Below are 57671 nucleotides of genomic sequence, written 5' to 3'. Positions count from 1 at the left end.
GTGCCGGTTTTATCTAAAATCATGGTGGTAATTTTAGAGGTGGTTTGCAGCGCTTCTCCATTACGAATAAGTATTCCCGATTCAGCGGCTTTACCTATCCCAACCATAATTGACATAGGGGTTGCTAAACCCAGCGCACACGGACAGGCAATGATAAGCACCGTGGTCACAGCCACTACCGCATAAGCAATGCTCGGCTCAGGGCCAAAATTAAGCCATGCAAGGCCCGCGAGCACTGCAATAATCATTACCGTAGGAACAAATACGCCGGATATTACATCGGCTAAACGCCCTATGGAGGGTTTAGAATTTTGTGCTCGTTTAACCATATTAATAATACTGGCAAGTGTGGTTTCACTGCCAATATGGGTGGCTTTAAATAGCAACGTGCCACTTTTATTAATACTGCCTGCAACAACGGTATCGCCCTCACTTTTGTTCACTGGCATAGGCTCACCCGTGAGCATTGACTCATCCACTGAGCTGCCACCTTCAATGACTTCACCATCCACGGGGATTTTTTCACCGGGGCGTACACGCACAGTCTCGTTTTTTAGTACCTTACTAATAGCTATATCTTGCTCTTTGTTATCACGCACTACCCGAGCGGTTTTTGGCTGCAAACCGATTAAGCGTTTTATCGCCTCAGATGTGCGACCGCGGGCTTTTACTTCAAAGGCAAGGCCTAGGCTAATTAAACCGATGATCATCGCTGAGGCTTCAAAATAAACATGCCTGGCCACCTCGGGTAGCACGCCTGGCGCAATGACTACCACCATAGAATACAACCACGCGGTACCTGTGCCCAACGCAATCAGTGTATCCATATTGGCGGTGTGGTTTTTAAATGACTGCCATGCGCCGTTATAAAACTGTTTACCCGCAATGGCCATAACCACTAAAGTGACTATACCAACAATAAACCAGCCAATGCGCTGCGCATTGGTGGTAACACTCATATCAAAAATAAGCCCATACAACATAAGCGGAGCGCCAACGCCTAGCGCCAATACCATATTACGCATTAGCTTTTTATAGTGCGCGTTATCGGCTTTGGCTTTTTCATCTAGCGCGTCTTGCTCCGACTCGCTATTCATTGGCTTAGCCTTGTAACCAATATTTTCGACTGCTTCAATCAGCTCAGCTGATGGCGCATTGCCTTCAACTTGCACACTGCGATCAGCAAAGTTCATTTCAACACGCTGCGCACCTGATACGCTTTTTAACGCTTTTTCTATTTTTGCGACGCAGCTGCCGCAATTGGCACCTTCAATTATAAAATTTTGCACTGTGTCTTTATTGTTGCTCATTTTGCTTCCTCGGAACTCACTTGTTCGTTAAGGGGATCTACAAAGGTCTCAATTAAACTACATATATCGGCACTTACAGCACCATCGCTTGAGTTTTCCCACTGTTTTACCGCTGCTTGCATACGCGTTCTTAGTTTGAATGTTTCTTGAAATAACCGCTCTGTTTCTTCAAGTCGCTTTGCTATTAATTGTCGTGTCAGTGGGCATGGGCAATTCCCTAGCTCCGACTGAGCAACTATTTGCTGAATATCTTTAATAGAAAAACCAAGTTGCCGTGCACTAATAATAAACTTTAAACGCTGTTGATCGGCAGCGGTATACACTTGATAGCCATTGCTTTGGCTACGAATGGGGTTAAGTAGCTTTATACGCGTGTAGTGCCGCACTGTATCTTGGGTCACTTCCATGATTTCAGCTAGCTGTTTAACATACATAACTCACTCCATCGGCTTTTAGTAGTGACATAATAAACCTATGTGCAACACACAGGTCAACCGCTATTTTAAAACTCAGGGAATGCGTTATCGGCACATTAAATAAGTGATTACGCTTGCTTAAAGAAGAGGAAGAATATAGCAGTCACAAAATAGTGACTGCTAGAAAATGTAGACGTTATTTTGCTGCGAGTTAGGTTAACTATAGTTTAATTCGCTTCGCTACGCGATTGTTTAAGTGCTTCACCTAGCTGCCCAGCAATTGCTTGGATCTCAGGCATAGCCTCTTGCACTAAAGATTGTGACATTTGCATAGATGCTTGCATCACCTGTGGCATTTTTTTCAAAATAGCTTGCCCTGACTCTGTTTTATAAAAATCGAGCATATCGCTAATCTCTTGCTCACTAAATTGCTTATCATAAAGGTTAACCATCATAGGCTGCATTTTTTGCCAGCTCATTTTAGTTTTTAGCACCTCAGTCATATCGGCATAATATTTATCAAATATTGGCTTTTCATCTGGCTTTACACCCATTTGCACCGACATATTTTGCATCATGCCCTCAACTTGAGAATACATAGAGTCAACCATAGCGTCCATATTCATCACCTCTACCAGCTCATCAATTTTTTGTTGCTTAGTAGTTTGCGCTGCATATAAGTTAGTTGAAAAAATAAGTAGTGATAAAAGTAATACCTTACCCATATTAATATCCTTTTTGTATTAGAATTTACGCCATACTCACATGTTCAATAAGTGTTGTAAATGGGAACAACCAAAAAAACAAAAAGCCGAATAACTACCATTATTCGGCTTTTTGTCGTTTTTTAGGGTTAATCTTTTTCGATATTATCGAGTCCTTTCGTTCCATCTTTGGCTTTTAACTTATGATGAATAGCGGTTTTAATTAGCATATAACCACTAATGGGCGCCGTGATTAATAAAAATATAGTGATTAATATTTCTTTTAAGCTTAAGCCACTAGCTGAATTGGCAAAAAATACCATCGCAGCCGTGAGTATACTTGCCATCCCTAAAGTGGTTGCTTTAGTTGGCCCATGTAAACGCATAAAAAAGTCCGGCAGTTTAATTAAGCCAATAGAGCCAATTAAAATAAAGAGCCCACCAAACAACAGCAATATTGATACGATCCATTCACTTATCATTTTAATACCTTACTCAATTATATCGCCACGAAGTAAATACTTACATACTGCCACAGTACTTATAAAACCTAACATTGCAATAAGCAAAGCGGCTTCAAAATATAAACCTGTTCCCATACTGATGCTATATAAAATAATCAATGCAATAACGTTAATGTACATTGTATCGAGCGCCAAAATACGATCTGGTACTGATGGACCAATAATAAGTCGCCATAGATTTAGTAGTAATGACAATCCAACCATTGAAAAAACAATCAGTAATACTGTATCTAACATTGAAATATCTCCTTTAGGGGAGCTTCGTAGCGTGCTTTAATTTGTTTGATAAGTGCTTGCTCATCATCTAAATCCAACACGTGAATTAATAAATATCGCTGCGCAGGTTCATCGTCTTCATTAAGTGACTTAATGAGAGGATAAACCTCAGCACTTACTGTACCCGGCGTTAAAGACACACAACTAGCTAAAATAGTAATTGGCATTTCATGCATTAAATCGATAGGCACTTTAACAAAACCTGGACGTAAATTTTTTGAAGGGCCCATTATTAATAAGGCCACTTGTAAATTAGCCACAATAATATCGTAAAGCACAATAAGTAACTGCTTAAACGCCAAGCCAGGCTTTAATATGAGTGGTTGTGGATCTCTAAATGACATACTAAATAAAGGAATAAGCAGTGCTAACAATGCACCCAATATAATATGCCCTACAGACACACTGTTATTTAATAATAGCCATACTATAAATAAAAATAGACTACGAAACGGTGTGGGTAACCAACGAAAACGAGCTTCTAAGCGCATTACAGACCTCCCTTGAGTACCGCATTAATACCACCACTAATATCGTGAAGTTGTGTTGCTGTTTCAAGTGCATATTGCGTTGCAAAATCACCAAAAACAACCAACAGTATTGAGCTTGTGAGCAGGCCAACAAGTACGATAACTTGCAACGGATGTGCATTAGCAACATCACCAGCCTCACCGCCTTTGTCTTTATGCTCCCAAAACAAACTCGTGCCTGCACGTGATATAGCAACAATTAACGCTAAGCTCATAATTAAGTAAACAGGCCAAAATACCAGTGCTTGCTCACTGTTTAAGGTGGTTTTTAAAATCCAAATTTTACCTACAAAACCTGAAAGTGGCGGCATACCTATGACGGTTAGTCCAGCGATAATAAAACACGCTCCCAACAAGAATGGTTGCTTAACTGCGCGTCCGCCAACTAATCTGTCGCCGACCTTACCTCGCTGAGTTGCAATTAAATCAGCGAGTAAAAATAGTGCTGCAGTCACTAACGTTGAGTGTACTAAATAATACAATAGTGCAGCTGTGGCGTTTATATTTTGAAGTGCAACCAGTGCCACTAAAGTACCCACAGAAACCAGTACTAAGTTTGCGGTAAGCTTACGTAAATCTTGTGCTGCCAACACCCCAATTGCCCCAATCACTATGGTAGCAATGGCCAACGCCCATAACCAAGACTGCGCCATATGCTCAAGTTCACCGGCTTGCTCACCAAATACCACTGTATATACGCGTAAAGTGGCGTAAACACCTACTTTGGTCATAATCGCGAATAATGCAGCAACTACAGGTGTCGCACTTGAATAGGCATTTGGGAGCCATAAATGCAGTGGTAATAGTGCACTTTTAAGGGCAAATACCACAAGCAATAGTAACCCGCCCGCTTTAGCTAAATAAACATCATCACCGATTAACTGCGGTACTTTATTAGCCATATCAGCAATGTTTAGGGTACCCAATACCCCATATAAAATACCTAAGCCGATTAAAAATACACTTGAGCCAACTAAGTTTAAAATAACGTAATGCAGTGCTGCACGTGTTTTTGGTTTACCGCCGCCGTGCATTAATAGCGCATAAGAAGCAATTAGTAACACTTCAAAAAAGACAAAGACGTTAAATAAATCGCCCGTTAAAAACGCACCATTTACCCCTAATATTAAAAAATGAACCAAGGGATGGAAAAAGCTGCCTTGCTCGTCATCGCCGGCACACCCATATAAAACCACACCAAGACCTAAAAAGGCGGTTAAAGTAACCAGTAAAGTTGAGAGCATATCTGCTACCAGTACAATACCAAACGGCGCTGACCAGTTACCGATTGCATAAACAATAACCCCGTTATCTTTAACCTGAACCAGCAGTAATACTGTAATTACAAAGGTTAAAATAGCCATTAGGCTTGAAGTTAATCGCCGTGCAAATAAACTTTTGCCACACGGTGGCAGTAGCAGAATGATTGCCGCTAGCATAGGCATTAAAACAGGCAAAGATGCTAAATGCTGAATCATTTTCTCTCCTTGCGTTTACTTCTGGTTAGGGTGCCATCAACATGATCATTCCCTAAATCTGCTCGCCCTCGTATCGATAAAATAACCACAAACGCAGTCATGGCAAATCCTATTACAATAGCTGTTAATACTAAGGCTTGTGGCAGCGGATCGGCGTAATCAGCGCCAGTTCCAAGTACCACCGCTTTATTGATAGTTAAGCGCCCTGATGAGAATAAAAACAAATTAACCGCGTAAGAAATCATTGTCAGCCCCAGTACCACTGGGAATGTTCGCGCTCTTAATAATAAGAACACACCACAGGTGACTAGCACGCCAACGCAAGATGCGTATAACAGTTCCATTAAATATTTACCTCTTCTTTCTCTGCGTTCGCGGTCATATTACCTAAGCTCGCAAGGATCATTAGCGTCGCGCCAACAACGGTTAAGTACACGCCCAAGTCAAATACAATGGCGCTGGCAAGCTCTGTTTTACCAACAAACGGAATATCAAAGTAATCAAACCAGGTAGTTAAGAATGGTTTATCGAAGAACCAACTTCCTACACCCGTAAACATGGCAATAGCGATACCTGATGCAATAATTTTTCGATAGTTAACATCAAAACGTTCATTAATCCACGCAGTACCATGGGCCATATATTGTAAAATAAAGGCAATAGAGGTCACGAGGCCGGCAATAAATCCACCGCCCGGTAAGTTATGACCACGTAAGAAAATATAAGCAGATACTAATAGCGCCAATGGTAATAAGCTTTGTGAAATACAAGCCAATAAAATAGGATGACGGTCTTTAGACCATGGGCGCCCTTCACTGTCGCTTGCTGGCATATAAAGCGGAATTCTTGATAACAGTTTAAATATACCCAGTGCTGCAATCCCTAACACGGTGATTTCACCTAAGGTATCAAAGCCCCTAAAATCAACTAAAATAACGTTAACAACGTTAGTACCCCCACCGCCTGTTTTAGCATTAGCGACAAAGAATTCAGAAATTGAATTAAGAGGACGGGTCAGTAATGCATAACAAATACTAGCAATAATTACCCCCACCGTAGAGGAAATAACCACATCACGTAAAATACGCAACGAGCTTGACTCTCTTGGTGTACTTTGCGGTAAGAAAAACAGTGCCAACATTAATAATATGATAGTTGCAACTTCTACTGTAAGTTGCGTTAAGGCCAAGTCAGGCGCTGAAAAACGTGTAAACGCCACCGACACCATTAATCCCACAATCGACAGCATTAATAACGACACCATCCGAATTCGATGCCAAATAACGGTAGCAATAGCACCAATAATCAGTAGCCCTGTACCTATAGCATTTTGAATATCAATTGGGGTATTAGGCACACTGCCAGCTAGCTGTTTCATTTCAAATAATGGCCAACCTGAGGCAAGTAATACAACGCCTAACATAATAAATACATAGCGTTGTAATGAGCCATTTTCTGTTGATTGGATTTTGTTTTGACACCAATTAACCACAACCGCTAAAAAACGCTCGAAGATTTTTTTAGCGTTAAAAGGAGGTAACGACGCTTGGAACTGAAATAAGTACTTACGATTGACGTAAATAAATAAACCACCAATGACCGCCATACCACTCATAAGTAGAGGTAAATTGAAACCGTGCCAAATAGTTAGCTTGTACTCAGGCATAGCTTGACCAAGTACGGCCAATGAGGCAGCCGATAAAATACCATCTACTGCAAAGTGCGGAAAAATACCCACTAAAATACATAGCACCACTAAAATTTCGATAGGCACACGCATATAACGTGGCGCCTCATGAGGGGTGCGTGGTAAGTCTATCGGTTCACCATTAAAGAACACGTCATGAATAAAGCGAGATGAGTACGCTACCGACAGCGCACCTGCAACGGTTGCCAGCACCGGGATTAGCCACGACATAGAGCCAAGTACTTGCTGATGCAGTGTTTCAGCAAAAAACATTTCTTTTGATAAGAAACCATTTAATAGCGGTACACCGGCCATTGCAGCTGCGGCCACCATCGCCAATGTAGCTGTATAAGGTAAGTAGCGCCACATGCCATTGAGTTTGCGCATATCACGCGTGCCGGTTTCATGGTCAATAATACCCGCGGCCATAAATAACGACGCTTTAAACGTAGCATGGTTAATAATATGAAAAATAGCGGCTACAGTTGCAAGTTGTGTGTCTAGGCCGAGTAATAGAGTAATTAGGCCTAAATGACTAATTGTTGAATAGGCTAATAAGCCTTTTAAATCATGTTTGAATAGCGCGATGTAAGCGCCAAATAAAAGTGTAGTTAAACCCGTCAAACCGACTAATAAAAACCAAGTGTCGGTTCCCGCCAGTGCTGGATAAAAACGTGCAAGTAAAAAGATACCCGCTTTTACCATAGTGGCAGAGTGTAAATAGGCACTAACCGGTGTAGGTGCTGCCATGGCATGGGGTAACCAAAAATGAAACGGAAATTGTGCAGACTTGGTAAAGGCGCCTAGTAATACTAGCACCAGCGCTAATTTGTATAAATCATGTGATTGAATAATCGCTTTGCTAGCTAAAATAGTGTCTAGGTCGTAGCTTCCAACAATATCACCTAGCAGCATTAAGCCGCCCAGTAATGCTAACCCACCCGCACCGGTTACCGCCAGTGCCATACGCGCCCCCTTGCGCGCCTCTGATTTATGCCACCAGTAACTAATCAACAAGAACGAGCTAATACTGGTTAGCTCCCAAAACACCCATAACTGAATCACATTGTTTGACATAACAATGCCCAGCATGGCGGTCATAAATAACATTAAGTAACTAAATAGCTTTGGCAGTGAATCGTTTTGACTTAGGTAATAACGGGCATACAAAATAACCAGCAGCCCTATTCCTAAAATCATAAATAAAAACAGTAAACTCAAGCCATCTAAGCGTAAGGAAATATCCAGCCCTAAAGCAGGTATCCACTGCGCGCTAAAACGAATGGTTTCTCCCGCGAGAACAGCAGGCGCATGATAAAGTGTAATTGCAAGCGCGGCTAAAGGCGCAATAGCCGTTAGGCTCGTTGCCTGATTTCGAGAAAGTTTGCCGGTGCATGCAGAAATAACACTGCCTAATAAGGATAACAGGGGTATCCAGAGCAAAGTCATAATGAAGGGCCTTTTTGAATCATAAAGTTTATCAATTCGCTACTTGTTATTATTAAATACCAAAGTGACTTGGGTATACGTTTTATATCTGTTTTTTAACAACATTAATACGTACAGTTATACTGATAAACATGGTTTTTGTCTATAGAAAGCGCTTCTAGCGGGGCAACAATCAAACAAAAAAGTCTATAAATTAATGAACTGAGATAAAACCGGCTCAGCTTTTAAGCCGTTTTAATAGGATCGTATAATCATTGGTTAAACAACCTAAAAGCACTCTATTTAATGATTAAAAGCGCGGGAATAAATCTGCATGTTGCTCTATATGAGTTTGCCACAAAACCCGATATTGATCTGAAAGTCCAACCTGTTGATATTGCATAATAGACCACTGTGCGCTTGGCTTATAAGCAACACCTCTTTGCTGACAGCTTTTGCTTTTGTGCCATCCTTTTGGCGCATCAGTGTTATGAGCAATAAACAAGTTAGGGGCAACTAACCCCTCAAGCTGACAAAGCCAAGCTTGTTTTTTTGCTGGTAAAGCGTATTCATCTTCAAAACCATTAAAGTGCATTAATTCATGTAAAAAGACCGCATAATTGGCCTGCGAGTTAATATGCATTAAGCCCTGATGTACATTGGCAGTACCTTGCTTTGGCATCATAATCGCAAAATCGAATCCTTTAGGAAGCCGCTGCTTAAGTGATGACTGTTGCCAATCGCACTGCGCAAACGTTGCTTTAGTGCTGTTACAAGCAATTGCATTGCCAACATATATAGGCTTTGAAAAACAAAATGCATTACTACTAGGCTCTGGGTGTTGTGCGTATTTTTTCACAAAGTGGTTGAGCCTATATAAACCATCACGGTGATCGCTCAGCATTAGCACATTAAATGTGCATTGCTTTTGTATCTCAATTTGCTCGCTCGCTACCAAAAACCCTAATTTATGCATAAAGGAGTGGTTTAATGCATCGAAAGGAGCACGCTGTTGTAACTGTAAATGATAAAAGGCATCCCCTTTAGGTAACTTATTGTGAGCTTTTAATAACGCTAAATCTTGCCAACGCTGTTGAGCAAGCAATGAAGCTGCGAGATGTTTTTGTTGTTTAGTTGTTATCTCATCGAGGCTTGCTTGCCAAAAGAGCTTGGCGGTTTCAGTTTGATTATTGGCTATTAATGATAACCCATAGCCGTATTGTGCATGGGCTATTTTATTGCGTGCTAAGGTAGCTAATGAGGTCGGGGGGAGTTGTAAAATATGCGATGAAAAGTAACCAGGGAATTGCCAATAACTATCAATCACATTGGCTTTGGCGTGCAATACTTGCCAAAAGCCAATACTATTTTGTTTATTACTGGAGCCACTAATTAAGCTAGCGCACAGTAATAAAATACTTAATTTAAAAAAGTTAGCCCGCGCTTTCACTAGCCATCAACTCAAGCTCTAAACGTGCATATTTATATTCTATAAATTCATGAACGTTCGTTGCCAGCGCCAACTTAAAGTAATCTGTTGCAATTGAAAGCTCACCTGCGGCTTGGTGCTGTTTAGCTAAGTAAAAATAAGCTTCACATAAACGTTGAGCATATTCTTGTTGTGAACTCACCCCATCGGCTATCCCTGAAAAAAATGCTTTTTCACTCATATCACCTACATACAAAGCAATAAGCTGATATGCCCATTCGTTTTCATCAAGGGCCGCCGCATTAGCTTTTAACGAAGTGAGTGCCTGAGTTTTATCTTGTGCGGCCTGCGCTAAATAAAGCCACAGTACACGATAAGGGTCGTTAGGAGAGCGCTCCAAAAACGTTTTAAAGTCATCCTTTGCAAGCGTGGCTCTATCACCATAGTACAAAGCAATACCACGATTTAAATACGCATATTCATGTTCTTGGTCTAACTCTATGGCTGAATCAAAGTACTCGTATGCTTTTTCGTATTGTTGCATCAAGGTATGTTGAATCCCCAAAAAGTTATACACTTCAGCCAAATCAGGTTTCAGTTTAACAGCTCGGTTAAAATCAATTCGCGATAAAGTGGTCATGCCTAAGCTATCAAACAGCACACCACGGTCATAATAGAGCTTTGCTTGTTGCTCTGTACTTAAGTCTGCTCTATTTAATAGCTCTGAAAAACGAGCAATGGCAATTTCATTTCTAAAGTCTGATGCAAGTGGCGCAGTAAATGGCACATTAATAATAGCAGCGGGTTTAGTAGTAGCCTGACAAGCGCTTAAAGACAAAATAGCAAAAGATGCCAAGGCTAAATGTTTAAGTCTCATTAAAATCCTTAATACCGAGGTAAGTAGCAAATAGATAAGACATAAGCTGTCTTGTAAGGTTCATTCTTGTTATATGTTACTTAACGTCTTGAACATAATAGGTTGCTAACATTAAAGCATAAAAAAAGGGGCTAAACAGCCCCTTTTTATACTATCCAGTAATTATCTGGATGAAAGATTAGCAATTACGCGTCTTTAGACTCGTCAGCTGCAGGTGCTGCTGATTCCATTGCTTCTTTAATACTTAGACGTACACGGCCTTGGCGGTCTACTTCTAGTACTTTAACCTTAACTTCTTGACCTTCACTAAGGTGATCAGCAACGTTGTTAACACGCTCTGTGCTGATTTGTGAGATATGCACTAGGCCATCTTTACCAGGAAGAATGTTTACAAACGCACCAAAATCAACGATACGTACAACTTTACCTTCGTAGATAGTCCCAACTTCAAGCTCAGCAGTTAATTGCTCAATACGGCTAATTGCATTTGCAGCACTTTCACCATCTGTAGCAGCAATCTTAATTGTGCCATCATCACCGATTTCAATCGTAGTACCTGTTTCTTCAGTAAGTTGACGGATAGTTGCGCCACCTTTACCGATTACATCAGCAATTTTCTTCTGTGGAATTTGCATCGTGTAAATACGCGGTGCAAACATAGATAACTCTTCAGAAGGTGCAGAAATCGCTTCGTCCATCACACCTAGAATGTGTAAACGAGCTGCTTTAGCTTGCTTAAGCGCGATTTGCATGATTTCTTGCGTGATACCTTCGATCTTTATATCCATTTGTAGTGCAGTGATACCGCTAGTTGTACCCGCTACTTTAAAGTCCATGTCACCTAAGTGATCTTCATCACCTAAGATATCTGAAAGTACTACAAAGTTTTCTTCTTCTTTAACTAGGCCCATCGCGATACCGGCAACAGAAGCTTTAATTGGTACACCCGCGTTCATAAGCGCTAGAGACGTACCACAAACCGATGCCATTGAAGATGAACCATTTGATTCAGTGATCTCAGATACAACACGAATTGAGTAAGGGAACTCAGTCAATGTTGGCATTACAGCTTGGATACCACGTTTAGCTAGGTTACCGTGGCCGATTTCACGACGCTTAGGAGAACCTACAAAACCCGTTTCACCTACACAGAATGGAGGGAAGTTGTAGTTAAGCATAAAGTGATTTTTATGCGTGCCAGTTAAATCGTCGATTAACTGTGAATCACGTTCTGTACCAAGTGTTGCTGTTACTAATGCTTGTGTTTCACCACGTGTGAAGATTGCAGAGCCGTGAGTACGTGGAAGTACGCCCGTCATTACATCTAGTGCACGGATCATATCTGGTTCACGACCATCGATACGTTTTTCGCCAGCAGCGATACGGCCACGAACGATTTTCTTCTCAAGTGAACCGAATACTTTACCTACTTCTTGCTTATCAAGCGTTTCGCCTTCAGCAAGCTCGCTTGTTAGTGCTTCAACAACCGCATCTTTTGCAGCAGTTAATGCTTCTTTACGCGCTACTTTATCAGTAATACGGTAAGCTTCGCCTACTTTATCAGCAGCAAGTGTTGCTACTTTCTCTTCTAATGCAACGTTTTTCTCAGGTGCAGTCCAATCCCAAGTAGGTTTGCCTGCTTCTGCTTTAAATTCGTTAATTGCATTGATGATAGACTGTGATTGCTCATGGCCGTATACAACCGCACCTAGCATTACGTCTTCAGCAAGAACGTCTGCTTCTGATTCAACCATAAGTACAGCGTTATCAGTACCCGCAACAACTAAATCAAGTTGGCTTTCTTCAAGCTCTTTTAGTGTCGGGTTAAGTACGTATTCACCGTTGATGTAACCAACACGTGATGCACCAATTGGACCGCTGAACGGGATACCAGAGATAGCAAGTGCTGCTGATGTACCAATCATCGCAACCATATCAGGTTGGATTTCAGGGTTTACAGAAACAACTGTCGCGATAACTTGTACTTCGTTTACAAAACCATTAGGGAAAAGTGGACGAATTGGACGGTCAATAAGACGTGCAATTAGCGTTTCGCCATCGTTAGGACGACCTTCACGCTTAAGGAAGCCACCTGGGATACGACCAGCAGCGTACATACGCTCTTGGTAGTTAACTGTTAGTGGGAAGAAATCTTGACCTGGTTGAGCTTCACGCTTACCAACAACCGTTACTAGTACTGACGTGTCGCCAATGCTTGCTAGTACTGCGCCATCTGCTTGACGAGCGATAGCACCTGTTTCTAGCGTCACTGTGTGTTGACCTAGTTGAAATTCTTTTATAATTGCTTGCACTTAAAATATTCCTTAAATGTATTTTTAGTATTAATTAAGTTTTCATCAAAGTACCAATTACAGTACATAATTGTATTCAGTTGGAAATCAATTAAGTACTACAATTGGCAATGATGTAAATAACCGTAAATAAACCTTTTTATCTACGCGCCATAGTATATAACAAAGTCAGGTGAAATTGCGAGCTTAGCACCGAGATAAAATAGTGCTTACAGCAATGCCAAAAACACAGCAATGCCAAAAACATTCGCTTTGTGAATGATAATAGTATGGCTTTTATTCGATATTTCAAGGAGTTTACTGAGAAGTACTGGTGAAGACGAGAAAATGTGAGCACAAAAAAAGGAGCTAAAAAGCTCCCTTTTTGATAATCAAGTTCTTAGCGACGTAGGCCAAGCTCTTTGATTAACGCAGTGTAACGCGAGATATCTTTACCTTTAAGGTAATCAAGCAGTTTACGGCGAGTGCTTACTTTTCGAAGCAGACCACGACGTGAGTGGAAGTCATGCTTGTGATCAGCAAAGTGACCTTGAAGCTTGTTGATATCAAAAGTAAGTAATGCTACTTGTACTTCAGGTGAACCAGTGTCGCCTTCAGCGCGTGCGAATTTAGCAATGATATCGATTTTTTCTTGATTGCTTAGTGACATAATAACTCCAAAAGTTAAATTTAACAGGTGCTTTAGCCGATCACTAATTCAGCCAAAACGATTAAGCGGGCGTATTCTACCAATTATCAGCATAACTACAAGTTAAACTTTTACTCTGGTTGCTGATTAGACAAGCCACGTTTTGATTTTAGATGGCCATCAGGATTACGTTCACCAGTACCAATAAAAATTCCGTCAGCCAGAACTTTTATTGCACCTTCAGGTAATTCTTTACCTAGCACCACAGCTTGACCATGGCTAAATGCTATTCCCTGCTCTTTAGTAATTTCCACAACAGGTAAATCAACTAACGCGGTATCCATTGGCAATAATAGTTCGTCAAGGTAAGTAGAAGGCGCAACGTCTTGTTCTTTCGCTTGATTTAATAACGTTTCTAACTGCTCAAGTGTGACCATTTTATCTGCTGGGTAATGCCCTACAGCACTACGATGCAGCATAATCACATGCGCGCCGCAGCCCAAGTTTTCACCTAAGTCATCAACAATAGTACGAATATACGTGCCTTTAGATACATGGGCAGTCATTTGTATTTCGTTAGCTTGCTCATCAAACTCATCAAGCGTTAAGCTAAATACGTTAATTTTTCGACATTTGCGAGGAACTTCTATGCCTTCACGCGCATATTTATATAAAGGCTTACCTTCATATTTAAGCGCTGAATACATTGATGGATATTGGTCTGACTCACCTAAAAATTTAGCAATTTCCTGTGTAAGCAGTTCAGCAGTAACATTAACATCACGCGTTTCGACCACTTCGCCATCAGAGTCTGACGTGGTCGTACGTTCACCCAGTTTTGCTCGCACAACATAGGTTTTATCTGTATCGAGTAAAAACTGGGTAAACTTAGTGGCTTCACCAAAACAAATAGGCAGCATACCGGTCGCAAGCGGATCAAGCGCACCTGTGTGCCCCGCTTTTTGCGCAAAATAAATACCTTTCGCTTGCTGCAGTGCTTTGTTTGATGAAATACCTTCTGGTTTGTTTAACAACAAAATACCATCAACTGGACGGCCTTTACTGCGTCTTGCCATTAGTCTTTAGTGCCTTCTTCGCTATCTGTTTCATCATCAACATGCTTAGCGTTATCTTCACGAATGATAGAGTCCACTAAGTTAGAGATGCGCATCCCTTCCATTAATGAATTATCAACCACAAATTTAAGCTCAGGCATGATTCGCGCACGAATACGTTTACCTAGCAACGAACGGATATAACCGGTTGCTTCGTTAAGTACTTTGGCACTTTGCTTGGCTGCATTTTCATCTTCGGTGTTAAACACGGTAATGAAAACTTTGGCATAAGATAAATCGCGCGATACTTCTACCGCAGACACTGTCACCATGCCCAAGCGTGGATCTTTAATTTCGCGTTGTAAAATCACCGCAATTTCTTTTTGAATTTGCTGAGCAACACGATCAGTGCGAGAAAATTCTCTCATTTCACTTTCCTAAAATTATAACTTATTGAAAAATAATAATAAGCTAACTAAATAATGGATACACAAATGGGGGCTAAGCCCCCATTTAAAATCTTAGCATAGGTTATGTTGGGCTATCGAGGTACAACCTTGAATGTCCAACACCACCTAATAACAATTAAAGACTACGTTGTACTTCAACTGTTTCAAATACTTCGATTTGGTCACCAACGCGAACGTCATTGTAGTTCTTAACGCCGATACCACATTCCATGCCGTTACGAACATCAGCAACGTCATCTTTAAAGCGACGTAATGACTCAAGCTCGCCTTCGTAAATAACCACGTTATCACGAAGTACACGAATTGGTGCGCTACGCTTGATAGTACCTTCAGTAACCATACAACCAGCAATTGCGCCAATTTTTGGAGATTTAAATACATCACGTACTTCAGCAAGACCAATGATCTCTTGTTTAAACTCAGGAGCAAGCATACCTGACATAGCTTGCTTAACTTCCTCGATTAAGCTGTAGATTACGCTGTAGTAACGAAGGTCTAAGTTTTCAGCATCAATTACTTTACGCGCAGATGCATCAGCACGAACGTTGAAGCCAACCACAATCGCGTTAGACGCTGCCGCAAGAGTTGCATCAGTTTCAGTGATACCACCTACACCTGAACCAACAATCTTCACTTTTACTTCATCAGTAGAAAGTTTAGTTAGTGAGTCTGAAATAGCTTCAATTGAACCTTGAACATCGGCTTTAAGTACGATGTTAACTTCAGACACATCACCTTCAGCCATGTTAGAGAACATGTTTTCAAGTTTCGCTTTTTGCTGACGAGCAAGTTTAACATCGCGGAACTTACCTTGACGGTAAAGTGCAACTTCACGTGCTTTACGCTCATCTTTAACTACTGTGGCTTCATCACCTGCAGCTGGAATACCAGAAAGACCTAAAATCTCAACTGGAATAGAAGGACCGGCAGACTTAATGTCTTTACCGTTTTCATCGCGCATTGCACGAACACGGCCATATTCAAGACCACATAATACAATGTCACCTTGATTAAGCGTACCTGACTGAACAAGAATAGACGCAACAGGACCACGGCCTTTATCAAGACGTGATTCAATAACAACACCTGCTGCCATACCTTCGGTCGGCGCACTTAGTTCTAATAGCTCTGATTGCATTAGTACAGCTTCTAGCAGGTCATCAATACCTAAACCAGTTTTAGCCGAGATATGAACATACTGTGTATCGCCGCCCCACTCTTCTGGGATAACGTCTAGCTGAGCTAGTTCGTTTTTAACGCGATCTGGATCTGCGCCTTCTTTATCCATTTTGTTTACAGCAATAATTAAAGGAACGCCAGCTGCGCGAGCATGCTGTACCGCTTCTTTAGTTTGTGGCATTACGCCATCATCAGCTGCAACCACTAGGATTACGATATCAGTCGCTTTTGCACCACGAGCACGCATTGATGTAAATGCGGCGTGACCCGGAGTATCTAAGAAAGTGATCATATTGCCGTTAGTTTCAACGTGGTATGCACCAATGTGCTGTGTAATACCACCGGCTTCGCCTGATGCAACTTTAGCTGAACGAATGTAATCAAGCGTCGATGTTTTACCGTGGTCAACGTGACCCATAACAGTTACTACTGGCGCACGTGGCTCTGACTTACCATCTTCATGGCGGTCATTAAGTACTGTTTGCTCTAATTCGTTTTCTTTTACGATGATAACTTTATGGCCCATTTCTTCTGCTACAAGTTGCGCAGTTTCTTGGTCAATAACTTGGTTAATAGTAACCATGTCACCCATTTTCATCATAGTTTTTACAACTTCAGCGCCTTTAACCGCCATGCGTGATGCAAGCTCAGCAACTGTAATTGTTTCACTAATACGCACTTCATTTTTAACATCAGCCGTTGGTTTTTGGAAACCGTGCTGTAATGACGCTGGCGCTTTTAGCTTACCTTTTTTACCTTTAGACGCTGCAAATTTATCCTTTGCTGGCGCTTTTTTCTTTTTCTTCGCACGGCGAGAGCCTTGCTCTTCGCGAGCATCAGCTACATCTTCTGCTTCACGTGCGTACGTTGAAGTCGTAAGGTGGTGATCCGCGGTTTCTTCGCGTTTCTTACGTTCTTCTTCTTCTTTCTTCCAGCGTGCTGAGTTCTCTTCAGCTAGCTTTCTTGCCTCTTCTGCTTGACGTTTCGCTTCTTCTTCAGCTTTCTTCAATGCGGCCTCTTCTGCTTCTTTTTGCAGACGCTCAGCTTCGATGCGATCTTTCTCAGACTTAGCACTTTGCTCAGGGGTCATCTGCTGTTGTTTCGCTTTACGCTCAGCATCTGCTTTGCGTTTAGCTTCTTCTTTGGCTTTACGATCAGCGTCTTCTTTTGCTTTACGTTCTGCCTCTTGTTTTGCCTTTAATTCAGCAGCGGCTTGTTCAGCTTTTTGCTGCTCTTCAAGACGTGCTTTTTCTTCAGCGGCTAGACGTTGCTGTTCTTGTTCTTGCTCAACAGCACTTTTTTTCACATAAGTGCGTGTTTTACGAACTTCAACTTGCACAGCTTTTGCTTTACCCGTAGAGCCCGTCACACTTAATGTGCTTTTGCTCTTACGTTGCAATGTCATGCGAGCAGGGCCTTCAGAGCCCGTGCCACCATGTTGCTTGCTTAGGTGATCAAGTAACGTCGCTTTTTCAGCTTCAGTTACATTGTCGCCTGCTTGTTTAGTAATACCGGCTTGTGAAAACTGCTGTAGTAATTTATCAACAGTTGTACCTATATCACCGGCTAGTTTTTCAACATTTACTTCTGCCATAGTCTCTAATACCTCCGTTAATAAATTACTCGTCTGCAAACCAACAAATATTACGTGCAGCCATAATTAGCTCGCCCGCTTTCTCTGAAGATAGCTCTGTAATATCTACAAGCTCATCAATGCCTTGCTCAGCTAAGTCTTCAAGTGTTACTACACCCTTACTTGCCATAACAAATGCTAAATGACGCTCTAAGCCTTCAAGCGCAAGTAAGTCTTCAGCAGGCTCAGCGCCTTCTAAGCTTTCTTCCGTTTTAAGCGCTTTCGTTGTTAATGCATCTTTTGCACGTGAACGTAATACGTCCACTGTTTCTTCATCTAAGCCGTCGATTTCTAAAAACTCTGAAGCCGGAACATAAGCAACTTCTTCAAGTGTTGAGAAACCTTCGTTGATAAGTAATGATGCAAATTCGTCATCAATATCTAAGTTTTCAGTAAATAAGTTAATTAACTTATCTGACTCAGCTTCGTTCTTAGCGCGCATTTCATCAACGGTCATTACGTTTAATTCCCAGCCAGTTAATTGGCTTGCTAAACGTACGTTTTGACCATTACGACCAATAGCTTGTGCTAAGTTATCAGCTTCAACAGCAATATCCATTGAGTGTGTATCTTCATCCATTACGATTGAAGCCACTTCTGCTGGTGCCATTGCGTTAATAACAAACTGTGCAGGGTTGTCATCGTAAAGCACGATATCAACACGCTCACCGCCAAGTTCTGACGATACCGCTTGAACACGTGCGCCACGCATACCAACACACGCACCAACAGGGTCAATACGCTTGTCGTTAGATTTAACCGCGATTTTAGCGCGTGAACCTGGATCACGTGCTGCAGCGCGTAATTCAATCATTTCTTCGCCAATTTCTGGCACCTCAATGCGGAATAATTCCATCAGCATTTCTGGTTTAGAACGGGTTACAAATAATTGTGCACCGCGTGCTTCAGGCTTCACTTCATATAAAAGACCGCGGATACGATCACCCGGGCGGAAGTTTTCACGTGGCAGCATGTCGTCACGATAAATAACCGCTTCTGCGTTGTTACCTAAATCAAGTACGATTGCATCACGGGTTGCTTTTTTAACAACACCCGTTACCAGCTCGCCTTCTTGATCTTTATATGCTTCAACGACTAAGGCGCGCTCTGCTTCACGTACTTTTTGTACGATCACTTGCTTAGCCATCTGTGTTGTTATGCGGTCAAATTTAATTGATTCAATCTGCTCTTCTACGTAGTCGCCCATTTTCAAGTCAGGCTCTTCAACTTGAGCAGCTTCTAACGTGATTTCGCTGTATGGATTCTCTAAAGAACCATCTTCTAAAACTTCAGCTATTTGCCAGCGACGGAATGTATCGTAATCGCCGGTTTTACGGTCAATTGCAACACGTACATCAATTTCACCATCATGCTTTTTCTTTGTCGCTGTCGCTAATGCGAACTCTAGAGCTTCAAAAATCTTTTCTTTTGGAACCGCTTTCTCATTGGAAACGGCTTCAGCAACCAATAATATCTCTTTTGCCATGGGTAATGCCTCGCTTGCCCTATTCCTTCGCACTCGAATTAAAACTTTGCGATTATGTTCGCACGTTCAATGTTACTAAGCATGATTAAATGCTCTGCACCATCGCTAGATAGTGTGATCATATCGCTGCTAACTGCTATTAAATCGCCTTTAAAATTACGGCGACCGTCTTGTGGAAGCTTAGTACGCACGCGTACTTCCTCTCCTTGCGCCTGCTCGTAGTGATCTTGTTTGAATAATGGACGATCAACACCAGGAGACGACACTTCCAAATCATATTCGTTTGTAATCGGGTCTTCGACGTCTAAAATCGCACTAATTTGACGACTTGCATCTGCGCAGTTGTCAACTGAAATTCCATCCTCATGAGCAATGTATACTCTTAAGGTAGAATGGCGACCCGCTTGTACAAACTCAAGACCATGTAATTCAAAGCCTAGCATTTCTACTGCAGGCGTTAACATGGTTACTAAATCTTGTTCAAGTTTTGTCACGAAAATCCTCCATACAAACAAAAAAAGGGCTTATAGCCCTAAAATACTGAGTTTAAATTTTGATTTAATCGATAAACATTAAATCAAACGGTGCAGATACAACAACGCCCCGAACCAAGCGGGGCGTCACACCAAAAAACGCAAAACTGTGTGGCCTAGGGCCAAGCTTGGTTGCGAGTCAGTACCCTGACCAAATTAAACTTCATTAGCTTAAACGCAAAACGCGCATTACTTAGAATGCGCGATATAAAGTAGTAAGTTTAAACCTACTATTAAGATTGGTTGCGGGAGCCGGATTTGAACCAACGACCTTCGGGTTATGAGCCCGACGAGCTACCAGACTGCTCCATCCCGCGCCAATAGATAAAAAGTTAATAACTTAATATCGCTGTTAGTAAATTTTATAATCTACTAAACAATGGCCACTATTATAAGGATGTGCCACTAAATTAGCAACCATAATAAGTAATAAGTTGATAAAAAAAGCAATGCTGTTTATTGCTTTGCTCTATGATTAAAACGACATGTAGAAATCGATCGCTTTTTAAAATACTGCGTATAAAAATAATTTTGGCTCATTATGAAAAAATTCAAAACCTTAAAACTAATTTTAGGTGACCAGCTAAACCCCGCTCATTCTTGGTTTAAAGATAAATCCGATGACACCGTGTTTGTTATTGCCGAGCTCATGCAAGAAGCGCAGTACGTAAAGCATCACGTACAAAAAATATCAGCCTTTTTTAAAGCCATGGAAAACTTCGCTAACGCCTTAAAAGATGCTGGCTTTAACGTTTTGCATTTAACGTTAGATGACACCAAAGACGATGATAACTTACCCGCTCTTTTAACTCGATTAGCTAAGCAGCATGAATGCACCTCAATTGAATATCAATACCCAGATGAGTACCGTTTAAAAACACAACTGCACAACTTTGCCACTAACAGCGAATTAGCTGTGACTGCCTGTGACAGCGAGCATTTTTTATTAGCATTTAACGATATAGACAAACGCTTTAAAAAAGATAAACACGTCACTATGGAGCATTTTTATCGGGCAATGCGTAAGCAGTTTGATATTTTAATGGATGATGACAAACCTCATGGCGGTCAATGGAATTTTGATGCGAATAACCGTAATAAGTTTTCAAAAAGCGATTTAGCCGATATCCCCAAACCCAAATTATTTAAAAATGATGTTAGCACCATCATTGAGCGTTTAGATAAACATAAAATAAAATACTTTGGGCAAATAGAAACCCAATTAAGCTGGCCAACAACCCGTAAACAAGCAATAAGCGCACTTGATCACTTTTGTGCACATTTACTTCCCCGTTTTGGTCAATTTCAAGATGCGATGACAGATCAATGCCCTGATAAAGATACCTTTTATCACAGCCGGTTATCATTTGCGTTAAATGCCAAAATTTTACATCCTCGCTATGTTATCGACCGTGTGGTCAAAGAATACCAACAACGCCAAGATGAAATATCTATTTCTCAGGTTGAAGGCTTTATTCGTCAAGTACTGGGTTGGCGAGAATATGTGCGTGGCGTGTATTGGAAAAACATGCCCGATTACGCTAACAAAAACCAGCTTAATGCAACCCGTGCACTGCCACGTTATTTTTGGAATGGTAAAACAAAAATGAACTGCTTAAGCCACTCATTAACACAAAGCTTAGACAGCGCGTATGCCCATCATATTCAACGTTTAATGGTAATAGGTAATTTTTGTTTACTAACCGCTATTAACCCTGATGAAGTGGATGAATGGTATTTGGGTGTTTATATCGATGCTATTGAATGGGTAGAAATGCCTAACGCACGAGGGATGAGCCAATTTGCTGACGATGGCATCATTGCTACCAAGCCTTATGCGGCTAGCGGCAACTATATAAATAAAATGAGCGACTACTGTAAAAGCTGCCAATATAAGGTGAAAGAAAAAGTAGGAAAAGACGCTTGCCCGCTAAATAGCCTCTATTGGCAATTTATGCAAACACACCGAGAGCGGCTTGAAAAAAATCCACGAATAGGCATGATTTATCGCAATTGGGATAAACAAGATGAATCATTACGCCAAGAAACTTTAGATCAAGCTAGCCACTATTTAAATAGTATTGAAGAGCTATAAATACAAATGCCGTCAATTGGCGGCAACACCCTTGATAGTTAATATTAAAGTACCAAATACAGGTAATGTTGTTACTTAAATGTTAAATCTGTTTATCGTGTCAGTGTAATGAGCTTATTTTTTAATTGCATCTCTTACTCCAGACTATGATGAGAATAAAATGAAAAAACAATTAATTGCAGCGACACTTTTACTACTGAGTACAAGCCAAGCTCAAGCTTTTAGTCAAGAAACTCACAAACGTATTGTTCTTGATGCTGTTAACTATATGCAGCAGCACCCAACTAGTACTGAATATGCAGCCCTACGGGCAGTACGCTGCACAAAACAATCTGACAATCTCTGAATTAGCCGAGCTGCTTGGACAAGCTGCTTATGATGTAGATGACTTTGAAGACACTTTTTTCTGTGGTGCAATCACAGGTTCGTGTGTTCAAGCGCCTGTATGGGGAGCAGCGCAAAGCATAGTTAAATATACAAGCTATTGGCATTTTCAAAATCATACTTAAGGTGCAGACCAACATGGTAACGATTTTGGTGGTTATAATTATGACAAGCTCACTGTTTGGGGCACGATTGATAATCTTGCGTCTGCTTGGCTTAAAGGTGACTACCTTGATGATGGTGAAGGGGGTGAAACAGGTTGGTTTAATGCCGATTCTTCAAAATAAAACAGTTATGGTGTAACAGAATCTCACTATAGAATCGATAGTAACTCAACCTATTCTATGTACGACGACTTTGAAGAAATGCCATTTCAACCTATCGATAATTTAGGGCAATATTGGTATCAAAGTTACTTACAAAGCGGCAATCCGCAGGTATTAGGGTTTGTGTTCCATACTACTGATTTATTACAACCTCACCACACATGGACCAAATCAGATCTAATTCATTCTAGCTGGGAAAGTTGGGTAAACGATTACGATTACTATGACCAAGAGCAGCTCAACAATTTATCACTCGTTACTCAAGCAATGCAAACGTTCTCGCCTTTAGATAAAAATAGCCAAGATGTTCGCCCATTATTAACTCAAGGCGGTTCATTTTCTTATGCACAAGGTGGGATTGTACTCAACTCAGAAGATCATTTTGATCGCCTTAATATAGCTAAGCAGGTCGTGCCCCATGCAATAGCAATGGTGGTGCACTTATTAAACCACGCCATGGTTGCTCGCTAATGAAAAAAATGGCTATTTTAGTGATTACATTACTAGGTGTGTTTTACCACTCCCTAGTAATGGCATCATTTACACAATACAGCAATAATGAAATTAACTTTATGCATCGTGCTTATTTAAAGCACAACCCTGATATTACAATCAATGAAGTTAGAACTCGTCTGTATGAAAATCAGTTTTTATTACAACAAGCTGCGCTAAAAACGCCTGCGATAATAAAACGACAATCTGCTGTTGGTTTTAGGACTCAATACCATGTTGAACGTTACTTAAAAAATCTGTTCGATTCACAATTAGCTATAAGCGCACAGTCAAGCCCAATAAAGCTTGAGATTTATGATAACCAATGGCTTAAACGCACATTAGGGCCCTACCCTAAAAATGGCCAGTATGTGCAAAGCGCCATAAAAAATGCAGCAGTTTGATTTAACCCCTCTTTTGTATAACGCTATTAATTTATATGAATTTGTCGATGCATTATCAATGCAGGTACGCTTTAAACTCCACAAAGGAGATAGTGAACTATTCAAAAGTGAATTAATAAAAAAACGGCAATTCAATATAGCGTTTTCAAAAGCCAAACCGATTTTGGCAAAACAGAATATTGATATTGAACATCTGTATGAAATAGCTCAAGGAGATATTTTGCGCCCCTCCATTCAAAGCTGGCTAGACATAAATACAATGATGCATATGCAAAGCCCCGCTCTTGAAAAACTAGAGAAACAAGTAAACAAAAGCGAAATTAAAGCATTTTATCAAGCCAATAAATCGCAGTTTAAATTTTTAAGCCACGTAAAAGCCCATGGAGCTCAATTTTCTCATCGAGCCAATGCTGTAAGTTTTCGCACCTTGGCCGGTAACAAAACGCTAAAACAAGCATTAGTAATATCAGGAAAACAAGATATATATGCTCAATACAACAGTGAATTAAACCGTAAAAACAAAAGTAGCTGGGTTGTACAACTTGCGTTCACAACTAAAGAAAACACCATTTCTCCTATTATACGTACACCCAGTGGTGAATCGGTGGTGATACACAGTTATGAGCATCAGTTTGAGTACTTTTCGCCAGAAGATGAAACTGTTCGATACCAAGCAACAAAGGCCATCGCAGAACAAAAAGCGGTACAACAGTATGAGGATACTTGGCTCAAGTGGCAAAATAAGACAGGAGTAATTTTATGAGTAAAAAAGTTTTCGTTTCTGTTGTTGTAGCTTGTGTTGGTATGTACGCACTTTTTACTCAATATACTAGTAAACCAACGATAAAGAATATTGATTCCCTTAACCAAGCTAAAAGTGTTAAGCAAATAACGTCACTTGAGCTGACTACTGCTGACATGACCCAAGAGCTGAAAAGCACGCAATTAAACACGGTTACAACTAATAATACGAGCCCTCAGCCTTTGCTACCAATAACCTCTCCTGCCTATTTACCCAACATAGTAAAAAATACTCAGCCAATTGCTCAGTACGGTGGTGGTTTAAATAATCACCAGGCATATCAAGATTTCCACCTTGAACAGCAAAGACAGCTAGAGCAACGTTTTGTTATTGCTGCACAAGCCAAAATATTAAAACTTGAAGAATTACTGGCTAAAGGTGGCTAAAGGCCGACAAAAAAAGCTTTCACAAGAACAACTACAAATAAACTTAAAAGACTAACAACGCAAAAAGCCGCCAAATGGCGGCTTCTCACAGGGAAAATACGTGTGCTAGCTTAACTATTTGCTTTCTAGCATATTGCCTGAGCCAATCTCGATTTTACGTGGCTTAAGCGCTTCTGGGATCTCACGCTCAAGGTCGATGCTTAGTAAGCCATTGGCTAAGTCTGCACCAAGTACTTTAACGTGGTCGCCTAACTGGAACTTACGCTCAAAGTTACGCTCGGCAATCCCTTGATGAATAAATTTACGCTCATCATTTTGCTCTTTACCCGCTTTAGTGCCTGATACAACCAAAGTGTTATTTTCAGATTGCAAGGTTAACTCGTCTTCACTAAATCCGGCCACAGCCATAGTGATACGGTACTTGTCTTTATCAAGCGCTTCGATGTTATAAGGAGGAAAACTTGGCTGCTTGTCAGTTTGCGCAGCAGCATCCATTAATGATGCTAAATGATCGAAACCAATGAATGAACGGTATAGGGGTGATAAATCTACTGTACGCATAATAATATCCTCATATTTAAGCGATATATTGCTGCTACTTTTCGTTTGAACAAGTAACGGCAAAAGTTAATTAATAATATAATTTTCAAATAGTTCTGATTTACTGAAGACCCATAAGGCGTCCTCAAATAACTATCTATGGGCGGGCAATTTTATTTCAAGATTTTTTTATAAAATATTTTTATTTTTTTACAGGCCCTAAAAAAAAGCGAACGCAATAATCGTTTTTTTGCACTGTAATAAAAAATGAAATTAGTTACACTAGGGTCAACTAATCTGAGGAGAGCGTTATGTTAACAGTAATTTTTGGCCGTGAAGGCTGCCCTTTTTGTGTTCGCGCTAAAGATGTTGCAGAGCAACTTGCTAATGATCGCGATGATTTTAAATACCGCTACATCGACATCATCAAAGAAGGTATCAGTAAAGAAGATTTAGAGAAGTCTGCAGGCAAACCATGCCCAACCGTACCGCAGATTTTTGTAGACCAAACTCATATTGGTGGATTCACTGAATTTGAAGCCTATGCTAAAGAAAACCTAGGCCTTTACCAGTAATTTTGTAGACAGAGTGTTAACCAGCTCAATTAACGCACAATTGAAGCTGGTTAAATTTCGACCAACATCAAACACATATAAATTAGTTGTAATTTATACAAGCATTTGCCTCGCATTTCCTATACAATGCGCGCCTCTTTAAATTCGTTGAGGCGTATTAATGTCAGAACCAGTCACGTTTGAATCTCTAAATCTTTCTCCTGCAATTTTAAAGGCAGTTGAAGAGTTGGGTTACAAGACACCATCTGAAATCCAAGCTCAATGTATACCGTTATTGCTAGAAAGAAAGGACGTACTGGGACTAGCACAAACGGGTACAGGTAAAACAGCAGCATTTGCACTGCCATTACTAAATAATATTGACCCGTCTGTGAAACAGCCACAGATCCTTGTACTCACACCTACCCGTGAGCTTGCGATCCAAGTAGCTGAGGCATTTGAACAATATGCAAAACACACTCGTGGTGTTGAAGTATTGGCACTTTATGGTGGCCAGAGCTACAGCATCCAGCTGAGCGCACTTCGTCGTGGCGCACAGATTATCGTTGCTACACCAGGTCGCTTAATCGATCACATAAACCGTGGCACTATCAAGTTTGATGCTTTACAAGCACTTGTACTTGATGAAGCCGATGAAATGCTACGTATGGGCTTTATCGATGATGTAGAAAGCATCATGGAAAAAACACCGCGTGAAAAGCAAACATGTCTTTTCTCTGCGACTATGCCTAAGCAAATTCAAAACATCAGCAGCAAATATATGAATAACCCTGAACAGATTCATATTTCTGCGCGCAACTCAACTGTATCATCAGTTGAGCAAGTGTTTTGGAATGCCCATGTTCATAAAAATAAAGCGATTGTTCGTTTCTTAGAAGCTGAACAATATGAAGGTGCTATTGTTTTCGTACGTACGCGTAACGACACAGTGCAACTTGCTGAGTTATTAGAGCGCGAAGGTTTCTCTGCAGCGCCACTTAACGGTGACATGAACCAGCAAGCGCGTGAGCGCACGGTTGATCGTTTAAAAAGCGGCATGCTAAACGTTGTTATTGCAACAGACGTAGCGGCACGTGGTCTTGATGTAGACCGTTTAAGCTTAGTTATCAACTACGACATTCCACAAGACTCTGAAGCCTACGTTCACCGTATCGGCCGTACAGGTCGTGCTGGTCGTACTGGTAAAGCGATTCTTTTCGTTAAGCATAACGAGCGTTATTTACTTAAAAATATCATTCGTCATACTAAATCTGAAATCGCACAAGTTGAATTACCTACAGCTAAAGTTGTTGAAGAAAAACGTATCAATGCCTTACAAGAAAAGCTTACGCTTGCTCTTGAAAACAAAGATATTACTTTCTTCAATGAAGTGGCTACCAACATGGCACAAAAACTTGAGCTTGCTCCTGAAGACTTAGCGGGTGCGTTACTGTGTTTAGCACAGCAACAATCACCAATTAAAGTTGAAGAAGTTAAGATTCAACCGCGTGAGCGTAACGAACGTAATGATCGTAATCCTCGTAGCAATGACCGTGGTCGTCGTAACGAACGCGGTGGTGAGCGTAAACCTCGCGAGCGTAACAGCCGTGATGCAGGCCCTATGGATACATACCGTATCGAAGTAGGTCGTGAACATGGTGTTCAAGTTAAGAACATTGTTGGCGCAATTGCTAACGAAGCAGACATTTCAAGCAAGTTTATTGGTGACATTCGTCTTCACGATAATCACAGTACGGTACAATTACCGCAAAACATGCCTAAAGATGTACTTGATCACTTCCAAAAAGTGTTTATTTGTAAACGCCCAATGGGTATGACATTAACACAAGATCAAGGCCCTTCTGAGCCACGCGGCGAGCGTTCTGAACGCCCTGCTGGTGACAAGAAGCGTAGCTTTAATAAAGATGGTCAACGCCCTGATAAGCGTAGCGGCCCTCGTAAAGATCGTCGCCCAGTTAGCTTTACCGCTAAGTAAGCAACGACTCTTTAGAAAAAAAGCCTTGGCATGAAAGTGCCAAGGCTTTTTTGTGTCTGGAATTCAGCTATCAGCTTAATTTCCCTAACTCGAAGCCGCAAGCCAGTATTAGGTACTTAACTAACATATTGAATTAAAATATATTTTGTTTGCTTTCTCTAACCAGAGATTGCAGTGAAAACAAGGCTAAATTACACGTCAATTACTAGCCTATTGTAAGTAAATTCAACGCAATTAGCGTTGAAAAAGCTGCTTGAGATAGCTTTATTACCCAATAACTCAGATTACTTAATGTGTATAAACATGTTTTCTTTGATTTTTAAAACAATAAAATTTATGTAAACTAAGCAAAGGCTATAATTCATGGACGAATTAAAAATTGAAAAGAAATTACGACAACTTACTCTTTGTAGCAATAATGTTCCCTATTTTATTATGCATCATTATTCCTATCTTAATGGACTTTACAGATCCACCATTTATCACAAATGAAATATACGACGTTATTTTCTTTATAACACTCCCTATTATTTGTGGCGCATCATTCATCTATTTAAATATACTTGTATTCAATAAATATAGACGCTGCAGTAAATACAGAGAGCATCTTAAATCTAGTTTCTCAGATACAAAAACGAAATTATCAGTAATATTCACGTATCCATTAATCCCTTTTTTAATCTATGGAACAATCTATATTTTTATCTCTGAGCCCATAAAGTTATGGGCTTACTACACGCAAGGCGACTATTGGTATAAGGAATATATCCTAACTGATGTACAAAAGTGTGGTTCTGATTATGAAGATAGTTGTACTCATTTATATTTTAAAGATCCTAAAACAAACGAAACTCATGATTTTAGATGGTACGACGATAAGCCTACAATAATGAATAACAAAAACGATTATGTTTATATTCTTGGTGAGGCCAGTTTGTTTGGCTATATAGTGAGAGATTTAGAAAGGTAACTTAGACTTACTTTGAATATTACAGCACTTTTATATAAACCTCACTCGAGTGAGTGAGGTTTATGAATCAAAATTAAGTTAAGGCGCTACTGCTGGGTACACGTAGCTGGCATCAAGTCCTAATGGGAGACCGAGTGCCCAATATCCCAGCAAGAAGATACTCCAGCCAATCATAAAGGCGATTGAATACGGTAGCATCATCGCGATAAGCGTACCTATGCCTGTACCTTTAACGTATTTTTGACAGTACACCACGACTAGTGGGAAGTATGGCATGAGCGGAGTGATAATATTAGAGCTAGAATCTCCCACGCGGTACGCCGCTTGCGTTAGGTCTGGCGAAATACCGAGTTGCATTAGCATAGGTACAAATACCGGGCCTAACAGTGCCCACTTAGCCGAGCTTGAACCAACAAATAAGTTTACAAAACCAGTTAGGAAAATAATCCCTACTACCGTTACTGAGCTCGGTAACTCCATTGCTTTTAATACTTGAGCCCCTTCAATTGCCAGTAAAGCACCTAGGTTTGATTTACTAAATGCAGCAATAAATAATGAACAAAAGAATGCCATAACAATGTAATACGCCATACCATTCATGGCTTTGCTCATCGCATCTATCATGTCTTTAGAGGTTTTAAAGGTCCCTACAGTAAAACCATATACTGCGCCTGGGATCCAAAATAACAAAAATATCAGTGGCACTATTGATTGCATTAGTGGTGAACTAAAATTTGTTAACGAGCCATCGCTGCTGCGCATCGCTGAATCAGCCGGTGCAGATACATACGCTAATAATGCAATACCTGCAATCATTACACTACTTGCAATAAGAAAGGCGCGCTTTTCGTCGCTACGCGCATCTTCAAATGCTGGTAGGTCTTGAGTTTCGCCATCTACTGGTGAATTTTTTAAACGTGGTTCAATAATTTTATCGGTGATATACCAACCTAACAGCACAATAAATAAACTTGATGCTGAAGCAAAGCCCCAGTTATTAAGCGGGTTAATGCTCATTGTCGGATTAATAATTTGTGCTGCACTTTGGGTAAAGCTTTGCAATAGTGGGTCAATTCCAGATGGAATAAAGTTAGCACCAAAGCCACCACTCACCCCCGCAAATGCCGCTGCAATACCGGCAAGCGGATGACGACCGGCGGCAAAAAATATTACCCCAGCAAGAGGTATAACTAACACATACCCTGCATCGGTAGCCGTATGACTCACAATAGCCACCAAAATAATTGAGGGTGTTAGTAATTTTCTAGGCGTTACTTTGAGCATTAATTTAAGGCCGGTATTAATAAAGCCCGAATGCTCTGCAACGCCCACACCTAGCATTGCAACCAGCACTACACCCAGTGGCGCAAAACCGGTGAATGTTTTTACCATAGAAGATAAAAAAGTGGCCAACGAATCGCTGGCAAGCATGTTATTAATGATAATGGCTTCGCCAGTACGAGGGTCTATTGCATCAAATGTGACGCTTGAAAACCACCAAGACAAAAACCAGATTAATAACATGGCAAACAAAAAGATAATTGCTGGATCAGGCAGCTTATTACCTACCCGTTCAACAAAATTTAAAAATCGCGCAACTATGCCCGTTGGCATTGTCGCATCATTATTGTTATTCATTTCACTTGTTCCCTAGAATTTAGACTACGCTACTTTAGCGTATCTAAGGAATGAGGTAAATTTTAACTGAGTAAACAAGTTCTTTTTTAGCCACAAAAAAACGCGGCTCAGTGGCCGCGCAGTTATAAATGAATAAAAAAGCTTATGCGAGTGCTTTTACTTCATCCCATATTCTTACTACGAGTGCTTTATCGTCTTCATTAAGTTCGCCATTGCGATAGGCTTTTACTAGGCTTTTTTCAACGGTGTCGTTTAGCTCAGTAATTTCTAAATTTAGCTCCTCAACTTGGGCATACCCTACCGCTAAATCAAAGTGACCACGTAAATAACCGCCGGCAAATAGCTCATCATCAGTGGCTTTTATCACTAAATCATCAAAATATTGCTGCGCAGCATCTATGTAATTTACTAAACTCATGTGTTACTTCTCCTCAAGGTGCAGCCCATCTTGATGACCTACTGCATACATAATATGGTCGTTAAACCCACTGATTACACGTATATAACCGCTTAATTCATCATCTAACTCGCTATCGCCGGTGTCACAAATTAGCGGTCGGCCATTTAAAGCCTGTAATTTAGTTTTTGTTGCCACTACAATAATATTGTCGCGGCCTATCGCTTTAATTAACGCAGGACTGAGTTGTTGATTACCTCGACCAAAAATATGCCCTTGACCGCCAATCAAGGTGATCACTAATTTTGTCTTACGTCCTGTCGTAAGTTCAAGTAATTGTTGAGCTGTTAAGTCTTGGCCTACTAAAGCTTGATCTTCAACTAAATCAACACCGAGCAGTGTATTCTCAAGCCCCATTTCTTCCATCACCGCGCCAACGGTAGAGCCACTGCCCATTACATAGAGGGTATCGGCATCCATTTCACTGACCACATAAGCGGCAATATCAGCAAGTACCAATTCATCGGTTTCTTTACCGCCATTTTTAACCGCTTGTACATAGCGCACTTCACTGGGTACTTGCATTTCGCCATAACGTTTTGCTTTTACTGTTCCTTGGCGAAAGGCGACTTCATCAATGTCCATCACATCAGCATCGCTTAGCGTTACCAGCTCACCTTTAACTAACATTTCAACTACGCGACCTGCAGCTTTTGGCGTTATGGCATATACTCCAGAGTGAATTTTACACCCCGCAGGAATACCCAAAACAGGTACGGAGTCTTCTACAGCATGGCAAATGTTACGCGCCGTTCCGTCGCCACCAGCAAATAAGATTAAATCTACACCTTGCTGCTGTAATAAACGAGCTGCCGCTTCAGTATCGTCACTGGTTGTGGGTGAGCTACTTTGATAAACCACTTGCGTATTAAAGCCGAGCGATTTTGCTGTGTGCTCCCCCATTTCATCATTAACAGTATAAATAGTAATATTTGACTGATAAGGTACCAGCACTTCAAGTGCAGCTTTAGTGCGGCTATTTGATTTAGGCTCAGCGCCTAATGCAATGGCTTTAGCGGCGGTGTCTTCGCCGTCACTGCCTTTTAACGCCACACTACCGCCCAATCCTGCAACCGGGTTTACAATCAGCCCTAACTTAAACTGCATCTTTTAGCTCCTCGGGTGAATGCCATGAAAACTGCGCAGCATTTAAAGGCCACGTGGTGTTATAAAATTTACACAGTGCTTTTAATAATAAGGTTGTTCGCGGGTTAAACCCGTTTTGCAACAACTCTAATAACTTTGCATGAACACGCGATTGAAACGCAAATCGACAAGTTTGCTCACCATTTAAATTATCTATCGATACGTTAAAATCGAACCCAGCAGCCACACTCAATGCCCACTCTATTGCTTGAGGTTTTACCTCTACTGACTCAAACTCTGCTTGCTGTGTAGCATCGCGCCCATCAGGGCAATACCAATAACCATAATCTTCACTTAAACGGCGTTGCGCACCTGCCACTAACCAATGGGCTATTTCATGCAATGCACTGGCATAAAAACCATGGGCAAACACAATTTGATGATACGGGGTTGAATCATTTGCGGGAATATAAATAGGCTCATGCTCACCTTTTACCAAACGCGTGTTATAGCTTTGGTAAAAAGTGTGTTCGAAAATAGAAATTAGATCAGCTACTTGGTGCATAAATACTTCGTATACTCGTTTGAACCCGATGCTTTAAAGACAGATGAAATTAGTATAAAGCACACTAAAAACGAAGCGAATTGTACGTACTTTTATCTACAAAGTAAAAAATTAGCGATGCATTAATTAAGGCTTCCTTACCATACTTTATTTACTGAACGCTTAATTACGCTTACCATACACCAACAAAAAACCTGAATTGACTCACTCTTATGGTTAAACAACACAGCTTTTTATCGTGGCTATTTATCTCTTTTACTTTTTTAACACTCTTGGCTGCTTCTGCCAGCAGTTATGCAAAAAGTATAAGTATTAACGTATTTGCTATTCCTTCTAAGCCTATTGTTGAGTTAGTCGCTAACACCAGCGATGAATTGGCTACGCACCAAATTATTACGTTTTACCAACAAGGGTTACCCGTACACGCCACCTTGTATTTAACGGATTATCCCGTTGACGCACAAAACGAAATTAAGAAAGTGGTAGAGCGTATTGTAAAAGAGCATCAGTCGTTTGAGATAAAAGCCAATGGGTTTAATGTGTCACCAAGTAATTGGGCATTTATAAAATTAGAAAAATCATATCAGTTACAACGCTTAGCCGACGAGGTTACCCTTAATCTTGAGCCGCTTCGCGATCATCAAGCGCTAGTGCCAAGTTGGGTAAAGCATTACCCTAATAAACTTGTGGCTTTTGAACGTTATGGCAGCCCTAATGTATTTCAGAATTTTCAGCCGCATTTAACCCTACTCGCGAATGAACAAAGCCCAGCATTAGCGTTAGTACAAAAAGCACTGCACGCTGAGCCGCCCCAGGCACAAGGTGAAATAATTGGGATTGGAATTGGAGTGTCTGATCAATTTGGTCAACAAAAAGAAATACTCGCTAAGTACTTTTTTGATGCCAAATAAATAGTTAATAACAGGGCTAATTACACACTTTATGACTAATAATATTTATGGGTTTGTGGTTAGCTTATCTGTTAAATGTTTTTTAAGTATGCGGGTGTTACGCGTATTTGCTTTGAACATGGCATCAAAAATATCTCCAAAAAATGGAATGAGCCCGCCAACAAAATCAATCAACATATTTATAATAATACGGCTTTTTACTCGCTTGCTAACATCTAAGCGCTGCGCTTCAATTAGTACATAGCCAGACAAAATAAGTCCCGCTAAATCACCTATTACAGGTAAAAGCCCAATCAGCGACTCAACACCAAATTTAAATTTAGTAAACGGAATACCAATACTGCTATCGGTAAAGCGGCTAAACTCTTCGAGTCGTTTTATGGTGGCTTTATATTCAGCTTGTGTAACGTGAGATTGATTGTTTTTTTGCATACTAACAGCTCTCTTATTTTTAGGTGCGCTGAGCACATTTAAATTATTGAGCGGCAATAAAGATGTATAGCTTGTACATAATAAACGCGCTGGTGCGCGTTTATTATTAATTTATAGTAAATCGCGCTTAGATAGCGCCTTTAATTGGCCCATGTTCGTGATTTACATGCGGGTTTTGACCGCGTTGACGTAGTAAATGATCCATTAAAGTAATGGCCATCATTGCCTCAGCAATCGGAATAGCACGAATGCCTACACAAGGATCGTGACGACCTTTAGTGATCATCTCAACCGCTTCATTACTCGTGTTAATACTATTACCGGGAATGGTAATACTTGATGTTGGCTTAAGCGCAATGGATGCGATTATATCTTGCCCTGTAGAAATCCCTGCCAATACGCCGCCGGCATGATTTGAGGTAAAACCATCAGGGGTTAACTCATCACGATGCTCTGAGCCTTTTTGCTCAACCACATCAAAGCCATCGCCAATTTCAACGCCTTTTACAGCGTTAATACTCATTAATGAATGGGCAAGTTCGGCATCTAGCCTATCAAATACCGGCTCACCTAAGCCAACAGGCACATTTTTAGCTACTACTTTTACTTTAGCGCCAACTGAGTCACCTTGTTTTTTAAGGTCACGCATATATTCATCGAGTGCCTCAAGCTTGCTAACGTCTGGGAAAAAGAATAAGTTATTTTCCACTTCATCCCAATCGTAATTTTCGGCTTTAATTGGCCCTAGTTGACTCAAACACGCACGTACTTCAATACCATGAAATTGCTTTAAATACTTTTTAGCAATAGCGCCTGCGGCAACCCGAATAGCGGTTTCGCGCGCAGATGAACGGCCACCACCACGGTAATCGCGAAGGCCGTATTTGTGCCAGTAGGTATAGTCACCGTGGCCTGGGCGAAATACATCTTTAATTTTGCCATAATCTTGTGAACGTTGATCGGTATTTTCAATTAATAAACCAATGCTGGTACCAGTGGTTTTACCTTCAAAAACGCCCGCTAAAATTTTGATTTGGTCGCTCTCACGACGCTGCGTGGTATAGCGACTTTGCCCAGGTTTGCGTCTGTCTAAATCGTGTTGTATGTCGGCCTCAGTGATTTCAAGGCCTGCGGGCGTGCCATCCACTACGCCGCCTAATGCAACGCCGTGGCTTTCGCCAAAGGTGGACACTTTAAATAACTGCCCTATGCTATTACCTGCCATTAACTTTCCTCATTCCTAATGACTTATAGCCGAGAATTAACTCGGCTATTGTTTTGCCCAGCCATTTCGGATGAATGGCTAGTATTAATTATTACTGTGCAAAGTAGGCATCTAGTTGTTGCTTGCTAATAACAAACACCCCTAATCCGCCTTGTTCAAACTCAATCCATTCAAATGGTGCGCCTGGATACAGTGCATCCATATGTACCATAGAGTTACCTACTTCGACAAATAACAAACCGTTATCTGTTAGATGCTCACTAGCTTGATCTAAAATAGTACGTGTTACATCAAGGCCATCGTGTCCCGATGCTAATCCAAGCTCTGGTTCATGGTGGAATTCACGTGGTAAATCAGCCATATCTTCAGCGTCAACGTACGGTGGATTTGCTACGATTAGGTCGTATTTTTGCCCAGGTACACCACTGAATACGTCAGACTGAATAGGCAGTACGCGGTCACTTAGTTGATAGTCAGTGATATTAATATCAGCCACTTCAAGCGCTTCATAAGATATATCAACCGCATCAACTTGCGCATTTTCGAACGCTTGTGCCAAGGCAATAGCAATACAACCTGAGCCTGTACATAAATCTAAAATACGCCCTACTGACTCTGGTTTTTCTAACCAAGGGGTGAAGCGATTATTAATAAGCTCTGCAAAAGGCGAGCGAGGGATTAATACGCGTTCATCCACATAAAATGGCATGTTAGCAAACCATGCAATGTTGGTAAGGTAAGGTACTGGGGTAAAATCGTTAATGCGCTCGGCAATTAAGCCCGCTAAACGATTTTTTTCAGTACTGGTTAAACGCGCATGCATCAGCTCTTTGGGTGCATCGATAGGCAAACTAAGTGCCGGTAATAACAAACTTACCGCTTCATCCCATGCGTTATCGGTGCCATGACCAAAGAAAATACCGCTACTTGCAAATTGACTAGTTGTCCAACGAAGCCAATCGTGTAAGGTTGAAAGTTCTGCAACAGCTTCATCTAGGGTTGCTTCTTCTATTAGTAATTCACTCATCAGTGTTATCTGCCTGCTACTTTCAAAAAAAATAAACTCAATCGGGGCGCATCATTGGCCCCATGATTACCCTATTGTATACCCAAGCCACCTTTAGGTGCGAGCGCAGTTAGTGTTAAAAGCGATTTAGGTAAGGCTTTGATTGCAAATAATAGTCACTCTATTGTGCAAATCAATAACGCAGTATAAATCGCTTATAAACTAACCTTAATGGCGCTGTACTATGTACCTCAAAGCTGCTTGGGTATCACACCTTTTTACTCGATTTTTACCGCTTTTTTGTTTAAACTGCCGCTATGAAAAAAGATCCCCACTCAAACAGCCTAATTAGTCCTGACGACATTGACTTGTTTCGTCAAAGTATCAGTGGTGCGCGTGTATTTAAACAAGACACTCACCGTTTTAGCAATAAACCTAAAGTGTCACAAGCGAAGCAATTTGCCCAGCAAAAAAAGCAACAACAGTCAGAATTTTTCTTTTCTGATGAATATGTGCCCGATATAGACACGCATGGTACCGTTAATTATGTACAACAGGGTCAGGATCGTTTTTTAGCCAAACAACTTCGTCGAGGGGATTTTATTCCTGATTTAACCCTCGACCTGCATGGCTTAAATAAAGAGATAGCCAAAGATGAACTCGCAGGGCTTATTCATGAGTGCAAAAAAAAGCATTACTATTGCGCTTGTGTTGTACACGGAATTGGCGGCCATATCCTCAGGCATAAAGTACCGCAATATTTAGTGCAACACCCCGATGTAATTGCTATGCACCAAGCTCCGCTTGAGTATGGCGGTAAAGGTGCGGTACTCATATTAATTAACTTACCGCAAAGTGATGAGTTTAGACGCTGAGCACTAGAGCCAATCAATAAGAGCCTTTTTTAGTGCATATATTTTCGATTATATTTCCGCTTATTTTTATTGTGTTATGCGGCTACATAGCAAGCCGAAGTCAGTTTTTAGAACGCATTCATATAACGGGGCTCAGTAAATTTACTTTTTACATTAGTGTACCGAGTTTTTTATTTTTAAATATGGCCCAGGCAGACTTAAAAACCAGCGTGAGTTTAAATGGGTTTTTAAGCTTTTATATTCCCGTTATTTTAATTTATTTTTTTGCGCTCATTATTGACCGCTACACTCTCTCCAAACATCCTCAATATGAACGTCACAGTGTATTTGCCCTTGGCAGTAGTTATTCAAATACCGTATTGGTGGGCTTGCCCATTATTATAGCCGCCATGGGTGAGCAAATGATGGGCATTATTTTTATGATCATTACCTTTCACAGCGCGCTATTGTTTACCCTCACCTTTTTAATTAGTGCAAACAGTGCCAGTCATGTGTTTTCTTGGTCAACATTTGCCAAAAATATGCTACTCAACCCTGTCGTATTGAGTATTAGCATGGGTTTATTGGTAAATTTAGCAGGGATTACTTTATTTGCTGATTTAAGTAATGGCTTAGCGCTTTTAGCTAAACCTGCCATTGCCTGTGCATTATTTGTTTTAGGCGCAAACTTAGCTTTTTATAAAATTAGCGATAACTGGCAAGCGGCAGCTATTGCCAGCCTGTTAAAGCTAGTTATATTGCCCGCCTTAGTATTAGTGTTAGGCTCACATGTATTTGCTATTAATGAGTCGCTGTTAAAAGTACTCGTATTATTGAGCGCATCGCCCTTGGGAGTTAATGCGTACTTAATTGCATGCCAAATAAAACAACATCAAGATACGTTAGCCAGTGCGGTTGTTTTATCGACAGTTTTGAGTGTAGTGAGTTTTAGTATATGGTTAACAATTCTACTGTAGACAAATACCTAAAAGTAGTGGCATTTATCTAACAGAAAGTGGCTTAGCTAAATGCTAATTTACACGCTATGTATCTACACTTGCTGGTGCATTGATGGTGATGTAATCACTTTTGTGGCGAGTTTCATCATAACTAATTTGTGCAACAGCGCCGGTATTAAAAATAGGCATGTGCCCAGCACACAACTGATCAACCAAATAGCTCACCATAGGCATATGGGCAACCACAAGCCAGGTATCGCATTCTGGATGAAGCGCGATTAACGTTTCTAAATAATCTGCAGCAACCTGCGGGTTACCTTCAGGAATAATATCTTGGCAGGTCTCTTCAAATAAAAAGGTATTATTTTTTTTAACACCCTCAGCTGTTTGCTGCGCTCTTACATAAGGACTCACTAATAACCCCGTTGGAGCATGCTTTTTTTGTAACCACAGCCCCATTTTTTCTACCTGCTGATGGCCCAAAGGAGTCAAATTTCTACTGACATCATCAGAGTGCATCGGTATTGCTTCACCATGACGCATTATCAAGATTGTTTTCATAAAAAATCAACCAATTAAAGAATATAAAACAGTAGCCAGTTTGCTCGAATTTCCGCTATATTAATAACTCAAACCTATTTATTTTCTTAAAATAGTTCTTTCATGATGTTCAGGTAAATAGCATTGCATTCCTGAAGTTATCATCTGTTGTTAACAATTATACGTTTAGTTTCAGGAGCATCATTTGAAAATCAGCACTAATGATAACAGAGCTTACCGCACACTAACACTGGACAATGGTCTAAAAGTACTTTTAGTGCACGATCAAGACTCAGCAAAAGCTGCCGCATCCATGGCTGTTAACGCTGGTCACTTTGATGATCCGCTTGATAGACAAGGCCTAGCGCACTTTTTAGAGCATATGTTGTTTTTAGGCACTGACCTTTATCCTGAATCAGGAAGTTTTAATAATTTTGTCTCGCAGTCTGGTGGCAATACCAACGCGTGGACTGGCACAGAGCATACCTGCTATTTCTTTGATATTAATAACCATCATATTGAAACAGCATTAGCGCAATTTAGTCGGTTTTTTATAGCGCCCAGACTAAACCCCGCTGAAACAGAAAAAGAACGTAATGCTATTGAGGCTGAGTTTAAATTAAAAATTAAAGACGATGGCCGTCGAATTTATCAAGTGCATAAAGAAACGGTTAACCCAGAACATCCTTTTGCCAAGTTCTCAGTGGGAAACTTGCAAACATTAGCAGATAGAAAGCGCTGTATTAGTGATGAATTACGTGACTTTTTTAATCAGCATTACCAAGCTCAGTGGATGACGTTAGTGATTTGTGCCAATGAGTCATTAGATACACTTGAGGCATGGGCAACCCAGTATTTCTCCCAGATAAAGGGAGATAAACACCAATTAAAGCCACCTATAGAAGCGCCGCTTTATCGCAGCCAAGACTTGGGTAAGTTGCTTCATATTGAACCACACAAACACGTACAAAAGTTGATTATTAGCTTTGCCATGCCAAACATTGACGATTTTTATCGTCATAAAACGGTCAGCTTTATTGCGCACTTACTAGGTTATGAGGGGCAAGGCTCGTTATATTCTGTGCTTAAAGAGCAAGGTTGGATCAATGCCCTCTCTGCAGGTGGCGGAATTAATGGCAGTAATTTTAAAGACTTTAATATTAGTATGGCGCTGACCGATGAAGGCATTGAATACTACGAAGATATTATTGAGATGGTGTTTGAATACATTTGTTTAATCAATAACAACACCAGCAAATTACCTCGCCTATATCAAGATAAGCAAAAACTATTACAAATCGCATTTGATAACCAAGAAAAGTCTCGCCTAATTGATTGGGTCAGTAATTTAAGTATTAACATGCAACACTACGATGAAGTTAATTACTTACAGGGTGACTATTTAATGGAGGGCTTTAAAGCCAGCGCGCATGAAATGGCTATGCAGTGGTTAACTCCGCACAACATGCGTTTAGTGCTTATTCATCCGGGTGTAGAGCCTGAACACACAGCTGCTTGGTATAACACCCCCTATAAAATTGAAAAATTGTCGCTACATTGGCTCAAAGCACTTGCACAGATTAGCCAGCCACAAAGTGAAATGCTATTGCCCACGGCTAATCCTTATTTAGCTAAAGATGTCATTTTATATCCGGTTGAATCACAGCAACGACATCCAACATTACTGGTAAAAGAAGCAGGCTTTGACTTTTGGTTTAAACAAGACGCCACCTTTAGAGTCGCCAAAGGGCATTTTTATTTAGCCATGGACTCTGACTTTGCAGTAAAAGACGTGAAACATATGGCGCTGACGCGGTTATTCTCAGATTTATTCATGGACAGTGTTGGCGAACAGTTTTACCCAGCGGAACTTGCGGGCTTAAGTTATCACTTAACCTCTCATCAAGGTGGCTTAACGCTTCACACTGCGGGGCTTTCTTCAAGCCAACTCGAATTAGTCGATCAGCTGATTGATGCACTATTTAACGTAAAAATTTGTGCCAAACGCTTTGCAGAATATAAAAAGCAACTGGTAAGGCATTGGCGTAATAGCAATCAAAACAAACCCGTTAGTGAGCTATTTAGTATTTTAGGCGCTAAAATAATGCCGTGGAATCCTCAGCCTGACGAGTTAGCAAACGCACTCAAAGACACCTGTTTCCATCAGTTTAATGAATTTAGACAAGCGTTTTTTAATGCCCTTCATGTTGAGTCTTTTTTACATGGTAATTGGCAGCAAAATGATGCGCTTGAGTTTCAAAAGAAGGTCGCCCAGCACCTTAAAAAATCAGCCGTTATCGACGATTTAAAGCGCCCACTTTATGAAATCACTAAAGTGACCCGCTACGAGCTTGAACTTGCCTGCAGCGATAATGCCATGGTGATTTACTACCAAGCACAAAGCGATGACGTTAATGAAAAAGTGAAAATGATGGCGCTGAATCATTTAATTAATCAAGATTACTTTAATGAACTCAGAACCACGCAACAACTCGGTTATTTAGTAGGGGCAGGATACGCTCCTTTTAATACCCGTGCTGGTATTGCCTTTTATATACAATCACCAAAATTTGAGCCCACCACGTTACTGCACAGGCATAATTTATTTATTAGCCAGTATTTAGCAACAATTAATGAACTAACAGAACAAGACTGGCTGCAACAAAAACATGGATTAACAACCCATATTGCTGAAAAAGACAAAAATTTGCGTTTACGTTCACAACGTTTATGGCTTGCTATAGGTAATGGCGATCATCGGTTTAATATGCAGCAACGCCTGCTGGATTCTTTAAACGCATTAACGCTTGAAGATTTAAAAGCCTACGCCGCTGAAATTTTTAATGCAGATCGCCCAAGATATGAGCTTTTAAGTGCCAAATCTGTCAATCTGTCTGAGAAACTACCACTTTATTCGCATTCTCTTTGACTCTTGCTCGCGCTTGATTTAGATTGTCTTTTGTTAATAAGAAGTAAGACAATGAAAAAAATAAAAATAATAAAATACATTCTATTGTTGGCCACTTTGGCCACAGCCTACTCTGCGAGTGCATTCGAGTCATCGTTTAACTTGAATTTAAATGCGCTAGTCGTTAGCGTGTGCGCAATAATGTCGTTAGTTGTGGTTTACTTGTTAACGGTTGTTCACTCACTCAAGCGTTCACACTCTCAATTACAGCTTTCTGAAAAACGGTTAAAAAGTACCGTAGAAGGCAGTGGTGATACTCTATGGGATTGGAATATCAAAACCGGTAAAGTTATTCGTATCAATGACAAATACGTGATGAATAGTAATAACCTAGTAGAATTTCCACCGAATAAAAGCTTGATCCACCCCCGCGATTTAACCCATGTTGATTACCTACTAAAAAAACACTTTGCCGAAGAAAGTACTTTTTTTGAAGCAACTTATCGTATTAAAGACAGCTTTGGTAAATGGCACTGGGTGCTCGACCGCGGAAAAATCATTGAAAAAGACGCTAACCTAAGCCCACTGCGAATGACTGGCACAGTCAGAGATATCTCGCAGTTAAAATCAACGGAAGATCGACTTAACTTATTTGCAAAATGTGTTGAGTCACTCACTGATGCGCTGGCCATTTATGATAAAGACTTTAGGCTTGTGGATATTAATCCAAGCTTTTTAACTTTGTTTGGCGGCGTACGCGAGCAATACCTAAAGAAAGAGTTTCATTTAGCCGGTTACGACAAAAGCTATATAGAATCTATAAAAAATACCGTTAGAAAGCACGAACATATTCAAGAAGAAGTAAAGCTTCGCAATAGCGATCATGCTCTGCTGCCATTTGAAATCTCAATAGACGAAATTAAAAACGCACAAAATCAAATAACCAATTATGTGGTGGTGTATTCAGATTTAACCGAACGTAAAAAGACCGAATCTGAACTGAATAATTTATCAAACAGAGATCGCACCACCAGCTTACCCAACCGTAATTTGTTTTTTTCTGACTTACAAAAACTTGCAAAGCAGCATTCTCATCATGCATTACTCGTATTTGATTTAGATAACTTTAAAAAGATAAACGACTCATTAGGCCATCAATTAGGTGATAGTTTACTGGCAAAGCTTGCTATGCGTTTAAATAAGCTCACCCGTGAAAATGACGTATTTTATCGCCTTGGCGGCGATGAATTTGCGCTAGTAATGTCAAACACCAACGATATTCTCACTATCACTCGCATGGCTAAACAGTTTTTGGCGGCCATAGCTACACCATTTAAAATGGCAGGCCATGAACTTGCTATCACCTCAAGCGTTGGTATAGTGTTGTTTCCCGAAGATGGTAACACCCCCGAAATACTATTAAAGAACGCCGATACTGCGATGTATCATGCTAAAAAGAAAGGCAATAGCTACCTGTTCTTTAATGACACCATGAACCGCCAAGCAGTAAAACGACTGCAAATAGAAAACCTAATGCGCTTTGGCTTAAAAGAAGATCATTTTGAGGTGTATTACCAGCCTAAAATGAATATTCGTACTGGTAAGCTTGCTGGAATGGAAGCGTTGGTACGTTTTATTACCCCGAAAAAGGGGGTTATTAGCCCAGGGGTATTTATTCCAATTGCCGAAGAAACAGGGCAAATTATTGAAATTGGTGAAGTAGTTTTAAACAAAGCTTGTCGCGATGTAAAACAGTGGTTAGATGCAGGCTTATTTAATGCCCGTGTTGCTGTTAACTTATCAGCAAAACAATTTAGCCTACCCGATCTAACCTCGCGCATAGATGTGATTTTACAAAAAAATGAACTGCCCTCGTACTTTTTAGAGCTTGAGATAACTGAAGGCACCGTAATGGACGATCCACAAGAAGCCATTGCGATTATGCGCTCTTTAAGTGCCCGTGGTATTCACTTAGCAATGGATGACTTTGGTACCGGCTATTCATCACTTGCGTATTTAAAGCAGTTTCCACTCAATACGCTTAAGGTAGATAAAGCCTTTATCGATGATATGAAGACTGAACGTGGCCGCAATATGGTGGACTCTATCGTCACTATTGCGCATAACCTTGATTTGCATGTAGTTGCCGAAGGGGTGGAGCAAGCGTCACAAATAAGCATACTTGAAGAGCTAAACTGTGAAACACTGCAGGGTTATTACTACTCTAAACCACTCTCAAAAGATGAATTTACTGCGTTTTTAAAACAACAACAAAGCCAATCAAAACTCAGTTTAATTAGAGCGACCAGTTAAGCACGCCATAGACACGCATTTACACCTATATTGCGTATCAATGCACGTCGATAATGCATATTAAACAAGCACCAAGCAACAGGACCAAACACGCCACCTAAAAATAACCAGCGTTTAACAGGCATGCCCTTTTTAATGGTTTCTAAATACATAAGCGCTATAAATACACCGCTAAGCAAAATAAATAACACCACTACCTCAACTTGCTCAAAAATAAGGTGCGTATAATAGCGTTAAATTGGCTAAATTTGAAGCAACGCATGCTGCTAATCAGCAATAATGCTTAATCAATTTGAGGGGCAAATCAGACGCAAAAAAGCCGAGCAACTTAAATACTCGGCTAATCATCATAGATTTATAGCGGCTTACTTGTCAGCACGGCCCATAAACTTATGCTCTGCGGTATTAATACGGATGCGATCGCCCGTAGAAATATGCTCTGGCACTTGAATAGTTAAGCCGGTTGATAAACGAGCAGGCTTTGAACGCGCGCTGGCTGAAGCCCCCTTAATTGAAGGGTCGGTTTCCTCAACTACAAGTTCAACACTTGAAGGAAGATCAAGCCCAACTGGCGCACCATCAATCACAATAACATGCACGCCTTGGGTCTCTTCGTTAACAAACTGAATCTCTTCAGCTATGGCGTCTTTAGCCAAGTTGTAAGGCGTGTAGTCTTCATTATCCATAAAGACATACTCATCGCCATCAATGTACGACAGCATGGCTTCACGACGGGTTAAATCAGCAAGGTTAAGCATGTCGCTGTCTTTAAATGTTTCGTCAACTTTGCTACCCGTGACCACATCGTATAAACGCATACGGTATAAACTACCACCGGCACGACCTTGTGGTACAGAACGTACGATATCTTTTACTACTAATACACGGCCATTAAAGTCAATAGCCGTCCCTTTTTTAACATCACTTGCCTTTGGCATGGGTGAATTCCTATTGTTTTTTTGATTGCGAGAAACATACCACGAAACTGATTTTGTTCAACAATAAAGTGATATGATTAGCTTCTTACTTCGTACTGACTTATAAATCTGTAATTTAGACTTAAACTCGTGTTATCTAGTGGCAAAAAGCTGCTATGGTTAAGTTATCGATTATGACCTCAAGGAATGGCTCATGAACCAACAAACTGTACATACCTATTTAATGAACAAGCCGTTAGTTAAACTAACCCAGCCTTTTGCTAAAGATGTTGATGTGTATAAAGTAAATCATAAAATGTTTGCCACTCTTGCACTTAGCAATGAGGGTGAAACCGACGAAAATGGCGAGCCTATTTGGTGGCTAAACTTAAAGTGCGATCCTGATGAGGCGCAATCATTACGAGATATTTTCCCTGCCGTTATTCCTGGTTATCATATGAATAAACGCCTTTGGAATACCGTGATTTTAGATGGCTCAGTACCACAGGGTGAAATTGAGCGTATGATTGATAACTCGTTTAATTTGGTGGTCGACAACATGCCTGATAAAGATAAAAAGGCCATTGAAGCGTTACTGTAAATAAGCGTCCAGACGCAACTTTTACCAATTCGATTGATTAAGTATTATTGTTGATTATCGAACACAAAAAAGCCGCATAATTTGCGGCTTTTTTACGTTAACTTAAAACATTAATCTTTCTGTTCAGTCGTCTCATTTGGAGTGTCAGTTGATTTATCATCACCTTGCGCTATCTCAATTTCAGCTTTTTTAGCGGCTGTAGTGTAAAACTTATCGCCCTTGTCAGCCATTGCAAGTAAAGTATCACAAGGTGTAAAAATAGCGTTGCTGTTAGCCAGAGTAGACATATCAGAGCTTATTTTACCTGCGCCTAATTTATCCATGTAGCTAAACGGGCCACCTAGGAATGGTGGGAAACCAATACCAAAAATAGCACCAATATCACCATCACGCGGGCTGGCAATAATACCGTCATCTAAACAGCGAACGGCCTCATTAAGCATTTGTGAGATACAACGCTTAGCAATTTCGTTTTTATTTAAACGTGGAGCTGGGGTTACACCCAGTAGCTCGTAGACTGACTCATCAACCTTTTTGCCTTTCTTGTCGTATTCATAAAAACCACGACCCGTTTTACGGCCTAAGCGTTTTGAATCAATCATACGTGAGAAAGCATCTGGGCCTTTAAAACGCTCACCGAGTTCTTTTTCAAGAATTGGCGCGATTTTAGAACCAATATCAATACCGACTTCATCAAGCAGTGCCAACGGCCCTACTGGAAAACCAAACTCAACTAAGGCTGCGTCAATTTTTTCAATTGGCTCACCGGCAAGCATTAAGTTTGCCGCCTCATTCAGGTATGGCGCTAAAATACGGTTAACATAAAAACCAGCCATATCTTTTACCACAATTGGCGTTTTACCTTGCTTACGCGCAAAGTTAACTACACGAGCAATCGTTTCTTTTGAGGTGCCTTCGTGAGGAATAATTTCTACCAGTGGCATTTTCTCTACTGGTGAGAAATAATGTAAACCAATTACATTTTCAGGACGCGCTGCTTTAGCTGCAATTTGCGAAATAGGTAATGATGAGGTATTACTGGCAAAAATGGTGTTTGCTTGGCAATGCTGCTCTACATCAGCAACCATACCTTGCTTCAGTTCTAAGTCTTCAAATACTGCTTCTATCACTAAATCTATGTGTTTAAAACCGCTGTAATCGGTAGTGCCGGTTATACGGTTCATCGTTAACTGCATATCGGCTTTAGACATAATACGGCGTTTAAGACGCTTATCTAAAATTTTGTAAGTGTAGTTCATGGCATTACTTATGCCCTGCTCTGCCACATCTTTAATACGGACCGGCAATTTAGCTTTGACCGCACTCACATGGGCAATACCTGCGCCCATTAAGCCACCACCTAACACGGCAGTTTTACTAATCGCGGGAGCATCATCGTTGCGCCATTCTTTTTTCATTTCAGTGGTTGCAAAGAAAATACCGCGAAGTGCTTTAGACTCATCACTCATTACTAACGTAGCAAAGCCTTCGGCTTCGGTTTTATACGCTTTCATTTCATCAAGCTCTACGCTTGCACGAACCGCTTTAATAATCGCAAGCGGCGCTGGGTAGTGACCACCTGTTTTTTTAAGTACGTTTTCATTAGCTTTTTTAAAGATAAAGTTACGACCAAACGGGTTTGATTCTAATAACTTGCTGACCTTATCAAGTTTAGGCTCTTTAGCTTGTGGCTTTTTCTTCGCCGCAAACTCTTTGGCCACTTTTAGCAGTACGCTTTGTGGAACACAATCATCCAATACACCGGCTTTTTTAGCTTGTTTTGGACGAATTTGCTTACCAGTTAGCATCCACTCAAGGGCTTTTTGAATACCCACGATTTTAGTTAAGCGTTGTGTACCACCACCGCCAGGCAATAAACCTAGTTGTACTTCTGGTAAACCAATTTTAGTTAAATCGCTATCTGTACCTACGCGGTAATCACAGGCTAAAGCAAACTCTAAACCACCACCTAAAGCAGGGCCATGTATAGCACTAACCGTGGTATACGGTAGTTTTTTCATATCAAAAAATGCTTGATGGCATAATTCGCTGATAGCTAATGCATCTTCGCGTTTTTCAACACCGTCTAACATTTTTACATCAGCACCGGCAATGAAGTTATCACTTTTGCCACTAATAAATACCATACCCTTAACAGCATGCTCTTTAGCCTGTGCTAATAATGCTTTTAAATCGTCAGCAAAGCTGTCACGCAGGGTATTCATTTTTTCACCCGGCACATCAATGGTTACCACGGCTATTTTGTTATCATCAACCGTTAAATTAAATACTGAATCTGTCATTACGCACTCTCCAATACAAAGGCTGCACCTAAACCACCCGCAGCACAGGCAGTCGTTAACGCTAAACCACCGCCACGACGCTTAAGCTCGTATAAGCTTTGTGTGATTAAACGCGCGCCGGTTGCCGCAAATGGGTGACCATAAGCGAGTGAACCGCCGTTAACGTTAAACTTATCCATGTTAATTTCACCTATGGCTTTATTACGCCCTAAGTGCTCTTGTGCAAATTTATCTGAAGCAAACATTTTCATATTCGCTAAGGTTTGCGATGCAAACGCTTCATGCATTTCTATAAGGTCTAAATCAGCTAACGTAATACCTGCTCTATCAAGCGCGATTGGCGTTGAGTGGGCAGGCCCCATTAGCATGTCTTTTTCTACGCCTATAGCTGAAAACGCAAAACTGCGCACATAACCTAAAATTTCGTAACCCAATGCTTTTGCTTTGCTTTCGCTCATCATTAACACTGCAGCTGCGCCATCGGTTAATGGGGTTGCATTAGCGGCAGTCACAGAGCCGTGCTGACGATCAAATACGGGTTTAAGCTTGGCATAACCTTCAACCGTTGAGTTTTTACGAATATTGTTATCTTCTTCAATAAAGCTTTTATAAGGCGGTAAGTGCGCCGTCATTACTTCATCTTTTAACTTGCCATCTGCCCAAGCTTGAGTTGCTAATGAGTGAGAACGATGTGCTAAAGCATCTTGATCTTCACGGCTAATATTATGGGTTTTAGCCATTTGCTCAGCTGTTTGTCCCATTGATAAACCCGTTGAGTACTCAGCAACCGCTGGCGGCACTGGCAATAAATCTTTTAAACGTAGTTTTGAGAATATTTTTAAACGCTGACCAAGCGTACGTGCTTTGTTTAAATCAACTAAGCTACCCGCTAATTTTTTACTTACACCAATTGGCAATACAGATGATGAATCGGCACCACCGGCAATACCTACGCTCACAGAGCCTGCCATAATTGATTCGGCAACGTTTGCTATCGCTTGAAAACTCGTCGCACAAGCACGCGATACAGAGTACGCATCAACCGATACTGGCATCCCAGTACCCAATACAATTTCACGCGCAATATTTGGCGCTTCTGGCATTTGTACTACTTGCCCAAAAACCAATTGATCGATTTCTGACTTGTCGAAATTTAATCGCTCAAGCATTTCATTAACTACTAGCTTACCCATATCCAATGCTGGTACATGGTGGAACGCAGTCGCTTGCTTAGCAAAAGGAGTACGTAAGCCGCTTACGATGGCAATACGGTCGCCTTTTGGTGTTTTAAGTATGTTTTGCTCAGACATTTATTATTCTCTCCCGCTGACAGGTCAGACCTGTATGTTTTCTCCGATTCTAAACAACCCGTGTGATAAAGCCAATAGATAAAGGTAAATTAATACAAAAGCGCCATTGTAAATCACTACATACATTGTATGAGGGTAATACAATAGGCTTTTTTAGCTGGTTTTACAAAGTTTTATGTTAGGCTAAAAAATCGTTAAAAAATAACGAACTATTTTTAAAAAATCAGTCTAACTCTTGAGTTATCCACTTATAAACCTTATAACTAGCTCAGTATTTGTTACCTAACCAATTTAGGTATTATTTAAGCTGACGAGGACAGTCCACTTATTATGGCAGCTAACGCATTTTCACAATTAAAAACGTATTTAGACACCCAAATTATTGGCCAGCCTGCGCTCACTCAAGCACTATTAATTGCTATACTAGCCGATGGCCATTTATTAGTTGAAGGCCCACCTGGGCTTGCAAAAACACGCGCAGTTAATGCCTTAGCAAGAGGTATTGAAGGCTCGTTTCAGCGTGTTCAGTTTACCCCAGATTTATTACCAGCCGATGTGACCGGCACCGATATTTATCGCCAACAAACCAGTGAGTTTGTATTTGAAAAAGGCCCTTTATTTCATAACCTCATTTTAGCGGACGAAATAAACCGAGCACCGGCAAAAGTACAATCGGCATTATTAGAAGCGATGGCCGAGCGCCAAGTCACGGTAGGCAAAAACACCTATCCACTCAGTGACCTGTTTTTAGTGATGGCAACACAAAACCCGCTTGAGCAAGAAGGTACTTACCCTCTACCAGAAGCGCAATTAGACCGCTTTTTAATGCACTTAAGTATTAATTACCCAGGTGCTGAGCATGAGCTTGATATTTTACGTTTAACCCGTGGTGAAGCACTTAATGATGAAGCCCCAGTGCTTGAGCAAATTTCACAAACCGATTTGTTTGCTGCGCGAAAAGCAATTTTAGGTCTGTATTTGGCCGAGCCATTAGAGCAGTACCTAGTGCAACTGATCATAGCCACTCGAGAAGGTGCAAACTTAGATGAACAACTTGGCCGCTGGATTGAATACGGCGCCAGCCCACGTGCCACGATTGCTTTGGATAAATGTGCCCGCGCTCATGCGTGGTTAAGTGGTCGTGATTTTGTATCACCTGACGATATACAAGCTGTGGTACATAATGTATTGCGCCATCGCATTATTCTAAGTTACGAAGCACAAGCCGATGGTATTACAAAAGATCAGGTTATTAGCCGTATTGTTGAACTAGTCGCAGTACCTTAAGTTATGCAAACACACTTTGATTCTCAGGCATGGCTTAAATTAAGCCATAGCCATGGTGTTAATTTATCGCTTAAAGAGCTGATGTATTATAAAGCAAAAGCGCAACTGCTTGAGCTGGCACCTAAAGTTAGAATAAAAAACACCTTGGCGGGGCAATACCTTGCGCCCCACAAAGGCCGGGGTATGGAATTTGCCGAAGTGCGTCATTATCAAAACGGTGACGATATACGCTCTATTGATTGGCGCGTTACCGCGCGCACAGGCGAAACCCACACTAAACTTTTTCAAGAGGAAAAAGAGCGCCCGGTATTTGTGTTTACTGACTTTTCAAACTCAATGCTATTTGGCTCGCAATTACTGTTAAAATCGGTGCAAGCAGCACATATTAGCGCCTTAGTTGCGTGGTCAGCGTGTCAGCGTGGCGACAGAATTGGCGGTATTGTGTTTAATCAGCACTCGCATTTAGAGCTAAAACCCAGCGCTCGTGAAAAAGCGGTATTAAAACTATGCCATAATTTATGCGACGCCCATCAGCAGGCACTTGAAAATATTGATAAACCCGCCAGCAATAACTTTAGTGATAACCTCAAACGTTTAAATCACTTAGCTAAGCCTGGTAGTTTGGTTTATATCGTGTCTGATTTTAACGCCTTGGATGACGCCAGCTTCAAGCAACTGGAACTTTTGGCGCGTCATTGCGAACTGATTGGGTGTCATATTAGCGACCCCTTTGAACATCAATTACCTGCTTTTAAACAAACGGTAACCGTCAGTGCTAATAATCAGCAATTTGCCCTACCCTTAATGGACAAGAGCTTTAGACAACGATTTGCTAAAAATGCCGAGCACGCATTTAGCGCGCGTATTAATCGTTTAACAAAGTCTGGACTCACCCTATTATCATTTAATGCAGCCACTGCGCTGGAACTGCAATTAGTGAGAAAATAAATCATGCAAACCTCTCCACTTGATGGTCTACACGATATTATTGCTCCCACCCAAGTCGACTGGTGGCCACTCGCTCCTGCTTGGTGGGTTGTTATTGCAATTGCTGTGTGTTTATTGTGTAGCTTAATTGTCATAATTTATAAAAATTATCGCTTTAAAAAGCCAAAACGTGATGCCATTGCATTAGCTAATCAACAACAGTCAGCGCAGCAATTACATGTCATTTTAAAGCGTTTAGTGATCACCTATTACGATCCGCGTTTAGCCGCGCAGTCAACAACGCATTGGTGCAACACATTGAACCAACTTTCAGCGATTGGCTTTAAAGAAGAAGAAATTTTAAGCCTATATAACGCTAATCAAACACAGGCAGCACTTAGTGATAAATTTCGCCAAGCCATTAAACAATTTAAACTAAAGGAGCCGCTGCATGTTTGAATTTAGCTGGCCATGGCTGTTTTTATTACTGCCGCTACCTTTAATATTGTTACTATTAAAACCCGCCGCCAATAATGCCAACACGCGTCTGCGCATTCCAAGTTTTGCATCACATAATTTAAGCAATCAAAGCATAGAGCCAAGTGCGCGTAAATTGAATATTGTCGAGTGGTTGCTGTGGTTATTATTAGTGACCGCATCAGCAAATCCAACGTGGTTAGATGAGCCCATATCGCTACCCAACGAAGGCCGCGATATAATGCTCGCTGTGGATTTGTCAGGGTCAATGACCGAACAAGACATGGCTTACAATGGCCAATATGTTGACCGTTTAACCATGGTCAAAGCAGTGCTAAGTGACTTTATAGAGCAGCGCCAAGGCGACAGACTCGGTCTTATATTGTTTGGTGATACCGCTTTTTTACAAACCCCATTGACGCGTGATGTGAAAACCGTCAGTAAAATGCTCTCTGAGGCGCAAATTGGTTTAGTAGGACGCGCCACGGCGATTGGTGACGCTTTAGGTTTATCGGTAAAACGCTTTGCCAGTAAAAAAGAAAGTAACCGTATTGTGGTGTTGCTTACAGATGGGCAAAACACTGCAGGTAACCTTGACCCAGAAGATGCGCTGTTACTTGCCCGTGAAGAAGGTATAAAAGTGTACACCATTGGAGTCGGTTCAGATAACCCGCGCGGCTTTAGTTTATTTAATATGGGCTCTGGGGGCAGTAACCTAGATGAGGGCTTATTGAAAAAAATTGCTGAGCAAACAGGCGGTCTGTATTTTAGAGCAAAAGATGTCGCTGGCCTGCAACAAATTTACGCTGAGCTTGATAAGCTTGAACCAATTAGTGCCGATGAGCAAACCTTTCGCCCACAAACAGCCTTGTTCTATTATCCGTTATTACTGGCCATTTTACTCATAAGTGCAATGGCATTGATAAAAACGGTGCGCGCAATGAAGGAGCCAAACTAATGGATTTTGAATTTATTCGTCCTGCTATTTTATGGCTGTTACTCCCTGCCTCAGGGTTATTTTTTATCGCCTTATTAAAACATAAAAAAAACCAGTCAGCGCCACTTATTGCGCCGCACTTGGCACCATTTGTAATGAGTGAATCAAACAATAAAGCTCGCCAGCCGCTGTGGCTGGTTGCGTTATTTTGCAATTTAGCAATTATATTTAGTGCAGGGCCAAGCTTTGAAGAGAAGCAAGTACCCGTGTTTCAAAGTAAAAGTGCCCGCGTTATTGTCATGGATATGTCCTACTCTATGTATAGCACCGACATTGCTCCCAATCGATTAATGCAATCACGTTTTAAAGCCCTCGATATGGTTGAGCTATTTAAAGAAGGCGATACCGCGTTAGTGGCTTACGCAGGCACTGCCTATACCATTTCACCACTGACCAACGACGCTAAAACTCTTGCCAACCTTATTCCTAGTTTAAGCCCTGAAATTATGCCAGATAAAGGCTCAAACGTACTCGCTGGCTTAGATATGGCACAAGAGCTACTAAGCCAAGCCGGCTACCTCGATGGCGATATTATTTTGATCACCGATGGTATTGAGCAACAACAGCAAAGCGATGTAAGCCGTTTTACCAACAGTAGTCAATATCGACTTAATATTTACGGCGTAGGCACCGCACAAGGAGCCCCTATAAAGTTACCTGAAGGCGGATTTTTAAAAGATAATTATGGTCAAATTGTGGTGCCAACCCTCAATGCGTCATTACTTGAAGGACTTGCAAAAAATAGCGGTGGGCAGTTTGCCGATTATCAGCCAAGCAATAGCGATATTGCCGTTTTTTCACCGCAAGCAAACAGTGAAGTACTAAAAAGTGAAAAACCAAATTTAGCCTTATGGCGAATTGACGCCGGTATTTATGGTTTGCTTATTTTACTGCCTTTAGCTTTGTATTTATTTAGACGATCTGCATTAGTTAGCGCAGTACTATTACTTAGCTTTTTACCTCAACAAAATGCGCATGCCGCAGAGCTGCCAACCCTGTTTAAAAATACGGATCAACGGGCATTAGAGGCATACAACAACAAAGAGTATCAACAAGCAGCCCAGGCTCGCTCAAGCGCTCTCAAAGGGGCTGCACTGTATCAGCAAGGGCAATTTGATGCTGCCTTGAATGAGTTTAGCCAAGATAAGTCAGCAACCGGTTATTATAACTATGGCAACGCCTTGGCTAAAGCAGGACAATTAGAGGCTGCCATTGACGCGTATAAACAAGCGCAAGTAAAGCAAGATAACTTTAGAGAAGCCGCTGAGAATCAAGCGCTTGTTGAGCAGTTACTGAATCAACAACAACAGCAAGATCAACAAAATCAGCAAGGCAATGATTCGCAAAATCAAGATGAGCAAAGTCAAGAGGATGCAGATAAATCAAAACAAGATCAGCAAAAAAATGGCGAGAAAAACAACGCAGATAAAAGCGAAGAGGACAGCCAAAATAGTGAGCAACAGCAATCAGATCAGTCCTCGCAGCAATCAAAAGATCAGCAAGGCCAATCTGGTGAGCAATCAGACAAACAGAATGAGCCTGACATGCAAGCTCAATCACAAAGCCAACAAAATGAAAATAAAGACGAGAATACACCGCAGCAAGATGAGCCGCAAAATCAACCTAATGAAATGAGTGAGCAACCGCCCTCTGATGAGCAAAAACAGCAGGCACAGCAACAAGCCATGCAGGCACAAGCCGCTGAGCTCACTAATGAAGAAAAAGAAAAAGCACAGCAACTAAATCAGTTATTAAGAAAAGTGCCCGACGATCCCGCTATTTTATTAAGAAACAAAATGCAATTAGAAGCCCAAAAAAGACAATATCAACGTCGTCCAACAGGAGTAGAAAAATCATGGTAATGCGATTATTTTGCTGTTTATTGCTATTAACTGCCATGCCATTAATGGCCGCCACCACTTTGGAGGCAAGCGTTGATAAAAACCCAGTATTAGCGGGTGAATTTTTTATGCTTAATATTAGCATTGATGATTCAATAAAAGGGCAACAACCCGACACCTCAGCATTATTAAAAGATTTTGTAGTCGGCCCTATGAGCTTAAGTAGCCGCACTAACATTATTAATGGCAGTATAAAAAAACAAACCTCTTGGTCTGTTAAACTAATGACCCGCAAGGCGGGTGAATACACCATTCCCAGTTTTAGTGTTGCAGGGCTAAACTCGCAACCAATTAGTTTATCGGTTAAAGAGCGCAGCAGCGACGCAGATAAAAATAACGATATATTTTTAAAAACCTCGCTTTCAAACAACAGCTTATTTGTACAAGAGGCTGGCGTTTACACCATTAAGCTTTACTTAGCCAAAGAGCTTCTTGATGGCAGCTTAACTGCGCCAAGTATGGAAGATGCCCAACTTACCCAACTCGGTAAACAAAGCGAAGATTATGAACTGGTTAACGGTAAACGTTATTTAGTGATCACCCGTAATTATTTAATTCAGCCCCAAAAAAGTGGCGCCTACACTATTGCAGCTCCCGTTTTTCAGGGGCGTATTCAGCAAAACTATCGTCAATTGGAAGTGTCAGCGCTTGGCGATGAGCAGCAAATTGAAATTAAACCTATCCCTGAAAACTATCAAGGAGACTGGTTACCCAGTGAACTGGTGAGCTTAACCGAGCAATGGCAGCCAGAGGATAATACCGTTGAAGCCGGTACGCCGATAACACGTACAATTATGCTCACCGCGCTAGGGGTGACTAAAGAGCAGTTACCCGAAATTGATATGCCTACTATTAATGGTATTCGCAGCTACCCTGATGAAAAAGAAACCAATAATGCGGTACGTGATGGTCGAGTGGTATCACAGCAAAGCGCCTCATTTGCGCTACTGCCACAAACACCTGGCACTTACACATTGCCAGAAATTAGCTTGCCTTGGTATAACACCAAATTAAATCGAATTAGTTATGCGACCTTACCTGAGCGTACTATTACAGTCACACCCAGTACAACAGCGCCAGTGCAAACGCTTAATCCACCAGCTGAAAACAATCTAAATAACACTATGGCAGAGTCAACGGAGCAAGCAGTTAAAGTGCAACAGCAAACTGCCACACCTCTGTGGCTAATTATTGTGGCCGCACTTGGTTATGTTTTATGGATTGCGACGGTGATTTTTTACTTTATTAAACGCCCAGCTAAAGAAGTGCAACAAGCGGCTCAAACAACTAATAAAACAAATCAACAACCATCTTTAAAAGCCCTGCTGGTATTAGCTAAAAGCCATGACGAAAAAGCATTTTACGATGCGCTTAATCAGTATGCGCTAACCCTTACAGGTAAAAAGGTAGGGGCGCTATCCCATTTATGCGCTATGATAAACAACCCAGAGTTCACCGCGCAGGTAAACAATTTACAAGCACAGTTGTACAGTAAGCAAACGGCTAGCGCCAATTTAGACGCTATAGTTAGCAAGTTAAAGGCACATCAATCGCAAACAGCTAAGCCTTCATCACCTGCGTTAAAAGAGCTGTATTCTTGATCTCAATTGTATTTTGCTTTTTTGACCTATAGTAATTTTAACTAAAAAGTGCTTATGTTTGGAAATAAAAAATCGAATGATCGGGTCTTACTAAATATGGCTGAAAAACAACAACGCTACGAAGCCCTGGTTCACGTTTATCATAAGGAACTCTATCGCTTCGCTTACTGGTTATGTAACGATCCGAATATTGCAGATGACTTAGTGCAAGAAACCTTTTTACGTGCTTGGCGCTCGCTTGACTCGTTACTCGATCAAAAAGCAGCTAAGCCATGGTTGCTAACAATTTTAAGACGCGAAAATGCGAGGCGCTTTGAGCGCAAGCAATTTGATTACAGTGATGTAGATAACGACACGCTAGTGGATCAAACCAGTTATTCTTTAGATGATGAAATGGAGCAAACCGTTATTCAACGGCAAATTTCGTTGTTGGCCGATGAATACAAAGAGCCGCTACTATTACAAGTGGTTATGGGCTGCTCTGGGGATGAAATTGCAGACATACTCGATTTAAACAAAAATACGGTTATGACACGTTTATTTCGAGCAAAAAATCAACTTAAAGTGGCACTAAGCCGTGATGATGAACAACTTAAAGGGGCATCAAAATAATGGATGAACTTGAGTTTCGTCGCCGCACGATTGCACAGCCAAACGAGCTAGACAAAGAACTACTGGAATTTGCAAACAGCAGTCCCGATAGACAACAATTTTTAAATGAAAACAAAACATTTGATAAGCAACTCAATGATGCGCTTGATATTCCTGTGCCTGACAACCTTGCTGAACGGATTATTTTAAACACCTCGTTAAAAGAAAAAGCCAGAAAAGATGAGCTTGAACAAAAAAACAACGTTATTGATTCACGCTCACGCTTTAAGTTTGACCGCGTATATTTGGCGTTCGCTGCTTCATTTGTGATTGCGGTAAGTGCGTTTATGTTTAGCACAGAGCAAAACTTGAATCATGCGGCTGGCGAGCATGCATTGGCACATGTTTATCATGAACTTAACGCGTTAAATAAAACTCAACCGATCAGCTTACAAACAGTCAACGAAAAGCTGGCTTTACTTGGCGGTCAACTTAATGATTTACCTGGGAAAGTTACTTATGTTAACTTTTGCGATTTTCAAGGCGAGAAAGGCATCCATTTAGTGTTTGAATCGGACTTTGGCCCTATGACCGTGTTTATTGTCCCTAGTGATAACAAAGTCTTTGAAATTGGCTCGGGTGACTTTAGTGACTCTCGCTACGTAGGCCATATAAGCCGAGGAAAACAAGCTGATACTGTACTAATAGCAAGCCTAGGCTCACCGGTTAATATGTATAATGAACGTATTGCAGGCGCTATTCGCTGGCTGTAATACCAACTTGTATAAATATTTGAACAATTTAACGAATTAAACTCCCTTATATCTAAGCAGATATATATAAGGGGATGGGTATTACAAACAATAAAAAACCGCAACGAGTGTGTAACACCACTCGTTTAAGAACGAGTGGTGTTTTTTCGTTTATATCTAACCGGATATTTTTGTGTCTTTGCCAGCAC

General features: G+C 40.9%; 51 protein-coding genes, 1 tRNA gene and 1 pseudogene (1 of these 53 running past the window's edge). 21 read left to right on the top strand and 32 right to left on the bottom strand.

Going from position 1 to position 57671, the window contains the following annotated elements; all coding sequences use genetic code 11:
- From MTN97_RS10170 to MTN97_RS10080, 19 genes are all read right to left on the bottom strand, one after another.
- Positions 1-1310 carry the 5' portion of a heavy metal translocating P-type ATPase gene (locus MTN97_RS10170; RefSeq protein WP_248474315.1) on the bottom strand. The gene continues 934 nt to the left of window position 1, outside the view, so only the first 1310 of its 2244 coding nucleotides appear in the window; it begins with the start codon at positions 1308-1310; its stop codon lies beyond the left edge, outside the window.
- Positions 1307-1744 (bottom strand): MerR family transcriptional regulator, encoded by a 438-nt coding sequence (locus MTN97_RS10165; protein WP_248474314.1) that lies wholly within the window; start codon positions 1742-1744, stop codon positions 1307-1309. Before MTN97_RS10165 ends, MTN97_RS10170 begins: the two co-directional genes overlap by 4 nt.
- 209 nt (positions 1745-1953) lie before the next feature.
- Positions 1954-2451 (bottom strand): DUF2059 domain-containing protein, encoded by a 498-nt coding sequence (locus MTN97_RS10160; RefSeq protein ID WP_069439997.1) that lies wholly within the window; start codon positions 2449-2451, stop codon positions 1954-1956.
- A 128-nt stretch (positions 2452-2579) separates the two neighbouring features.
- Positions 2580-2912, bottom strand: a complete 333-nt coding sequence (locus MTN97_RS10155) for a Na+/H+ antiporter subunit G (RefSeq protein ID WP_214551812.1) — start codon at positions 2910-2912, stop codon at positions 2580-2582.
- A gap of 9 nt (positions 2913-2921) precedes the next feature.
- Positions 2922-3191 carry a K+/H+ antiporter subunit F gene (locus tag MTN97_RS10150; RefSeq protein ID WP_008114565.1) on the bottom strand — a complete coding sequence of 90 codons (270 nt, stop codon included), beginning with the start codon at positions 3189-3191 and terminating at the stop codon, positions 2922-2924.
- Positions 3185-3721: a Na+/H+ antiporter subunit E gene (locus MTN97_RS10145; protein ID WP_036983168.1), complete on the bottom strand. Its 537-nt coding sequence runs from the start codon at positions 3719-3721 to the stop codon at positions 3185-3187. Before MTN97_RS10145 ends, MTN97_RS10150 begins: the two co-directional genes overlap by 7 nt.
- Positions 3721-5238 carry a monovalent cation/H+ antiporter subunit D gene (locus tag MTN97_RS10140; RefSeq protein WP_069439999.1) on the bottom strand — a complete coding sequence of 506 codons (1518 nt, stop codon included), beginning with the start codon at positions 5236-5238 and terminating at the stop codon, positions 3721-3723. The genes MTN97_RS10145 and MTN97_RS10140 overlap by 1 nt, the downstream gene beginning before the upstream one ends.
- Positions 5235-5582: a Na+/H+ antiporter subunit C gene (locus MTN97_RS10135; protein ID WP_013464542.1), complete on the bottom strand. Its 348-nt coding sequence runs from the start codon at positions 5580-5582 to the stop codon at positions 5235-5237. The genes MTN97_RS10140 and MTN97_RS10135 overlap by 4 nt, the downstream gene beginning before the upstream one ends.
- On the bottom strand, positions 5582-8374 hold the full coding sequence (locus MTN97_RS10130) for a monovalent cation/H+ antiporter subunit A (RefSeq protein ID WP_248474313.1): 2793 nt from the start codon (positions 8372-8374) through the stop codon (positions 5582-5584). The genes MTN97_RS10135 and MTN97_RS10130 overlap by 1 nt, the downstream gene beginning before the upstream one ends.
- A 289-nt stretch (positions 8375-8663) precedes the next feature.
- Positions 8664-9803, bottom strand: coding sequence for a hypothetical protein (locus MTN97_RS10125; RefSeq protein WP_248474312.1), 1140 nt, complete (start codon positions 9801-9803; stop codon positions 8664-8666).
- Positions 9787-10659 carry a lipoprotein NlpI gene (gene nlpI, locus MTN97_RS10120; protein ID WP_248474311.1) on the bottom strand — a complete coding sequence of 291 codons (873 nt, stop codon included), beginning with the start codon at positions 10657-10659 and terminating at the stop codon, positions 9787-9789. Before nlpI ends, MTN97_RS10125 begins: the two co-directional genes overlap by 17 nt.
- Positions 10660-10844: 185 nt before the next feature.
- Positions 10845-12971 carry a polyribonucleotide nucleotidyltransferase gene (gene pnp, locus MTN97_RS10115; RefSeq protein ID WP_036983177.1) on the bottom strand — a complete coding sequence of 709 codons (2127 nt, stop codon included), beginning with the start codon at positions 12969-12971 and terminating at the stop codon, positions 10845-10847.
- 379 nt (positions 12972-13350) lie between these two features.
- Complete coding sequence (gene rpsO / locus MTN97_RS10110) at positions 13351-13620, bottom strand: 30S ribosomal protein S15 (RefSeq protein WP_006793376.1); 270 nt, start codon at positions 13618-13620, stop codon at positions 13351-13353.
- Between the two features lie 110 nt (positions 13621-13730).
- Positions 13731-14675 (bottom strand): tRNA pseudouridine(55) synthase TruB, encoded by a 945-nt coding sequence (truB, locus tag MTN97_RS10105; protein ID WP_013464537.1) that lies wholly within the window; start codon positions 14673-14675, stop codon positions 13731-13733.
- Positions 14675-15082 (bottom strand): 30S ribosome-binding factor RbfA, encoded by a 408-nt coding sequence (gene rbfA / locus MTN97_RS10100; RefSeq protein ID WP_008467148.1) that lies wholly within the window; start codon positions 15080-15082, stop codon positions 14675-14677. The genes truB and rbfA overlap by 1 nt, the downstream gene beginning before the upstream one ends.
- A gap of 157 nt (positions 15083-15239) precedes the next feature.
- Complete coding sequence (gene infB, locus MTN97_RS10095; RefSeq protein WP_036983180.1) at positions 15240-17897, bottom strand: translation initiation factor IF-2; 2658 nt, start codon at positions 17895-17897, stop codon at positions 15240-15242.
- A gap of 25 nt (positions 17898-17922) precedes the next feature.
- Complete coding sequence (gene nusA, locus MTN97_RS10090) at positions 17923-19422, bottom strand: transcription termination factor NusA (RefSeq protein ID WP_013464535.1); 1500 nt, start codon at positions 19420-19422, stop codon at positions 17923-17925.
- 38 nt (positions 19423-19460) lie between these two features.
- Positions 19461-19916, bottom strand: a complete 456-nt coding sequence (gene rimP / locus MTN97_RS10085) for a ribosome maturation factor RimP (RefSeq protein WP_008114543.1) — start codon at positions 19914-19916, stop codon at positions 19461-19463.
- Between the two features lie 279 nt (positions 19917-20195).
- Positions 20196-20272 (bottom strand) — tRNA-Met (locus MTN97_RS10080).
- A gap of 224 nt (positions 20273-20496) precedes the next feature.
- Between MTN97_RS10080 and MTN97_RS10075 the strand changes: the two genes are divergently transcribed.
- The 5 genes and pseudogenes from MTN97_RS10075 to MTN97_RS10055 all read left to right on the top strand — a co-directional run bounded on the left by MTN97_RS10075 (position 20497) and on the right by MTN97_RS10055 (position 24844).
- A complete protein-coding gene (locus tag MTN97_RS10075; protein ID WP_248474310.1) occupies positions 20497-22050 on the top strand; it encodes a cryptochrome/photolyase family protein in 1554 nt (517 codons plus the stop codon).
- Positions 22051-22210: 160 nt separating this feature from the next.
- Positions 22211-23231, top strand: a pseudogene (locus MTN97_RS10070) (phospholipase).
- On the top strand, positions 23231-23656 hold the full coding sequence (locus MTN97_RS10065) for a hypothetical protein (RefSeq protein WP_248474309.1): 426 nt from the start codon (positions 23231-23233) through the stop codon (positions 23654-23656). The pseudogene MTN97_RS10070 and the gene MTN97_RS10065 overlap by 1 nt, the downstream one beginning before the upstream one ends.
- Entirely contained in the window at positions 23643-24419 is a 777-nt protein-coding gene (locus tag MTN97_RS10060; RefSeq protein WP_248474308.1) for a peptidyl-prolyl cis-trans isomerase, read from the top strand. Before MTN97_RS10065 ends, MTN97_RS10060 begins: the two co-directional genes overlap by 14 nt.
- Complete coding sequence (locus MTN97_RS10055) at positions 24416-24844, top strand: hypothetical protein (RefSeq protein WP_248474307.1); 429 nt, start codon at positions 24416-24418, stop codon at positions 24842-24844. The genes MTN97_RS10060 and MTN97_RS10055 overlap by 4 nt, the downstream gene beginning before the upstream one ends.
- 114 nt (positions 24845-24958) lie before the next feature.
- Here MTN97_RS10055 and MTN97_RS10050 read toward each other — a convergent pair whose 3' ends face one another.
- Positions 24959-25405: an Hsp20 family protein gene (locus MTN97_RS10050; protein WP_036983183.1), complete on the bottom strand. Its 447-nt coding sequence runs from the start codon at positions 25403-25405 to the stop codon at positions 24959-24961.
- Positions 25406-25695: 290 nt separating this feature from the next.
- Between MTN97_RS10050 and MTN97_RS10045 the strand changes: the two genes are divergently transcribed.
- Together MTN97_RS10045 and MTN97_RS10040 are read left to right on the top strand one after the other, a co-directional pair.
- A complete protein-coding gene (locus tag MTN97_RS10045; protein WP_008114535.1) occupies positions 25696-25959 on the top strand; it encodes a GrxA family glutaredoxin in 264 nt (87 codons plus the stop codon).
- A 160-nt stretch (positions 25960-26119) separates the two neighbouring features.
- Positions 26120-27934, top strand: a complete 1815-nt coding sequence (locus tag MTN97_RS10040; protein WP_248474306.1) for a DEAD/DEAH box helicase — start codon at positions 26120-26122, stop codon at positions 27932-27934.
- A gap of 1048 nt (positions 27935-28982) precedes the next feature.
- Here the strand turns inward: MTN97_RS10040 and MTN97_RS10035 are convergent.
- The 4 genes from MTN97_RS10035 to MTN97_RS10020 form a co-directional block, all read right to left on the bottom strand.
- Positions 28983-30542 (bottom strand): AbgT family transporter, encoded by a 1560-nt coding sequence (locus MTN97_RS10035; RefSeq protein WP_036983190.1) that lies wholly within the window; start codon positions 30540-30542, stop codon positions 28983-28985.
- A 142-nt stretch (positions 30543-30684) separates the two neighbouring features.
- Entirely contained in the window at positions 30685-30960 is a 276-nt protein-coding gene (locus MTN97_RS10030; RefSeq protein ID WP_024602794.1) for a YfcL family protein, read from the bottom strand.
- A 3-nt stretch (positions 30961-30963) separates the two neighbouring features.
- On the bottom strand, positions 30964-32106 hold the full coding sequence (locus tag MTN97_RS10025) for an ATP-NAD kinase family protein (protein ID WP_248474305.1): 1143 nt from the start codon (positions 32104-32106) through the stop codon (positions 30964-30966).
- Positions 32096-32650 carry an elongation factor P hydroxylase gene (locus MTN97_RS10020; RefSeq protein WP_248474304.1) on the bottom strand — a complete coding sequence of 185 codons (555 nt, stop codon included), beginning with the start codon at positions 32648-32650 and terminating at the stop codon, positions 32096-32098. The genes MTN97_RS10025 and MTN97_RS10020 overlap by 11 nt, the downstream gene beginning before the upstream one ends.
- 212 nt (positions 32651-32862) lie before the next feature.
- On the opposite strand from MTN97_RS10020, the gene MTN97_RS10015 reads away from it, so the two are divergent.
- Positions 32863-33561 carry a 2'-5' RNA ligase family protein gene (locus MTN97_RS10015; RefSeq protein WP_069440252.1) on the top strand — a complete coding sequence of 233 codons (699 nt, stop codon included), beginning with the start codon at positions 32863-32865 and terminating at the stop codon, positions 33559-33561.
- Between the two features lie 45 nt (positions 33562-33606).
- On the opposite strand, the gene MTN97_RS10010 is transcribed toward MTN97_RS10015, so the two are convergent.
- The 3 genes from MTN97_RS10010 to prmB all read right to left on the bottom strand — a co-directional run bounded on the left by MTN97_RS10010 (position 33607) and on the right by prmB (position 36245).
- Positions 33607-33993: a DUF4112 domain-containing protein gene (locus MTN97_RS10010; RefSeq protein WP_069440253.1), complete on the bottom strand. Its 387-nt coding sequence runs from the start codon at positions 33991-33993 to the stop codon at positions 33607-33609.
- Positions 33994-34120: 127 nt separating this feature from the next.
- Positions 34121-35218 carry a chorismate synthase gene (gene aroC, locus MTN97_RS10005; RefSeq protein ID WP_069440254.1) on the bottom strand — a complete coding sequence of 366 codons (1098 nt, stop codon included), beginning with the start codon at positions 35216-35218 and terminating at the stop codon, positions 34121-34123.
- 91 nt (positions 35219-35309) lie between these two features.
- A complete protein-coding gene (prmB, locus tag MTN97_RS10000) occupies positions 35310-36245 on the bottom strand; it encodes a 50S ribosomal protein L3 N(5)-glutamine methyltransferase (protein ID WP_013464520.1) in 936 nt (311 codons plus the stop codon).
- Between the two features lie 296 nt (positions 36246-36541).
- Between prmB and smrB the strand changes: the two genes are divergently transcribed.
- Together smrB and MTN97_RS09990 are read left to right on the top strand one after the other, a co-directional pair.
- Positions 36542-37099 (top strand): endonuclease SmrB, encoded by a 558-nt coding sequence (gene smrB, locus MTN97_RS09995; protein WP_016899440.1) that lies wholly within the window; start codon positions 36542-36544, stop codon positions 37097-37099.
- Positions 37100-37131: 32 nt separating this feature from the next.
- The gene (locus tag MTN97_RS09990) at positions 37132-38055 is read left to right on the top strand and encodes an AEC family transporter (RefSeq protein WP_248474303.1); all 924 of its coding nucleotides are present in this window, start codon (positions 37132-37134) and stop codon (positions 38053-38055) included.
- A gap of 66 nt (positions 38056-38121) precedes the next feature.
- Here the strand turns inward: MTN97_RS09990 and sixA are convergent, their stop codons facing one another.
- Entirely contained in the window at positions 38122-38598 is a 477-nt protein-coding gene (gene sixA, locus MTN97_RS09985) for a phosphohistidine phosphatase SixA (RefSeq protein WP_248474302.1), read from the bottom strand.
- Positions 38599-38782: 184 nt separating this feature from the next.
- On the opposite strand from sixA, the gene MTN97_RS09980 reads away from it, so the two are divergent.
- On the top strand, positions 38783-41506 hold the full coding sequence (locus tag MTN97_RS09980) for an insulinase family protein (protein WP_248474301.1): 2724 nt from the start codon (positions 38783-38785) through the stop codon (positions 41504-41506).
- A 51-nt stretch (positions 41507-41557) separates the two neighbouring features.
- Positions 41558-43798, top strand: coding sequence for an EAL domain-containing protein (locus MTN97_RS09975; protein ID WP_036956874.1), 2241 nt, complete (start codon positions 41558-41560; stop codon positions 43796-43798).
- Here MTN97_RS09975 and MTN97_RS09970 read toward each other — a convergent pair.
- On the bottom strand, positions 43795-43989 hold the full coding sequence (locus MTN97_RS09970; RefSeq protein WP_024602809.1) for a hypothetical protein: 195 nt from the start codon (positions 43987-43989) through the stop codon (positions 43795-43797). The genes MTN97_RS09975 and MTN97_RS09970 overlap by 4 nt on opposite strands.
- A 174-nt stretch (positions 43990-44163) precedes the next feature.
- Positions 44164-44736: an elongation factor P-like protein YeiP gene (yeiP, locus tag MTN97_RS09965; protein WP_024602810.1), complete on the bottom strand. Its 573-nt coding sequence runs from the start codon at positions 44734-44736 to the stop codon at positions 44164-44166.
- 193 nt (positions 44737-44929) lie between these two features.
- Between yeiP and MTN97_RS09960 the strand changes: the two genes are divergently transcribed.
- Positions 44930-45316, top strand: coding sequence for an MmcQ/YjbR family DNA-binding protein (locus MTN97_RS09960; protein WP_013464512.1), 387 nt, complete (start codon positions 44930-44932; stop codon positions 45314-45316).
- Positions 45317-45426: 110 nt separating this feature from the next.
- Here the strand turns inward: MTN97_RS09960 and fadJ are convergent, their stop codons facing one another.
- A complete protein-coding gene (gene fadJ, locus MTN97_RS09955; RefSeq protein ID WP_248474300.1) occupies positions 45427-47619 on the bottom strand; it encodes a fatty acid oxidation complex subunit alpha FadJ in 2193 nt (730 codons plus the stop codon).
- The gene (gene fadI / locus MTN97_RS09950; RefSeq protein WP_013464510.1) at positions 47619-48929 is read right to left on the bottom strand and encodes an acetyl-CoA C-acyltransferase FadI; all 1311 of its coding nucleotides are present in this window, start codon (positions 48927-48929) and stop codon (positions 47619-47621) included. Before fadI ends, fadJ begins: the two co-directional genes overlap by 1 nt.
- Positions 48930-49259: 330 nt before the next feature.
- Between fadI and MTN97_RS09945 the strand changes: the two genes are divergently transcribed.
- Genes MTN97_RS09945 through MTN97_RS09910 form a run of 8 tightly spaced genes read left to right on the top strand, consistent with a single transcriptional unit; the run spans position 49260 to position 57483 of the window.
- Complete coding sequence (locus MTN97_RS09945) at positions 49260-50216, top strand: MoxR family ATPase (RefSeq protein WP_248474299.1); 957 nt, start codon at positions 49260-49262, stop codon at positions 50214-50216.
- 3 nt (positions 50217-50219) lie between these two features.
- On the top strand, positions 50220-51164 hold the full coding sequence (locus MTN97_RS09940) for a DUF58 domain-containing protein (RefSeq protein WP_036983209.1): 945 nt from the start codon (positions 50220-50222) through the stop codon (positions 51162-51164).
- Between the two features lie 3 nt (positions 51165-51167).
- Positions 51168-51602: a DUF4381 domain-containing protein gene (locus MTN97_RS09935; protein ID WP_036983210.1), complete on the top strand. Its 435-nt coding sequence runs from the start codon at positions 51168-51170 to the stop codon at positions 51600-51602.
- A complete protein-coding gene (locus MTN97_RS09930) occupies positions 51595-52578 on the top strand; it encodes a VWA domain-containing protein (RefSeq protein WP_138627069.1) in 984 nt (327 codons plus the stop codon). Before MTN97_RS09935 ends, MTN97_RS09930 begins: the two co-directional genes overlap by 8 nt.
- Positions 52578-54479 (top strand): VWA domain-containing protein, encoded by a 1902-nt coding sequence (locus MTN97_RS09925; RefSeq protein WP_248474298.1) that lies wholly within the window; start codon positions 52578-52580, stop codon positions 54477-54479. The genes MTN97_RS09930 and MTN97_RS09925 overlap by 1 nt, the downstream gene beginning before the upstream one ends.
- Complete coding sequence (locus MTN97_RS09920) at positions 54473-56119, top strand: BatD family protein (RefSeq protein ID WP_248474297.1); 1647 nt, start codon at positions 54473-54475, stop codon at positions 56117-56119. Before MTN97_RS09925 ends, MTN97_RS09920 begins: the two co-directional genes overlap by 7 nt.
- Before the next feature lie 54 nt (positions 56120-56173).
- Positions 56174-56731 (top strand): sigma-70 family RNA polymerase sigma factor, encoded by a 558-nt coding sequence (locus MTN97_RS09915; RefSeq protein ID WP_282447359.1) that lies wholly within the window; start codon positions 56174-56176, stop codon positions 56729-56731.
- Complete coding sequence (locus MTN97_RS09910; RefSeq protein WP_248474295.1) at positions 56731-57483, top strand: DUF3379 family protein; 753 nt, start codon at positions 56731-56733, stop codon at positions 57481-57483. Before MTN97_RS09915 ends, MTN97_RS09910 begins: the two co-directional genes overlap by 1 nt.
- Positions 57484-57671 lie beyond the last annotated feature (188 nt).

This window comes from Pseudoalteromonas sp. 2CM36K (assembly GCF_023161865.1).
Lineage (GTDB): Bacteria > Pseudomonadota > Gammaproteobacteria > Enterobacterales > Alteromonadaceae > Pseudoalteromonas > Pseudoalteromonas tetraodonis.
Note: the sequence above shows the minus strand (reverse complement) of the source record. Positions and strands in the feature narration are given on the sequence as shown.

Excerpts from the sequence above, each read along its gene's own strand:
- MTN97_RS10065 (WP_248474309.1), top strand. The coding sequence starts at position 23,231 with ATGAAAAAAATGGCTATTTTAGTGATTACATTACTAGGTGTGTTTTAC.
- MTN97_RS09915 (WP_282447359.1), top strand. The coding sequence starts at position 56,174 with ATGTTTGGAAATAAAAAATCGAATGATCGGGTCTTACTAAATATGGCT.
- MTN97_RS09930 (WP_138627069.1), top strand. The coding sequence starts at position 51,595 with ATGTTTGAATTTAGCTGGCCATGGCTGTTTTTATTACTGCCGCTACCT.
- MTN97_RS09925 (WP_248474298.1), top strand. The coding sequence starts at position 52,578 with ATGGATTTTGAATTTATTCGTCCTGCTATTTTATGGCTGTTACTCCCT.
- MTN97_RS10050 (WP_036983183.1), bottom strand. The coding sequence starts at position 25,405 with ATGCGTACAGTAGATTTATCACCCCTATACCGTTCATTCATTGGTTTC.
- MTN97_RS10135 (WP_013464542.1), bottom strand. The coding sequence starts at position 5,582 with ATGGAACTGTTATACGCATCTTGCGTTGGCGTGCTAGTCACCTGTGGT.
- rbfA (WP_008467148.1), bottom strand. The coding sequence starts at position 15,082 with ATGAGAGAATTTTCTCGCACTGATCGTGTTGCTCAGCAAATTCAAAAA.
- MTN97_RS10160 (WP_069439997.1), bottom strand. The coding sequence starts at position 2,451 with ATGGGTAAGGTATTACTTTTATCACTACTTATTTTTTCAACTAACTTA.
- MTN97_RS10055 (WP_248474307.1), top strand. The coding sequence starts at position 24,416 with ATGAGTAAAAAAGTTTTCGTTTCTGTTGTTGTAGCTTGTGTTGGTATG.
- MTN97_RS10145 (WP_036983168.1), bottom strand. The coding sequence starts at position 3,721 with ATGCGCTTAGAAGCTCGTTTTCGTTGGTTACCCACACCGTTTCGTAGT.
- MTN97_RS10035 (WP_036983190.1), bottom strand. The coding sequence starts at position 30,542 with ATGAATAACAATAATGATGCGACAATGCCAACGGGCATAGTTGCGCGA.
- MTN97_RS10015 (WP_069440252.1), top strand. The coding sequence starts at position 32,863 with ATGGTTAAACAACACAGCTTTTTATCGTGGCTATTTATCTCTTTTACT.
- MTN97_RS09920 (WP_248474297.1), top strand. The coding sequence starts at position 54,473 with ATGGTAATGCGATTATTTTGCTGTTTATTGCTATTAACTGCCATGCCA.
- MTN97_RS10140 (WP_069439999.1), bottom strand. The coding sequence starts at position 5,238 with ATGATTCAGCATTTAGCATCTTTGCCTGTTTTAATGCCTATGCTAGCG.
- MTN97_RS10025 (WP_248474305.1), bottom strand. The coding sequence starts at position 32,106 with ATGCAGTTTAAGTTAGGGCTGATTGTAAACCCGGTTGCAGGATTGGGC.
- MTN97_RS10150 (WP_008114565.1), bottom strand. The coding sequence starts at position 3,191 with ATGTTAGATACAGTATTACTGATTGTTTTTTCAATGGTTGGATTGTCA.
- rpsO (WP_006793376.1), bottom strand. The coding sequence starts at position 13,620 with ATGTCACTAAGCAATCAAGAAAAAATCGATATCATTGCTAAATTCGCA.
- fadI (WP_013464510.1), bottom strand. The coding sequence starts at position 48,929 with ATGTCTGAGCAAAACATACTTAAAACACCAAAAGGCGACCGTATTGCC.
- prmB (WP_013464520.1), bottom strand. The coding sequence starts at position 36,245 with ATGAGTGAATTACTAATAGAAGAAGCAACCCTAGATGAAGCTGTTGCA.
- MTN97_RS10155 (WP_214551812.1), bottom strand. The coding sequence starts at position 2,912 with ATGATAAGTGAATGGATCGTATCAATATTGCTGTTGTTTGGTGGGCTC.
- MTN97_RS10010 (WP_069440253.1), bottom strand. The coding sequence starts at position 33,993 with ATGCAAAAAAACAATCAATCTCACGTTACACAAGCTGAATATAAAGCC.
- nusA (WP_013464535.1), bottom strand. The coding sequence starts at position 19,422 with ATGGCAAAAGAGATATTATTGGTTGCTGAAGCCGTTTCCAATGAGAAA.
- fadJ (WP_248474300.1), bottom strand. The coding sequence starts at position 47,619 with ATGACAGATTCAGTATTTAATTTAACGGTTGATGATAACAAAATAGCC.
- sixA (WP_248474302.1), bottom strand. The coding sequence starts at position 38,598 with ATGAAAACAATCTTGATAATGCGTCATGGTGAAGCAATACCGATGCAC.
- MTN97_RS10075 (WP_248474310.1), top strand. The coding sequence starts at position 20,497 with ATGAAAAAATTCAAAACCTTAAAACTAATTTTAGGTGACCAGCTAAAC.
- MTN97_RS10020 (WP_248474304.1), bottom strand. The coding sequence starts at position 32,650 with ATGCACCAAGTAGCTGATCTAATTTCTATTTTCGAACACACTTTTTAC.
- infB (WP_036983180.1), bottom strand. The coding sequence starts at position 17,897 with ATGGCAGAAGTAAATGTTGAAAAACTAGCCGGTGATATAGGTACAACT.
- truB (WP_013464537.1), bottom strand. The coding sequence starts at position 14,675 with ATGGCAAGACGCAGTAAAGGCCGTCCAGTTGATGGTATTTTGTTGTTA.
- MTN97_RS10030 (WP_024602794.1), bottom strand. The coding sequence starts at position 30,960 with ATGAGTTTAGTAAATTACATAGATGCTGCGCAGCAATATTTTGATGAT.
- MTN97_RS09910 (WP_248474295.1), top strand. The coding sequence starts at position 56,731 with ATGGATGAACTTGAGTTTCGTCGCCGCACGATTGCACAGCCAAACGAG.
- MTN97_RS09945 (WP_248474299.1), top strand. The coding sequence starts at position 49,260 with ATGGCAGCTAACGCATTTTCACAATTAAAAACGTATTTAGACACCCAA.
- aroC (WP_069440254.1), bottom strand. The coding sequence starts at position 35,218 with ATGGCAGGTAATAGCATAGGGCAGTTATTTAAAGTGTCCACCTTTGGC.
- MTN97_RS10130 (WP_248474313.1), bottom strand. The coding sequence starts at position 8,374 with ATGACTTTGCTCTGGATACCCCTGTTATCCTTATTAGGCAGTGTTATT.
- MTN97_RS09975 (WP_036956874.1), top strand. The coding sequence starts at position 41,558 with ATGAAAAAAATAAAAATAATAAAATACATTCTATTGTTGGCCACTTTG.
- MTN97_RS10040 (WP_248474306.1), top strand. The coding sequence starts at position 26,120 with ATGTCAGAACCAGTCACGTTTGAATCTCTAAATCTTTCTCCTGCAATT.
- MTN97_RS10060 (WP_248474308.1), top strand. The coding sequence starts at position 23,643 with ATGCAGCAGTTTGATTTAACCCCTCTTTTGTATAACGCTATTAATTTA.
- nlpI (WP_248474311.1), bottom strand. The coding sequence starts at position 10,659 with ATGAGACTTAAACATTTAGCCTTGGCATCTTTTGCTATTTTGTCTTTA.
- MTN97_RS09935 (WP_036983210.1), top strand. The coding sequence starts at position 51,168 with ATGCAAACCTCTCCACTTGATGGTCTACACGATATTATTGCTCCCACC.
- MTN97_RS10045 (WP_008114535.1), top strand. The coding sequence starts at position 25,696 with ATGTTAACAGTAATTTTTGGCCGTGAAGGCTGCCCTTTTTGTGTTCGC.
- MTN97_RS10165 (WP_248474314.1), bottom strand. The coding sequence starts at position 1,744 with ATGTATGTTAAACAGCTAGCTGAAATCATGGAAGTGACCCAAGATACA.
- MTN97_RS09940 (WP_036983209.1), top strand. The coding sequence starts at position 50,220 with ATGCAAACACACTTTGATTCTCAGGCATGGCTTAAATTAAGCCATAGC.
- MTN97_RS09960 (WP_013464512.1), top strand. The coding sequence starts at position 44,930 with ATGAACCAACAAACTGTACATACCTATTTAATGAACAAGCCGTTAGTT.
- smrB (WP_016899440.1), top strand. The coding sequence starts at position 36,542 with ATGAAAAAAGATCCCCACTCAAACAGCCTAATTAGTCCTGACGACATT.
- yeiP (WP_024602810.1), bottom strand. The coding sequence starts at position 44,736 with ATGCCAAAGGCAAGTGATGTTAAAAAAGGGACGGCTATTGACTTTAAT.